Annotated in this window: 49 protein-coding genes, 1 tRNA gene and 2 pseudogenes; 32 read left to right on the forward strand and 20 right to left on the reverse strand. The window is 60.2% G+C overall.

The features are described from left to right. Positions 1-312 precede the first annotated feature (312 nt). Positions 313-1,380 (reverse strand): HD-GYP domain-containing protein, encoded by a 1,068-nt coding sequence (locus LKX83_RS27130; protein WP_227885976.1) that lies wholly within the window; start codon positions 1,378-1,380, stop codon positions 313-315. A 26-nt stretch (positions 1,381-1,406) separates the two neighbouring features. Further along, positions 1,407-3,902, reverse strand: coding sequence for a DNA gyrase subunit A (gene gyrA, locus LKX83_RS27135; protein WP_227885977.1), 2,496 nt, complete (start codon positions 3,900-3,902; stop codon positions 1,407-1,409). 133 nt (positions 3,903-4,035) lie between these two features. Between gyrA and LKX83_RS27140 the strand changes: the two genes are divergently transcribed. Further along, positions 4,036-4,851, forward strand: coding sequence for a YheC/YheD family protein (locus tag LKX83_RS27140; RefSeq protein WP_227885978.1), 816 nt, complete (start codon positions 4,036-4,038; stop codon positions 4,849-4,851). Positions 4,852-5,036: 185 nt separating this feature from the next. On the opposite strand, the gene gyrB is transcribed toward LKX83_RS27140, so the two are convergent. From gyrB to dnaA, 6 genes are all read right to left on the reverse strand, one after another. Then, on the reverse strand, positions 5,037-6,953 hold the full coding sequence (gene gyrB / locus LKX83_RS27145; protein ID WP_255654931.1) for a DNA topoisomerase (ATP-hydrolyzing) subunit B: 1,917 nt from the start codon (positions 6,951-6,953) through the stop codon (positions 5,037-5,039). Between the two features lie 37 nt (positions 6,954-6,990). Then, positions 6,991-7,239, reverse strand: coding sequence for an extracellular matrix regulator RemB (gene remB / locus LKX83_RS27150; protein ID WP_227885980.1), 249 nt, complete (start codon positions 7,237-7,239; stop codon positions 6,991-6,993). Between the two features lie 27 nt (positions 7,240-7,266). Next, a complete protein-coding gene (recF, locus tag LKX83_RS27155) occupies positions 7,267-8,385 on the reverse strand; it encodes a DNA replication/repair protein RecF (RefSeq protein WP_227885981.1) in 1,119 nt (372 codons plus the stop codon). A 22-nt stretch (positions 8,386-8,407) separates the two neighbouring features. Then, positions 8,408-8,623 (reverse strand): S4 domain-containing protein YaaA, encoded by a 216-nt coding sequence (gene yaaA / locus LKX83_RS27160; protein ID WP_227885982.1) that lies wholly within the window; start codon positions 8,621-8,623, stop codon positions 8,408-8,410. Positions 8,624-8,636: 13 nt separating this feature from the next. Continuing rightward, entirely contained in the window at positions 8,637-9,779 is a 1,143-nt protein-coding gene (gene dnaN, locus LKX83_RS27165) for a DNA polymerase III subunit beta (protein WP_227885983.1), read from the reverse strand. A 297-nt stretch (positions 9,780-10,076) separates the two neighbouring features. After that, a complete protein-coding gene (dnaA, locus tag LKX83_RS27170; protein WP_227885984.1) occupies positions 10,077-11,429 on the reverse strand; it encodes a chromosomal replication initiator protein DnaA in 1,353 nt (450 codons plus the stop codon). Between the two features lie 475 nt (positions 11,430-11,904). Here dnaA and rpmH point away from each other — a divergent pair, with 475 nt between their 5' ends. The 12 genes and pseudogenes from rpmH to LKX83_RS27230 all read left to right on the forward strand — a co-directional run bounded on the left by rpmH (position 11,905) and on the right by LKX83_RS27230 (position 23,412). Continuing rightward, positions 11,905-12,039 (forward strand): 50S ribosomal protein L34, encoded by a 135-nt coding sequence (rpmH, locus tag LKX83_RS27175; RefSeq protein ID WP_084423307.1) that lies wholly within the window; start codon positions 11,905-11,907, stop codon positions 12,037-12,039. Positions 12,040-12,143: 104 nt separating this feature from the next. After that, positions 12,144-12,485, forward strand: a pseudogene (gene rnpA, locus LKX83_RS27180) (ribonuclease P protein component); the annotation flags it as partial. Between the two features lie 479 nt (positions 12,486-12,964). Next, on the forward strand, positions 12,965-13,765 hold the full coding sequence (locus LKX83_RS27185; protein WP_227886021.1) for a YidC/Oxa1 family membrane protein insertase: 801 nt from the start codon (positions 12,965-12,967) through the stop codon (positions 13,763-13,765). Next, on the forward strand, positions 13,692-14,321 hold the full coding sequence (jag, locus tag LKX83_RS27190) for an RNA-binding cell elongation regulator Jag/EloR (RefSeq protein WP_227885985.1): 630 nt from the start codon (positions 13,692-13,694) through the stop codon (positions 14,319-14,321). The genes LKX83_RS27185 and jag overlap by 74 nt, the downstream gene beginning before the upstream one ends. A gap of 183 nt (positions 14,322-14,504) precedes the next feature. Beyond that, positions 14,505-15,881, forward strand: coding sequence for a tRNA uridine-5-carboxymethylaminomethyl(34) synthesis GTPase MnmE (mnmE, locus tag LKX83_RS27195; protein ID WP_227885986.1), 1,377 nt, complete (start codon positions 14,505-14,507; stop codon positions 15,879-15,881). 26 nt (positions 15,882-15,907) lie between these two features. Further along, a complete protein-coding gene (gene mnmG / locus LKX83_RS27200; RefSeq protein ID WP_227885987.1) occupies positions 15,908-17,809 on the forward strand; it encodes a tRNA uridine-5-carboxymethylaminomethyl(34) synthesis enzyme MnmG in 1,902 nt (633 codons plus the stop codon). After that, positions 17,809-18,540, forward strand: a complete 732-nt coding sequence (rsmG, locus tag LKX83_RS27205; RefSeq protein ID WP_227886022.1) for a 16S rRNA (guanine(527)-N(7))-methyltransferase RsmG — start codon at positions 17,809-17,811, stop codon at positions 18,538-18,540. Before mnmG ends, rsmG begins: the two co-directional genes overlap by 1 nt. 393 nt (positions 18,541-18,933) lie before the next feature. Beyond that, entirely contained in the window at positions 18,934-19,761 is an 828-nt protein-coding gene (gene noc, locus LKX83_RS27210) for a nucleoid occlusion protein (protein ID WP_227885988.1), read from the forward strand. 111 nt (positions 19,762-19,872) lie between these two features. Continuing rightward, entirely contained in the window at positions 19,873-20,646 is a 774-nt protein-coding gene (locus LKX83_RS27215; RefSeq protein ID WP_227885989.1) for a ParA family protein, read from the forward strand. Continuing rightward, a complete protein-coding gene (locus LKX83_RS27220) occupies positions 20,627-21,478 on the forward strand; it encodes a ParB/RepB/Spo0J family partition protein (RefSeq protein WP_227885990.1) in 852 nt (283 codons plus the stop codon). The genes LKX83_RS27215 and LKX83_RS27220 overlap by 20 nt, the downstream gene beginning before the upstream one ends. Positions 21,479-21,690: 212 nt before the next feature. After that, complete coding sequence (locus tag LKX83_RS27225; protein WP_227885991.1) at positions 21,691-22,857, forward strand: aminotransferase class V-fold PLP-dependent enzyme; 1,167 nt, start codon at positions 21,691-21,693, stop codon at positions 22,855-22,857. A gap of 66 nt (positions 22,858-22,923) precedes the next feature. Beyond that, on the forward strand, positions 22,924-23,412 hold the full coding sequence (locus LKX83_RS27230; protein WP_227885992.1) for a DUF4446 family protein: 489 nt from the start codon (positions 22,924-22,926) through the stop codon (positions 23,410-23,412). Here the strand turns inward: LKX83_RS27230 and yyaC are convergent. After that, positions 23,387-24,004 carry a spore protease YyaC gene (gene yyaC / locus LKX83_RS27235; protein ID WP_227885993.1) on the reverse strand — a complete coding sequence of 206 codons (618 nt, stop codon included), beginning with the start codon at positions 24,002-24,004 and terminating at the stop codon, positions 23,387-23,389. The genes LKX83_RS27230 and yyaC overlap by 26 nt on opposite strands. 169 nt (positions 24,005-24,173) lie before the next feature. Here yyaC and LKX83_RS27240 point away from each other — a divergent pair, with 169 nt between their 5' ends. From LKX83_RS27240 to LKX83_RS27255, 4 genes are all read left to right on the forward strand, one after another. Beyond that, the gene (locus LKX83_RS27240; RefSeq protein ID WP_227885994.1) at positions 24,174-24,425 is read left to right on the forward strand and encodes a putative Se/S carrier protein; all 252 of its coding nucleotides are present in this window, start codon (positions 24,174-24,176) and stop codon (positions 24,423-24,425) included. 27 nt (positions 24,426-24,452) lie between these two features. Next, on the forward strand, positions 24,453-25,361 hold the full coding sequence (locus LKX83_RS27245) for a mechanosensitive ion channel family protein (protein ID WP_227885995.1): 909 nt from the start codon (positions 24,453-24,455) through the stop codon (positions 25,359-25,361). 3 nt (positions 25,362-25,364) lie between these two features. Further along, a complete protein-coding gene (locus tag LKX83_RS27250) occupies positions 25,365-25,586 on the forward strand; it encodes a DUF951 domain-containing protein (protein WP_227885996.1) in 222 nt (73 codons plus the stop codon). Positions 25,587-25,642: 56 nt separating this feature from the next. Beyond that, a tRNA-Ser gene (locus LKX83_RS27255) sits at positions 25,643-25,733 on the forward strand. 258 nt (positions 25,734-25,991) lie between these two features. Here the strand turns inward: LKX83_RS27255 and LKX83_RS27260 are convergent. From LKX83_RS27260 to LKX83_RS27285, 6 genes and pseudogenes are all read right to left on the reverse strand, one after another. Further along, positions 25,992-26,258, reverse strand: a complete 267-nt coding sequence (locus tag LKX83_RS27260; RefSeq protein ID WP_227885997.1) for a hypothetical protein — start codon at positions 26,256-26,258, stop codon at positions 25,992-25,994. A 186-nt stretch (positions 26,259-26,444) separates the two neighbouring features. Further along, positions 26,445-27,380 (reverse strand): YitT family protein, encoded by a 936-nt coding sequence (locus LKX83_RS27265; protein WP_227885998.1) that lies wholly within the window; start codon positions 27,378-27,380, stop codon positions 26,445-26,447. 148 nt (positions 27,381-27,528) lie between these two features. Then, the gene (locus LKX83_RS27270) at positions 27,529-28,755 is read right to left on the reverse strand and encodes a cation:proton antiporter (RefSeq protein WP_227885999.1); all 1,227 of its coding nucleotides are present in this window, start codon (positions 28,753-28,755) and stop codon (positions 27,529-27,531) included. A gap of 5 nt (positions 28,756-28,760) precedes the next feature. Next, a pseudogene (locus LKX83_RS27275) lies at positions 28,761-29,254 on the reverse strand (cation:proton antiporter regulatory subunit). Between the two features lie 29 nt (positions 29,255-29,283). Further along, entirely contained in the window at positions 29,284-29,676 is a 393-nt protein-coding gene (locus LKX83_RS27280; protein WP_227886000.1) for a hypothetical protein, read from the reverse strand. Positions 29,677-30,148: 472 nt separating this feature from the next. Then, positions 30,149-30,331 carry a YjzC family protein gene (locus LKX83_RS27285; protein WP_227886001.1) on the reverse strand — a complete coding sequence of 61 codons (183 nt, stop codon included), beginning with the start codon at positions 30,329-30,331 and terminating at the stop codon, positions 30,149-30,151. 173 nt (positions 30,332-30,504) lie between these two features. Between LKX83_RS27285 and rpsF the strand changes: the two genes are divergently transcribed. The 3 genes from rpsF to rpsR all read left to right on the forward strand — a co-directional run bounded on the left by rpsF (position 30,505) and on the right by rpsR (position 31,730). Then, positions 30,505-30,789, forward strand: a complete 285-nt coding sequence (gene rpsF, locus LKX83_RS27290) for a 30S ribosomal protein S6 (protein ID WP_227886002.1) — start codon at positions 30,505-30,507, stop codon at positions 30,787-30,789. A 64-nt stretch (positions 30,790-30,853) separates the two neighbouring features. Beyond that, on the forward strand, positions 30,854-31,384 hold the full coding sequence (gene ssb / locus LKX83_RS27295; protein ID WP_227886003.1) for a single-stranded DNA-binding protein: 531 nt from the start codon (positions 30,854-30,856) through the stop codon (positions 31,382-31,384). 22 nt (positions 31,385-31,406) lie between these two features. Beyond that, positions 31,407-31,730, forward strand: coding sequence for a 30S ribosomal protein S18 (gene rpsR / locus LKX83_RS27300; protein WP_227886004.1), 324 nt, complete (start codon positions 31,407-31,409; stop codon positions 31,728-31,730). A 121-nt stretch (positions 31,731-31,851) separates the two neighbouring features. Here the strand turns inward: rpsR and LKX83_RS27305 are convergent, their stop codons facing one another. The 4 genes from LKX83_RS27305 to LKX83_RS27320 are packed head-to-tail and all read right to left on the reverse strand — an operon-like array spanning position 31,852 to position 36,483. Further along, positions 31,852-32,484: a metallophosphoesterase gene (locus tag LKX83_RS27305; RefSeq protein WP_227886005.1), complete on the reverse strand. Its 633-nt coding sequence runs from the start codon at positions 32,482-32,484 to the stop codon at positions 31,852-31,854. 13 nt (positions 32,485-32,497) lie between these two features. Then, complete coding sequence (locus LKX83_RS27310) at positions 32,498-33,673, reverse strand: ABC transporter ATP-binding protein (RefSeq protein ID WP_227886006.1); 1,176 nt, start codon at positions 33,671-33,673, stop codon at positions 32,498-32,500. Further along, the gene (locus LKX83_RS27315) at positions 33,670-35,352 is read right to left on the reverse strand and encodes an ABC transporter permease (RefSeq protein WP_227886007.1); all 1,683 of its coding nucleotides are present in this window, start codon (positions 35,350-35,352) and stop codon (positions 33,670-33,672) included. Before LKX83_RS27315 ends, LKX83_RS27310 begins: the two co-directional genes overlap by 4 nt. A 3-nt stretch (positions 35,353-35,355) precedes the next feature. Next, positions 35,356-36,483: an extracellular solute-binding protein gene (locus tag LKX83_RS27320; RefSeq protein WP_227886008.1), complete on the reverse strand. Its 1,128-nt coding sequence runs from the start codon at positions 36,481-36,483 to the stop codon at positions 35,356-35,358. 158 nt (positions 36,484-36,641) lie between these two features. On the opposite strand from LKX83_RS27320, the gene LKX83_RS27325 reads away from it, so the two are divergent. The 3 genes from LKX83_RS27325 to LKX83_RS27335 all read left to right on the forward strand — a co-directional run bounded on the left by LKX83_RS27325 (position 36,642) and on the right by LKX83_RS27335 (position 39,668). Then, positions 36,642-37,535: a LysR family transcriptional regulator gene (locus LKX83_RS27325; RefSeq protein WP_227886009.1), complete on the forward strand. Its 894-nt coding sequence runs from the start codon at positions 36,642-36,644 to the stop codon at positions 37,533-37,535. Positions 37,536-37,755: 220 nt separating this feature from the next. Continuing rightward, a complete protein-coding gene (locus LKX83_RS27330; RefSeq protein WP_227886010.1) occupies positions 37,756-38,955 on the forward strand; it encodes a ParM/StbA family protein in 1,200 nt (399 codons plus the stop codon). Positions 38,956-39,155: 200 nt separating this feature from the next. Continuing rightward, a complete protein-coding gene (locus tag LKX83_RS27335; protein WP_227886011.1) occupies positions 39,156-39,668 on the forward strand; it encodes a hypothetical protein in 513 nt (170 codons plus the stop codon). A gap of 100 nt (positions 39,669-39,768) precedes the next feature. Here the strand turns inward: LKX83_RS27335 and serS are convergent, their stop codons facing one another. After that, positions 39,769-41,073: a serine--tRNA ligase gene (gene serS / locus LKX83_RS27340; RefSeq protein ID WP_227886012.1), complete on the reverse strand. Its 1,305-nt coding sequence runs from the start codon at positions 41,071-41,073 to the stop codon at positions 39,769-39,771. Positions 41,074-41,531: 458 nt separating this feature from the next. Here serS and LKX83_RS27345 point away from each other — a divergent pair, with 458 nt between their 5' ends. From LKX83_RS27345 to LKX83_RS27385, 9 genes are all read left to right on the forward strand, one after another. Continuing rightward, positions 41,532-42,545: an LCP family protein gene (locus LKX83_RS27345; protein WP_227886013.1), complete on the forward strand. Its 1,014-nt coding sequence runs from the start codon at positions 41,532-41,534 to the stop codon at positions 42,543-42,545. A 158-nt stretch (positions 42,546-42,703) separates the two neighbouring features. Beyond that, positions 42,704-43,144, forward strand: coding sequence for a CBS domain-containing protein (locus LKX83_RS27350; RefSeq protein WP_227886014.1), 441 nt, complete (start codon positions 42,704-42,706; stop codon positions 43,142-43,144). Positions 43,145-43,328: 184 nt separating this feature from the next. Continuing rightward, on the forward strand, positions 43,329-45,317 hold the full coding sequence (locus tag LKX83_RS27355) for an amidohydrolase family protein (protein ID WP_227886015.1): 1,989 nt from the start codon (positions 43,329-43,331) through the stop codon (positions 45,315-45,317). A 211-nt stretch (positions 45,318-45,528) separates the two neighbouring features. Continuing rightward, positions 45,529-45,840, forward strand: coding sequence for a MazG-like family protein (locus LKX83_RS27360; RefSeq protein ID WP_227886016.1), 312 nt, complete (start codon positions 45,529-45,531; stop codon positions 45,838-45,840). An 11-nt stretch (positions 45,841-45,851) separates the two neighbouring features. Further along, positions 45,852-46,751, forward strand: coding sequence for a DUF2232 domain-containing protein (locus LKX83_RS27365; protein WP_227886023.1), 900 nt, complete (start codon positions 45,852-45,854; stop codon positions 46,749-46,751). An 84-nt stretch (positions 46,752-46,835) separates the two neighbouring features. After that, on the forward strand, positions 46,836-48,824 hold the full coding sequence (locus LKX83_RS27370; protein WP_227886017.1) for a DHH family phosphoesterase: 1,989 nt from the start codon (positions 46,836-46,838) through the stop codon (positions 48,822-48,824). Then, the gene (gene rplI / locus LKX83_RS27375) at positions 48,821-49,264 is read left to right on the forward strand and encodes a 50S ribosomal protein L9 (protein ID WP_227886018.1); all 444 of its coding nucleotides are present in this window, start codon (positions 48,821-48,823) and stop codon (positions 49,262-49,264) included. The genes LKX83_RS27370 and rplI overlap by 4 nt, the downstream gene beginning before the upstream one ends. A 4-nt stretch (positions 49,265-49,268) precedes the next feature. Then, positions 49,269-50,645: a replicative DNA helicase gene (dnaB, locus tag LKX83_RS27380; RefSeq protein WP_227886019.1), complete on the forward strand. Its 1,377-nt coding sequence runs from the start codon at positions 49,269-49,271 to the stop codon at positions 50,643-50,645. A gap of 356 nt (positions 50,646-51,001) precedes the next feature. After that, complete coding sequence (locus tag LKX83_RS27385) at positions 51,002-52,288, forward strand: adenylosuccinate synthase (protein WP_227886020.1); 1,287 nt, start codon at positions 51,002-51,004, stop codon at positions 52,286-52,288. The last annotated feature ends 256 nt before the right edge of the window (positions 52,289-52,544 follow it).

Consider the following 52,544-nt stretch of genomic DNA (forward strand, 5'->3'; position numbering starts at 1 on the left):
GGCGACAGGGTCCGTTGTAAGCTTACGCTCGATGTTCAGTTTTCAAGGAGCAATCTTGTCTTCGCGCTCGGCCTCGTTCTTGCTGGCCTCGCAGCGGCGACTTAAATAATATATCACGTTACACATGCCCATGCAAGTCTTTTTTTATTCTTTTTATAAATAACCCGAAATCCCTTGCCCCGCAAGGACTGCGGCTTCTCGAAGCCCTGTAAGGGAGGCGTATGGAAACGCGAAATTTGCGGCATTCTCTATAGAAAAGACCGGTATTCGGCGAACGCCGAACCCGGTCTTCATAAACGTGCGCGATGGCAATCACGGCGAGTAAATCGCGCAGATGTACAGGTCCCTCGTCTGGGCCAGATTCACGATCTCGCCGAAGATTGAAACCATCGGCCGCGTCGGATGCTGCCGATCGGTAAAGACGACTTCCCCGACACGGTTGTCGTTCAACTGAACGAGCATCCCGCTCTGGAACTGGGTCGTCTTTTCGACGAACGTCTGAACCATCAGCGGATCGAGCTTGCCGAACGCTTCGGCCTGGAGCTCCTCAAGCACGAGATAGGGCGACTGGGCTTCGCGGTGCGTCCGCGTGGACGTCATTGCATGGTACACGTCCGCCACCGCCACTACGCGGGCATAAGGATGGATCCGGTCTCCGGTCACCCGCATCGGATAGCCGCTGCCGTCGATCCGTTCATGATGCTGCAGCGCGGCGAGCGACACGCCCTGATTCAGAGATGCGACACCCTCGAGCATGCGGAAGCCGTAGACCGTGTGCTGACGCATCTCGTTCACTTCTTCGGGGGTCAAGCGTCCCGGCTTGCGGAAGATGGCCGGATCGACCCGCGTGTTCCCGATGTCGTGCAGCAGGCCGGCGAGAGCTGCCGGAACCAAGTCCTTCTCCGGCATCCTCATCCAGCGCGCCAACTGATAGGAAGTGAGCGCGGTCAGGATGCTGTTGCGGATCCAGGGCACGATCGCGACCTCCTGCGGCGGAACGAAGGTCAGCGCATGATAGTCCGCGATACGTTCCAGCAGCTCCTTCAACCCGTTGCGGATATCGAGAATGGGGAGTCTCTGACCGGGACTCATCATCTGGAACGTGACCTTCATCAGCTTCTCCATTCTGGAGAACGCTTGTTGGAGAGGCGTGAGCGGAGAGGAGGTCTCCTGCTGCTGCTCCTCCTCTTCCGCGGCCTCGACTTCACTTAGTCCTGCACGCCGGATATCGACGCTGGGGATGAGGTACGCCTGCAAGATCTCCAGGTCGCGCGGGCCCAGCACCCGTCCTTCCGGGAACAAGAGATTGCCGAAGCCCGTCTGGACTTCCCGACCCAGGCGGTCTCCCGATTGCACTTGCGCGATGGGCAGCACCGGCATGCCGCTTATCCTCCCCGTATCATCCGCTATTCAGCGGCGTCCGTGTTCTCCGAAGGAGCCGAACCTTCGGCGGCTTCGTCTTCTTGTTCATCGGTTTCTTCGTTCCGCGGAGCGCGAGCCACCGTCGCGACGAAGTCCTCGTCCTTGATGTTGATGAGCTTCACGCCTTGCGTGATCCGGCCCATCGTGTTGATGCCCGACATGCTCGTCCGGATGAGCGTCCCCGAGGACGTCATGATCATGAGATCCTCTTCGTCGGAGACGACCTTCAGCGAGACGATCGAGCCGTTTTTGTCCGTGACGTTCAACGTCTTGATCCCTTTGCCGCCGCGCGACTGCGTGCGGTACTCGGTCACCGGCGTACGCTTGCCGTAGCCCTTGGACGTGACGATAAGCACGTCGCGGGTCGGATCGGCGATATCCATGTCGATGACGCTGTCGCCTCCGTCGAGCGCGATCCCCTTGACGCCCGTCGCCGAGCGTCCCATCGAGCGAACGTCCTGCTCGGAGAAGCGGATGGACATCCCCTGTGCCGTCCCGATGACGATTTCGGCGTCGCCATCGGTCAGCTTGACGCCGATGAGGTCGTCGTCTTCGCGCAGCACGATCGCGATCAGGCCGACTTTGCGAATGTTCGCGTAATCGTCGAGCGGCGTCTTCTTGACGATGCCCGCACGGGTCGCGAAGAACAAGTACTTGTTCGGCTCGAACGACTCGACCGGAATGACGGCGTTGATCGTCTCGCCCTGCTCGATCTGGATCAGGTTGATGATCGGCGTGCCGCGGGCCGTCCGGCTGAGATCCGGGATCTCGTATGCCTTGAGCCGGAACACTCGCCCCTTGTTCGTGAAGAACAGGAGGAAGTGGTGCGTATTGGAAACGAACAGATGCTCGATAAAGTCGTCATTCTTCGTATCCATGCCGACGACGCCGCGTCCGCCCCGCTTCTGGCTGCGATAAGTGGATACCGGCAGGCGCTTGATGTAGCCGGTGTGCGTCATCGTGATGACGACGTCGTCGCGCGGGATCAGATCCTCGTCCAAAATCTCTTCGTCGCTGATCGTGATCTCGGTGCGGCGTTCGTCGCCGAAGCGCTCCTTGATCTCCTCCAGCTCGGTATCGATGATGTCCAGCACGAGCTGTTCGTCGGCGAGAATCGCCTTGTATTCCGCGATCTTGGCCAGGAGTTCCTGGTACTCGGCTTCGATCTTCTCGCGTTCGAGGCCGGTCAGGCGCTGCAGGCGCATCTCGAGGATCGCCTGCGCCTGGTCGTGGGACAGGCCAAAGCGCGACATCAAGCCTTCGCGGGCTTGATCCGTCGTCTGGGACGCGCGGATGAGCGCGATGACTTCATCCAGATGGTCGAGCGCGATGCGCAGACCTTCGAGAATGTGCGCGCGGGCTTCCGCTTTTTTCAGGTCGTACTCGGTCCGTCGGCGGATAACCTCGATCTGGTGCTGGATGTAGTGATGCAGCACGTCACGAAGGTTCAGCACCTTCGGTTCCTTGTTCACGATCGCGATCATGTTCACGCCGAAGCTCGACTGCATCGCCGTTTGCTTGTACAGGTTGTTCAGGACGACGTTCGGGTTGACGTCGCGGCGCAGCTCGATGACGATGCGCATCCCGTTGCGGTCGGACTCGTCCCGCAGGTCCGTGATGCCGTCGATTTTCTTCTCGCGGACGAGCTCGGCGATCTTCTCGACGAGGCGGGCCTTGTTAACCTGGTAGGGGATCTCGTGAACGATGATCCTCGCCTTGCCGTTATTCTCCTCGATCTCCGCGCGGGCCCGCATTGTGATAGAGCCTCGTCCGGTGTTGTAGGCCTGGCGAATGCCCTCGCGGCCCAAAATATAGCCGGCCGTAGGGAAGTCCGGGCCTTTGATGTATTCCATCAGGTCATTCGGCGTCAGTTCCGGATCCTTGATCAGCGCTTGGACGCCGTTGATGACTTCGGTCAGGTTGTGCGGAGGAATGTTCGTCGCCATGCCGACGGCGATACCGGTCGTGCCGTTGACGAGCAGATTCGGGAACCGTGCCGGCAGCACTTCCGGCTCGAGCTCCTCGCCGTCATAGTTCGGAATGAAGTTGACGGTCTCCTTGTTGATGTCCCGCAGCATCTCCATCGAGATCTTGGAAAGTCGCGACTCGGTGTACCGCATCGCCGCCGCCATGTCTCCGTCGATCGAGCCGAAGTTGCCGTGGCCTTCGACAAGCATGTAGCGCATCGAGAAGTCCTGCGCCATCCGCACCATCGCCTCGTAGATCGAGGAGTCGCCGTGCGGATGATACTTGCCCATGACGTCGCCGACGATACGGGCCGACTTCTTGAACGGCTTGTCCGGAGACATGCCGAGCTCGGACATGCCGTACAGGATGCGCCGAAGCACCGGCTTCAGGCCGTCCCGGACGTCCGGCAATGCACGGCTGACGATAATGCTCATTGCGTAACTCATAAACGATTCTCGCATCTCGACCCCGATATCGCGGTCGAAAAGTGCGGAGCGTTGCTCTTCCGCCATGCAGATCCTCCTTCAACATTGCACGCATATGGTCGCTAGCCACGGTACGCCATGGCTTGTGTCTTCATAAAGTAAAAAGGATGAATAATTCCATTATAGCATAATGTTGACGGGAAAGGTGGCGTGAACCCCTATGCCGATCCGCCGCGTCGTCAGCAAGTGGTCGAAGACCGACGCCCTTCTCGCTTCCCCCGAACTCCGTACCTACGTGCCCGATACGCGAAAATTCGGTCGCCCGGCGTTGGAAGAGATGCTCCACCGCTTCGGCATGGTCTACGTCAAACCGATCCGCGGCACGTTCGGCCTCGGCGTCATCCGCGTCGAGTACGATGCCTCCGCCGCCGAACCGTACTTCTTTCAATCCGGCGAGCGGCTGTACCGGTTCTCGTCGTTCGACGCCATGTACGCCGCGCTCCAGCGGGCCAAGCGTCCGCGGGATTATCTCGTTCAGCAGGGCATCGAGCTGCTGCGCCATAACGGACGGCGCTTCGACTTTCGGGTCATGGTCCAGCAGAGTCCAGCCGGCCGATGGGAGTCGACCGGCACGATCGGCCGGCTTGCGCACCCCCGCAAAATCGTGACCAACTACCACAGCGGGGGCACACCGATGCCGTTCGAGACGCTGATGAAGGAAGCGTGCGCCCAGCGCGGCATCTCCCTTGCCGACTACCATAAGTGGCTGCATCTCCTTGGGGTGCGTACGGTCCAGACGCTGGAGCGCCGGTTCCCGGGACTCAAGGAGGTCGGCATCGATGTCGCCGTCGACCGGGACATGAAGCCGTGGATCCTCGAAGTGAACACCAAGCCGGATCCGTATATATTTCTGCACCTGCCGGACCGAAGCGTCTATCGCCGCATTCGCGCCTACGCCGTCGCTTACGGACGCTTCCGCAAGAAGTCCAAGCGGGTCCATCGACGCCGTGGAGGCAGGCGGCGCACATCGGGGTAAACAAGTAAAAACGGCTTCGCCGTCCTCAGATGAGGGCGAGACGTTTTTATCGGAGACCATTTTGAAATGATAAAAGTGAAACTTATAAATTCTAAATGGTTAAAAAAGGAACACCCGCCGTTCGAACTCCGTTCGGCGGGCGGGTGCTGCGTAAGTTCCGGGTCGCAGGGCGGCCGAGACGCTTGCTAGATATCCAGGTCTTTCACGTGACGCGCATGCGCGTTAATGAAATCCCGGCGGGGTTCGACGTTGTCGCCCATGAGCGTATCGAACATGATGTCCGCCTGGATGGCGTCCTCGATGCGGACCTGGAGCATCGTGCGGCTCTCCGGATCCATCGTCGTCTCCCACAGCTGCTCGGCGTTCATCTCGCCGAGACCTTTGTACCGCTGGACGTTGACCTTGGCGCCTTCGCCGAACTCGGCGATGATCCGGTCGCGCTCCGCCTCCGTCTGCGAATAACGGACGACCTTGTTGCGCTCGATCTTGAACAGCGGCGGCTGCGCGATGTACACGTAGCCTTCCTCGATCAGGTTGCGCATGTACCGGTAGAAGAACGTCAGCAGCAGCGTGCGGATATGCGCGCCGTCGACGTCGGCGTCGGTCATGATGATGATCTTGTGGTAGCGTGCCTTCGAGATGTCGAAGTCTTCGCTGATCCCCGTGCCGAGCGCCGTGATGATCGCACGGATCTCGAGATTGGACAAGATGCGGTCGAGGCGGGCCTTCTCGACGTTCAGGATTTTGCCCCGCAGCGGCAGGATCGCCTGGAAGTGACGATCGCGGCCTTGCTTGGCCGAGCCGCCCGCAGAGTCGCCTTCGACGATGTACAGCTCGCTGATCGACGCGTCCTTGGACGAGCAGTCCGCGAGTTTGCCGGGAAGCGAGCTCACTTCGAGCGCGCCCTTGCGCCGTGTCAACTCGCGCGCCTTGCGCGCCGCTTCGCGGGCGCGGGAAGCCTGCAGCGACTTCTCGACGACCTTGCGCGCGACGCCCGGGTTCTCGCCCATGAATTCGAGCAGCTTATCCGCGAACAGCGATTCCACGATGCCGCGCACTTCGCTGTTGCCGAGCTTGGTCTTCGTCTGTCCTTCGAACTGCGGCTCCGGGATCTTGACGGAGATGATCGCCGTCAGCCCCTCGCGGCAGTCGTCGCCGGTCAGATTGGACTCGCTTTCCTTGATCATGCCCATCTTGCGGGCGTAGTCGTTGATGATCCGGGTGAGCGCGCTCTTGAAGCCGGATTCGTGGGTGCCGCCCTCGTGCGTGTTGATATTGTTCGCGAACGAATAGATGTTCTCGGTGTAGCTGTCGTTGTACTGCATCGCGATCTCGCACGCGATGTGGTCTCTCACGCCTTCGACGTAGATCGGCTGCTCGTGCAGCGCCTCGCGGGTCCGGTTGAGGTACTGTACGAACTCCATGATGCCGCCGTCGTATTTGAACGAATCGTGCATCCCCGTCCGCTCGTCGGTCAGCGTCAGCTGGATGCCCTTGTTCAGAAACGCCAGCTCGCGGATCCGGCCGACGAGGACGTCGTATTCGTAGACCGTCGTCTCGGTGAAGATCTCGGGGTCCGGCTTGAAGCTGACCGTCGTGCCGGTCTCCTCCGACGCACCGACGACCTTGACGTCGTATTGAGGGACGCCTCGGCGATATTCCTGCTGGTAGATCTGGCCGTGGAGCTTGACCTGTACCTTCACGTGCTCGGACAGCGCGTTCACGACCGAGACGCCGACGCCGTGGAGGCCGCCGGATACTTTGTAGCCTTCGCCGCCGAATTTGCCGCCGGCGTGAAGCACGGTCATGACGACTTCGAGCGTCGACTTTTTGAGCTTGACGTTTTCCCCGACCGGGATGCCCCGGCCGTTGTCGACGACGGTCACGCTATTATCTTCATGAACGATGACGTCCACCCGAGTGCAATATCCCGCCAGCGCTTCGTCGATACTGTTGTCGACGACTTCCCAAACGAGATGGTGAAGCCCCTTGCCGCTCGTCGAACCGATGTACATCCCGGGACGTTTGCGGACCGCTTCGAGGCCTTCGAGTACCTGAATCTGACTCTCATCGTACGAGTTGTGTTGCGAATTCACGGACAAATCCCTCCACCGCCTTCTTTACGTTGACGCGTTACCGCTACAAATCCACCAGATGATGAGCCCGCTTCTTGAGGGTAGACGACGAGATCGGCGAGTAGTACACCCTCTCTTCCGTGACGACGATCGATTTCGGCTCTTCTTCGCCGATCGTCTCGACTTCTCGGTTTTTGCGGGCTTGCGCGACGAATTGCCGGGACAGCTTGGAAGACTGCTCGATGGAAATGTCGAAGATCGCCACCAGCTGTGACGTTCGGATGATCTTTTCCCCGCCGAGATGGATATACATGTTTCGCCTCCTCTTCGCCCTCAGGTCTCAGGCCAGCACCGATCCATTGCGCACATGATAGATAGAGGCATCCTTCAGCCTGCTCATGTTCACGCTTTCGAGCCCCGTCGTCGTGATGAACGTCTGCACGCGGCTCTGGAACGTCTCGATCAGCTGGGTCTGCCGCTCTTGATCAAGCTCGGACAACACGTCGTCCAGCAATAGCAGGGGATATTCCCCGATCTCCTCGCGCATCAGCTCGAGCTCCGCGAGCTTGAGCGACAGCGCGGCCGTCCGCTGCTGGCCCTGCGATCCGAACGTTTGGACGTCTCTGCCGTTGATGGCGAACGCCAAGTCGTCCCGATGCGGGCCCACGAGCGTGGTGCCGCGCCGGAATTCCTGATCTTTGCCTTGTGTTAACTTTATCATAAATTGCTGCAATAAAGAAGATTGATCTTGGAAGGCCGCGGCGTCCCCGCCTCCGAATGAAGGCTTGTACTCCACCGTCAATTGTTCGGTTCCGCCCGTGATGCCGGCGTGAATCTTCTCCGCCCAGCGTTGGAGTTGATAGATAAAGTTTTGCCTTCTCTGCATCATTTTAACACCGCACTGCGCCAATTGTTCGTTCCACACTTCGAGCAGGTCCGCCGAAGCGCGGGACGGGTCGGTCGCCTTGAGGTAGTTGTTGCGCTGCTGCAAGATTTTCTGGTATTGGTGCGAATCGTACAAATAGCCGGGGTGCACCTGGCCGATCTCCATGTCCATGAAGCGGCGGCGCACACCCGGCGCACCCTTGACGATATCCAGATCTTCCGGCGCGAACAGCACGACGTTCAGCGTGCCGACGAAGCCGCTGAGCTTGCGCTGCTCGAGGCCGTTCACCTTCGCCTTCTTGCCCTGCGCGGACAGCTGGAGCTCGATCTCCGCGGTCCCGTGCCTGCGCTCGACTTCAGCTTTCAGCCTGGCGGACGATTCGCTCCAGCCAATCAATTCCTTGTCCTTCGAAGTGCGATGCGACTTGGTCAGCGCCAGCACGTGGATCGCCTCGAGCAGATTCGTCTTGCCCTGCGCGTTCGGTCCGATCATGATGTTGACGCCGGCGCCGGTCGCCAGCTCCAGATGGCTGAAGTTGCGGTAGCCGTGCAGTTCCAACCGATTCAGTTGCATCCGATGCTCCCTTTCCGTAGGCCTAGCGGGCGACGACCGTGAACGTGCCGCACCCTTCCACCTCGATCACATCGCCGGGCCGCAGCTTGCGGCCGCGGCGATTTTCCGGCTCTCCGTTCACCGTTACTTGGCGTTCCTGCAGGAAAAACTTCACTTCTCCCCCGGATCCGATGCAATCTCCCAGCTGCAGCAGCTGCTGCAGCTGGATGTACTCGGTCGAGATGTCGATTTCCTTCATCGTTCGCGGCTCCTTAGTTGGTCGTCCGGTACGGCAGAATGAGGTGCAGGCTGTTCTCGTGGTCCCGCGGTTTAATGATGATCGGGCTCATCGGTCCCGTGAAGCCGATGAAGAGCTGCTCGCTGTCGATAACCTTGAGCACGTCCAGCATGTACTTGGAGTTGAAGGCGATCCGCAGCTCTTCGCCGGTCAGCTCCGTGACATCAAGCTGCTCCTGTACGCGGCCGAGCTCCGAGGAGCTCGAGGAGATCTCGATGCCGCCGCTCTCGACCGTCGACAGGCGCACAATGTTGGTCTTCTCCTCGCGGGAGAGCAGATAGGCGCGGTCGATCGCGTCACTCAGCGATTTTGTGTGCAGCATCAGTTCTGTTTTGAAGTTGGTCGGAATAATCTTGGAAGTGTCGGGATAGGACCCGTCCAGCATCCGCGTGAAGAACATGACGTTGCCGAGCTTAAAGAGCACCTGGCTCTCCGCCACGACGATGTCGACAAGCATATTCTGGTCCGGAATGACCTTCGACAATTCGCCGAGCGTCTTGCCGGAAATGACGACGCCGGAGAAGCGCAGGCTCGGGTCGGTGTCGAGATTGACTCTGCAGGTGCCGAGCCGGTGACGGTCCGTCGCGACGAACTTCAATACGCCGTCCTGCAGGCTCCACAGCACCCCGGTGAGGATCGGCGTGGATTCGCTGGTGGTCACGGCGAATACGGTCTGGCGAATCATCGATTTCAGTACGTCGCCAGCAATGGAGAACACTTGATCCTCCTGCAAGGTCGGCAGGACGGGGAACTCCTCCGGATCGAGCCCGACGAGCTGGATCTCGGTTGCGCCCGAATGGATCATCGTTTGAAAACGGTCGCCGACCTCGATGTTCACTTCCTCGTTCGGAAGCTTCTTGACGATCTCGACGAAAAACTTCGCCGGCAGAACGACACTGCCCGCGCGGTGGACGGTCGCGTTCTGCTGTTCGGCGCGTTCGAGCGGAATAAAGCTCTGAATGGAAATATCGGTGTCGCTCGCCGTCAGCGTGACGCCGCGGTCGTTCGCATCGATCTTAATCCCGCTCAGGATCGGGATCGTGCTGCGGGAAGAGACGGCCTTGGATACATTCTGTACCGCTTCGTTCAATTCGTTGCGCAATATCGTCAATTTCATCGTATGCACCTCGTCGATTCGCCATATTGTAGCATGGTTAAAATAATAGTCGTAGTAGTAGGTCGCCTGAATATGTGGATAAGTCGAAAAAAGGCGAAAACGAAAGCCTATCCACATGTGCATGCTTTGTGCATAGGCGAAACGGTTATTCAGACGGTTGGCGGCGGCTTTCGATCCTCTTGGATCGGAGGTCTGTTCGGCGATCCGTCGCAAACGCGGCTCGGCGGCCGGCGCTTGGGATGGCGCGCGATCGAAAACGGGACCCCGTTGCGTACAAGGGGTCTCTGGATGTCGGCGTTACGTCAGACTTTTAATCTTTTCCGTTAAGTTGTTGAGGATCTTGTACAGCTCCTGGTCGACCTTGAGCTGCTGCGTAATCTTCTCGTGCGCGTGGATGACGGTCGTATGGTCGCGGCCGCCGAACGCGTCGCCGATCTTGGGCAGCGAGTAGTCCGTCAGCTCCCGCGACAGATACATTGCGATTTGCCGCGGATAAGCGACCGCCTTCGTTCGTTTCCGCGCTTTGAAGTCCTCCAGCTTGAGCCCGTAGAACTCCCCGACCCGCTGCTGGATATCCTGGATCGTGATGAGCCGGTTGCGCCCGGTCGGCAGGATGTCCTTCAGCGCTTCCGCGGCCAGATGGGCCGAAACGTCCTGATTCGTCAGCGACGAGTAGGCGACGATGCGGATGAGCGCGCCTTCGAGCTCGCGGATGTTCGAGTCGATCATGTTGGCGATGTAGATCATCGCTTCGTTCGGGATGTCGAGGTTCTCGGCCTTCGCCTTCTTGCGGAGAATGGCGATCCGCGTCTCCAGATCCGGCGGCTGAATATCCGTGATGAGACCCCATTCAAACCGGGAGCGAAGCCGCTCTTCGAGCGTCGGAATTTCCTTGGGCGTCCGGTCGCTCGAGATGATGATCTGCTTGTGCTCTTCGTGCAGGGCGTTGAACGTGTGGAAAAATTCTTCCTGTGTTCCGTCCTTGCCGGCGAGGAACTGGATGTCGTCGATCAGCAGGACGTCGATGTTGCGGTATTTGTTGCGGAAGCTTTCGCCCCGGTTGTCGCGGATCGCGTTGATGAATTCGTTCGTGAATTTCTCGGACGAGATGTAGACGACCTTCGAGCTCGGATTGTGCTCCAGAATGTAGTGCCCGATCGCGTGCATCAAGTGAGTCTTGCCGAGACCGACGCCTCCATAGAGGAAGAGAGGGTTGTACGCTTTGGCCGGCGCTTCGGCGACGGCCAAAGACGCGGCGTGGGCGAAGCGGTTGCCGGCCCCGATGACGAACGTATCGAACGTATATTTGGGATTGAGCATATGGGCGACGCTCTCATCGGGCGCGACGGCCTTGACGACCGGCATGGGCGAGAGCGGCATCGGCGGCTCCGAAGGGCGGATTTCTTCAATGGCAAACTTGACTTCAACGGGGCGATCCAGGTAGTCGGAAAGCGTCGAAGACACGAGTTTGGTGTAACGGGTCTCCAGCCATTCGGCGGCAAACGTCGTAGGGGCGGTCACGACGACCGTTTCCTCGTTCAGAAAGTTCGCCTTGGTCGCCTTGAACCAGGTATCGTAGCTGGGCTTGCTTAGCTTGGTTTGGATGACCGATAAGACCTGTTGCCAAATCTCGGTGTTTCGGCTGTCCACATGAAGTCACTCCTTTAACCCATCAGGCGGACGAAGGGCGGCGGTAATGTCGAAAGATGGCAACGCGATCGAGTTATCCACACAATTCCCTGAATTCTTTGCTGAGATGTCCATAAGAAGGGGGTTTTGTTCACAATGTTATACACAACCTGTTAATAAATCGCGGGGAAAAATCCGTTATCCACGTAGAATGGTCGAACTTATGATAGCAGATGAACCCGCTGAATACAATGAGTTTCACCGCGTTATCCACATTTTCAATAACTTGTGGATGAAATCTGTGCACAACACAAGATATTGTTGATAAATTGTGAGACAATTCGACAAGTTCGTGGGATAAGTCGGATTTCGTCTCTTTTTATACACATGTGAATATCTCCAACATTTGGCCGGACAGGGTTTTGATTGACTTTTGGGCGTTTGTATGGTTAAATATGAGGACATATGAGTTTCGAGAGTTAGGGGGTATCAACGAGTGGGCCCGACATTTAAACCGAATGTAAGCAAGCGGAAGAAGGTACATGGATTCCGCAGCCGCATGAGCACGAAGAACGGACGCAAAGTTCTGAAAGCTCGCCGCCAAAAAGGCCGGAAAGTGCTGTCTGCGTAAGGATAAAGACCACATCGGTGGTCTTTTTTCTTTGAATAGAGCCCATACTGATGGGAGAGAAATCTGGCAGACCGGCTCGCCGGCCGGCGATGGGGCGGTAAGAGATGCAGAGAAAGCTGCGCCTGCGCAACAGGGAAGACTTCAACCGCATATACAGGCAGGGCCGATCGTTTGCGAATTCGCAATTTGTCGTCTATTGGCGGCGCAAACCGGAACCCGGCCTTTTTCGCTTGGGCATTTCCGCCAGCAGCAAGCTGGGGGGCGCCGTCGTGCGCAATCGGATGAGGCGGATGATTAAGGAGATCGTGAGGCTGAACGCATCGCGGATCGTCGAAGACGTCGACATGATCCTGATCGTGCGGAAGCCGGCGCTTTCTCTTCCTTATATAGAGATGGAGAAGAGCGTACTTCACGTGCTGCGCAAAGCGGGATTGATCAAAGGTTCGACGCCCGCGCCGCCGCAGCAGCGAAGACCCGGTCCGCCGGGGGCGGGGGGCGGGAAGCCGCGGCCGAAAAACGTCCCGCCGCGCCCCTCGAAATGAGCGTGCGGAGCGGGTTGGGGACAGCCTGAAACGAACGGTTATCCCCAGAGGGCTCAAGCTTTTCGGGCGGCTTGCCGCGGCCTCGAAACCTTTTGTACTTGTGCATAAGGTTATGGTATAGTTAGCTTATGTTTTGCGATTTACGGCTTTTGGATTTTTTATCCTTGTTGGAATCGTTTTCGACGAGATACGGACCTGCCGCAGGCGAAGAAGGAGAAGCCGATTGACATACGATCTCCGAAGTGAACGTCTCGCCCCGAGCATGTAGGCGAAGCCGTTTTTCTTGCATGTGGACAACCGCTCCGTGTTATTGATGTAGAGGGGAGTTTTGGAGTTTGTTGCGAAACCGCAAAGGGTGGCTGATCACCGGCTCTTTGATCGCCATGATGTTGCTATTGTCCGGGTGTACGCCGAACACCCATACGACGACGACCGAGGGCCTGAAAAACGGCGGATGGTGGGATTCCAACGTCGTCTATTGGTTCTCCTTGATGCTGGACAAGTTCGCCGAGTGGTTCAACGGCGAATACGGCTTGTCCATCCTCGTGCTCGTGGTGATCGTCCGCACGATCATCCTTCCGCTCATGATCAAGCAGTACAAGAGCACGAAGGCGATGCAGAAGCTGCAGCCCGAGATGGCGAAGATCCGGGAGAAGCACAAGGACGACACCCGCAAGCAGCAGGAAGAAATGATGAAGCTTTACCAGGAACACCAGGTCAATCCGCTGGCGGGTTGCTTGCCGCTTTTAATCCAGATGCCGATCTTTATCGCGCTGTACCGCGGGATCACGGTCAACGAGCAAGTCCGCGAGCATACGTTCATGTGGCTAAAGCTGGGTTCTCCGGACCCTTACTATATCCTGCCGGTTGTCGCCGCACTGACGACGTTTATCCAGTCGAAGATGATGTCCGCGCAGCAGTCGCAGCAGATGGCCGCCATGAAGGGCCTGATGTTCATCTTCCCGGTACTGATCTTCGTCATGGCCCTCTCGTTCCCGGCCGCGCTGCCGCTGTACTGGATTTACAGCAACATCTACACCATTGTGCAGAACTATTTCATGTATGGACGCAAGCCTAAACCGGAAGGTAACGGCAAGGAGGCCATTCCTGATGAAAAAGCTCGCAGCAACGGCAACGGCAAGCGGAAAGTCAGTGGAGGAGGCAATAAGAAACGGTCTCGCTAAGCTCGGAACAAGCGAAGACCGCGTCAAGGTCACCGTGCTCGAACAGCCCAGCAAAGGGCTGTTCGGGCTAATCGGCGTCAAGGAAGCGAAGGTCGAGCTGGAGCTGTTGCCCGACGGGGTGGACGAAGCGATCCAGTTTCTCGAAGAAGTGACCGAGTCGATGAATACGAAGGTGACGATGGAACGGATTGAGACGCAGGACGAGGTCCGCATCAACTTGAACGGAACGGATCTCGGCATCCTGATCGGCCGCAGGGGGCAGACGCTCGACGCGCTCCAGTATTTGACGAACATCGTGGCCAACCGTCACTCCGATCGTCATCTGAAGATCGTGCTGGACGCCGAGCAGTTCCGCGAGCGGCGGCGGCAGACGCTCGAGTCGCTGTCGGAGCGGATGGCGTCGCGGGTCATCCGAACGAAGAAGGATATTGTGCTGGAGCCGATGAGCTCGCTCGAGCGCAAGATCATCCATGCGCGGCTGCAATCGCATCCGCAGGTAAGGACTTATAGCCAGGGCGACGAGCCGAATCGCTGCATCGTCATTGCACTCAAGTAAAACAATCTGCACTACGCAATGGATTCCGCACGCGGAGCATTGCGTTTTTTTTGAATCGTCTTAGAACCTCGCGCAAGCTTCCCGCTAAAAACGTATTCGCCCAGGCAGCGGCCGGCGAATCCGTTTTTACTTGTTTCATGGAATGGAAAGCCTAAGCGTAGATGGCCAAATGAGGGAGCACCCATGAACGAAGATACGATAGCCGCGGTGGCGACCGCGCTCGGAGAAGGCAGCATCGCGGTCGTGCGCGTCAGCGGGCCCGATGCCGTCGAGCGCGTCGCGCCGCTGTTCAAGTCGAAGACGAATTTGCGGGACGTCCAGACGCATACGGTGAATTATGGCTGGATCGCCGATCCGGGCACCGGAGAGGTGTTCGACGAAGTGTTGGTCACGGTGATGAAAGGTCCACGCTCGTTCACCGCGGAAGACGTCGTGGAGATCAGCGCGCACGGGGGCATCGTCGCCGTTCAATCCGTGCTGGAGCTGCTGCTGCGCAGCGGCGTGCGGATGGCGGAGCCGGGCGAATTTACGAAGCGCGCGTTCCTGAACGGGCGGATCGACCTCGCGCAGGCCGAGGCGGTCATCGATCTCATCCGTTCGAAGTCGAACAAGGCGTTCCAAGTCGCGCGCAAGCAGGCGGAGGGAGCGCTGTCGAAGGAGATTACGCCGCTCAAGGCGCAATTGATCGAACTGCTGGCGCATGTCGAAGTGAACATCGACTATCCCGAGCACGACGTGGCCGAAGTGACGGCCGGCGTCATCCGGGATACGTGCCGGCAGGTGCTGAATCAGGTCGAACGGCTGCTCCAGACTGCGAACGAAGGCAAAATTTTGCGCGAAGGAATCGTCACGGCGATCGTCGGACGTCCGAACGCGGGCAAGTCGTCGTTGCTGAACGCACTCGCGCGCGACAACAAAGCGATCGTAACGGATATTCCCGGGACGACGCGGGATATCGTCGAAGAGTCGGTGACGCTGTCGGGCATTCCGCTGCGGCTGCTCGACACGGCCGGTATTCGGGAGACGGAAGACGTCGTCGAACGGATCGGCGTCGAACGCTCGCGCGGCGCGCTCGGGGACGCCGATCTGATCCTTCTCGTGCTGAATCGGCACGAACCGCTGCACGAAGACGAGCTGCAGCTCCTTGAGGAGCTGCGGGACCGTTCGACGATCGTCGTGCTGAACAAGACCGACCTCGAAGCGCGTCTCGACATGGAGGAAGTTACGCGCCGCTACCCCGAAGAGCGGATCGTGTCGATCTCAGCGCGGGAGGGGACGGGAATCGACTTGCTGGAGAAGGCGGTGTCGAAGCTGTTTTTCGGCGGCGCCATCGAATCCGGCGATCTGACCTACGTGAGCAACGTTCGCCACATTTCGCTCCTTCATCGTGCCAAGCAATCGCTGGAGGATGCGATCGCATCGGCGGACGACGGCATTCCCGTCGATCTGATTCAGATCGACATCGCGTCGGCATGGGAGGTTTTGGGGGAGATCGTCGGGGATTCTGTCGGAGAATCGCTGTTGGATCAGATTTTCTCGAAATTCTGTCTGGGCAAATGAGGAAGACCAAGGAGGGTGAAAGACGAATGGGATACTTGGCGGGAGAATATGACGTTATCGTCATCGGCGCCGGGCATGCGGGCTGCGAAGCGGCGCTCGCGGCCGCGCGGATGGGGAGCGAGACGCTCCTTCTGACGATTAATCTCGATATGGTGGCGTTCATGCCCTGCAATCCGTCGGTCGGCGGTCCGGCCAAAGGACATGTCGTGCGCGAGATCGACGCGCTCGGCGGGGAGATGGGACGCAACATCGACAAGACGTTCATCCAGATGCGGATGCTGAATACGGGCAAAGGCCCGGCCGTGCATGCGCTGCGCGCGCAAGCCGACAAATTTCTGTACCAGCATACGATGAAGGAAACGATCGAAAAGCAGGACCATCTGACGATGAGGCAGGGAATGGCCGAAGAGCTGATCGTCGAAGACGGCGTATGCCGCGGCGTCGTCACGAAGACGGGGGCGGAGTACCGGGCGAAGACGGTCGTGCTGACGACCGGCACCTATCTGCGCGGCAAAGTGATCATGGGCGAGTTGATGTACGAGAGCGGTCCGAACAACCAGCAGCCGTCCGTGAAGCTGTCGGAGTCGCTGCGCCAGCAGGGGCTGCAGCTCGTTCGCTTCAAAACCGGAACGCCGCCGCGCGTGCACCAAGACACGATCGACTTCAGCAAGACGGAAATCCAGCCCGGCGACGACAAGCCGAAGTACTTTTCCTACGAGACCGAATATGCCGAGCAAGCGGGCGACCAGCTCCCGTGCTGGTTGACGTACACGTCCGAGGAAACGCATCGGATCATCAATGACAACCTGCACCGCGCGCCGATGTTTTCCGGCGCGATCGAGGGCACGGGCCCGCGGTATTGCCCGTCCATCGAAGACAAGATCGTCCGCTTCGCCGACAAACCAAAGCATCAGATCTTCCTGGAGCCGGAAGGCCGGAATACGAAGGAGTACTACGTTCAAGGGCTGTCTACGAGCATGCCCGAGGATGTGCAGCTGCAAATTCTGCGCTCGATTCCGGGGCTGGAGAAAGTCGAAATGATGCGCACCGGCTACGCCATCGAGTACGATGCGGTCGTTCCGACGCAGCTGTGGCCGTCGCTGGAAACGAAGGTCGTTTCGCACTTGTTCACGGCAGGGCAAATCAACGGCACCTCGGGTTATGAGGAGGCGGCCGGCCAAGGCATCATGGCCGGCATCAACGCGGCCCGCAAAGCCCAAGGACGCGAACCGGTTATCATCGATCGCTCGCAGGGCTATATCGGCGTCATGATCGACGATCTCGTGACCAAGGGCACGAACGAGCCGTACCGTCTCTTGACGTCTCGCGCCGAATACCGGCTGCTGCTTCGCCACGACAATGCCGATCTGCGTCTTACGCCGCTCGGCTACGAGATCGGCCTCATCTCGGAAGAGCGTCATGCGAAGTTCCTCGACAAGAAGCGCCTCGTCGACGAGGAGATCGCGCGCCTGAAGGAAACGAAATTCAAGCCGGACGAAGCGGTTCAATCGATGCTCGCCGAGAGCGGATCGGCGCCGCTGCAAAACACGGTGGACGGCGTTACGCTGCTGCGCAGACCGGAAGTGACCTACGCGTTTCTCGCGCGGCTGTCGCCTTCGCCCGTCGAACTGACGGACGACATGAAGGAACAAGTCGAGATTCAGATCAAGTACACCGGCTATATCGAGAAGCAGCTGCAGCAGGTCGAACGGTTGGGGAAAATGGAGAAAAAGAAAATCCCCGACGACATCGACTACGCCGGCATCCATGGCCTGGCGACGGAGGCCAAGCAGAAGCTCGCCCAGATCCGTCCGCTGTCGATCGGGCAGGCATCGCGAATTTCGGGCGTGACGCCGGCCGATCTGTCGATCCTCCTCGTCCATCTGGAACAATATAACCGGGTTTCGACGGCGCGGCAAAGCGGATGATGGATGAATTGCAGCAGCGGTTCCGGACGTTCGCCGCCGGGATCCGCATCGATCTGTCGGACCGTCAGTTGGAGCATTATGAGGCGTATTACCGGATGCTGGTGGAGTGGAACGAGAAAATGAACCTGACGGGCATCACGGAGCGAGAGGCGGTCTACGAGAAGCACTTCTACGACTCGCTCACCGTCTCGCTCGTCCCGGAGGCGGAGAAGGCCGCAACGCTCGCGGACATCGGCTCGGGCGCGGGTTTCCCGTCGATTCCGCTCAAAATCGCCTTCCCGTCGCTCCGCATCGCCATCGTCGATTCGCTCGCCAAGCGTATCCGTTTCCTCGAAGCGGTTGTCGCTGAGCTGGGGCTCGAAGACGTCGCGTTAATCCATGGCCGGGCGGAAGACGTCGGACGACTGCCAGCCCACCGCGACCGCTACGACATTGTGACGGCGCGGGCTGTCGCCCGGCTCGCCGGACTGAACGAGCTTTGCCTGCCTTTCGCCAAGCCGGGCGGTCTGTTCATCGCGATGAAGGGGTCGGACCCGTCGGAGGAGATCGCAGAGAGCAAGTACAGTCTCGGGCAGCTGAAAGGACGGTTTCGCGAGGCGAAGCGTCTGTCGCTGCCAATCGAGCAGTCCGAACGTCAGTTGGTCGTAATCGAAAAGACGGCGGCGACGCCCAAAGCGTATCCCCGCAAGGCGGGCATTCCGCTCAAGACGCCTCTGCTGAGCGGCAGCTAAGCCTGCCCGCCAGAAGCACGCAAAATGTCTATCCATGTTTCACGTGGAACATCTTCCTGTCGCTCGATGACGACAACCATGTTTCACGTGGAACATTTTTTGTTTACGGCTGTCGATCCGTCAGGATTTCCGTTTGATCGGCTGACGATCGAGCGCGCCGGCACGATCGAGTCGCGATTGTTTGTCGTTGGACTTGTTTCTTCTATTTAAATAGCGAAGTGCTAGATGAAAGTATTTTCAAAAGCAGGAATCGCGTCGCGCATATCGAATATATACCAATGAGCAAATCGACGTGCCGCATATGCGCCTCGGAGGCGTGAAATGGCGGCGCTTTTTCGTCGCTACGGAGCCCTATTGACCATTCTATAAGACAAACGTGGTGGGATAGAAGAGATGAGAGAACCATTGTCACCATTGTCACGTATCTTCGGATTGACCGATCGGAGCGGACAGGAAGAAGTTAGACAAATACCCGTTGCGGATATCGTGCCGAGCCCGTACCAACCGCGCTCGGTATTTGACGATGACCGGATCGACGAACTGTGCCAAACGATCAAGACGCTCGGCATCATTCAGCCGATTGTCGTACGCGTTCGCGACGGCAAGTACGAGCTGATCGCCGGCGAGCGACGTTGGCGCGCCGTCACGAAGCTCGGAATGGAACAGATCCCGGCGATCGTACGCGAGATTAACGACTCTCAAGCCGCCTCGATGGCGCTGATCGAGAACCTCCAGCGCGAAGGACTGACGGCGATCGAAGAAGCAATCGCCTATCAGAGGCTCATCGACCTGCACCAGCTGACCCAGGAGAGTCTGGCTCAGCGGCTCGGCAAGAGCCAGTCGACGATTGCCAACAAGATCCGGTTGCTGCAGCTAGGCGAAGCCGTGAAGTCCGCGCTCATGGAGCGCAAGATCACGGAACGCCATGCACGGGCGATGCTCGCGCTGCCGAACGAAGAGATGCAGGTGAAGCTCCTGCAGGAGATCATCGACAAAGAGCTGAACGTTAAGCAGACCGAGACGCGGGTCGCTTTCCTGCTGGAAGCGAGCAAGCCTGCGCGGGCCAAGCGGATCTCCTTCACCAAGGACGTGCGCCTTGCGCTGAACACGATTCGCCAGTCCGTGGACATGGTAACCGGATCGGGCATCCCGATCAAGTCCAGCGAGCGCGACTGCGACGACCACATCGAAATCATCATCCAGATCCCTAAGCGCAACTAAAGCGGAGTACAGGCATAACACAGTGCCGTCTCCCACCCGCCGGGCGGGCGCACGGATACGCGCAGCGTCGGCGGCACCGCCGGCGAGGTAGTCAACAATGAGGTGAACGGTTTGTCCAAAATAATTGCCATTGCCAATCAAAAGGGCGGTGTCGGGAAGACGACGACCGCCGTCAACCTTGGCGCTTGTCTGTCCACGCTCGGGCGCAAAGTGCTCATCGTGGACATCGACGCCCAAGGCAATACGACGAGCGGCATCGGAATCAACAAGGCCGACGTGGAATATTGCATCTATGACATACTCATCAACGATATCCATCCGAAGCAAGCCATCGTGGATACGGGGCTGCCGAATCTCAAGTTGATTCCGGCAACCATCCAGCTGGCCGGCGCGGAGATCGAGCTGGTCCCGACCATCTCCCGTGAAGTGCGCCTCAAAAAGGCATTGGCGATGGTACGCAACGAATTCGACTATATCCTGATCGATTGCCCGCCGTCGCTCGGCATCCTGACGATCAACTCGCTCACGGCGTCCGATTCGGTCATCATTCCGATCCAGTGCGAATACTACGCGCTTGAGGGACTCAGTCAGCTGCTCAATACGATCCGACTCGTCCAAAAGCATCTGAATACTTCGCTGCAGATCGAAGGCGTGCTCCTGACGATGTTCGACGCGCGCACGAATCTCGGCATCCAAGTCATCGAAGAAGTGAAAAAGTATTTCCAGCAAAAAGTGTACCAGACGGTGATTCCGCGTAATGTCCGGCTGAGCGAAGCGCCATCACACGGTCAGTCCATCATCACGTACGATCCGAAATCAAAAGGCGCCGAGGTGTATCTCGAGCTGGCGAAGGAAGTGATTACGTATGAGCAAGCGGCTAGGTAAGGGACTCGACGCGCTCATCACGTCCCTGTCGATCAAGGAAGACGACAAAATTGTAGAGATCCCATTGGCGCAACTGCGCGCCAACCCCTATCAGCCTCGCAAAACGTTCGACGACGAAGCGATCAAGGAATTGGCCGAATCGATTCGCGAGCACGGCGTCATCCAGCCGATCATCGTGCGGACGGCGCTCCGCGGCTTCGAGATCATCGCGGGCGAGCGGCGGTTCCGCGCTTCCCAGCTGCTGGGCAATCCGACGATTCCCGCCGTCGTCCGTTCCTATAGCGACCAGCAGGTCATGGAGATTGCGCTCATCGAGAACGTGCAGCGCGAAGACCTGAATGCCATTGAAGTCGCGATCGCGTATCAGGCGATTATGAACCAATTCTCCTTGACCCAGGAGGAGCTCTCGCTCAAGGTCGGCAAGTCGCGGTCGCACATCGCGAATTTCTTGCGTTTGCTGGCGCTGCCGGACGAGATCAAGGAGCATGTTTCACGTGGAACATTGTCCATGGGGCACGCGCGAGCGATCGCCGGCATCAAGGAGGACGACAAGCGCAGAGAGCTGGCCAAGCTGACCGTCCAGCAAAATTGGAGCGTCCGCGAGCTGGAGGATGCGGTTCAGCAAACGGATGCGAATGTGAAGGGGACCAAGGCGAAGCCCAAAGCCAAAAAACGAGACCCTTATCTAGAGCAAATCGAAGAGACGCTGCGGGAGAGATTCCAGACGACCGTGCGGATCAAGCCGAACAAAGAAAAAGGCCGGATCGAACTGGCCTATTACGGCAAAAACGACCTCGAACGTCTGCTAGAAATTCTCCAAGCAAACGCCTAATCTGCGACTCTCCCGATAGCATACCTGAGTTGTAATCTTCCTGGGGAAGGTTTAAACTTAGGTATGCTATCCTTGATCATACGGCATTTTATCGATTCGGGAGCCTTGCCGGCAGCCGAAGTGCAAGACGGGAAAGACCTGTGCCAATCGCCGCGAAGAAGCTTGTTTGACGATAGAAAAGATGAGCTTTGACGATAGATGGAGGGGCAGCTATGAGCAATCGACCGATCGTCTATCTGGATCATGCGGCCACCTCTTGGCCGAAGCCTCCGACCGTTCTGGAGGCGATGGAGCGCTGCATGAGGGAAGCCGCCGCGAATCCGGGGAGAGGCAGCCACGAGATGGCGGTGCGCGCCAGCCGCGTGCTATTCGAAGGGCGCAAGGCGCTCGCCCGATTGTTTCGCATCCCCAACCCGAACGATATCGCCTTTACGCTGAACACGACGCATGGCTTGAATATGGCGATCCAGGGGCTGCTGAAGCCGGGAGACCACGCGATCTCCACGTCGGTCGAGCACAACTCGGTCCGGCGTCCGTTGGAGGCGCTGAAGCGCAGACTCGGAATCGAGGTTACATACGTGTCGACCGACGAGCGCGGCGTGCTGGATCCGGCGGCGCTGCGGGAAGCCATCCGCCCGACGACGAAGCTGATCGCGGCCACGCACAGCTCTAACCTGCTGGGCACGATCCTGCCGATCGGAGACATCGGCGAGATCGCGAAGAAGGCGGGCGCACGGCTTCTGGTCGACGCGGCGCAGAGCGCGGGTGTGCTCGATATCGACGTGAACGCGATGAACGTCGACTTGCTCGCTTTCCCGGGACACAAGGGCTTGCTCGGCCCGCAGGGAACCGGCGGTCTCTATATCCATCCGGATCTCGATCTCGAGCCGCTCCTCTACGGAGGGACGGGCAGCCGATCCGAGGATCCGGATCAGCCAGCCGTGCGTCCGGACCGCTACGAGGCGGGGACGCCGAACACGGTCGGCATCGCCGGATTAACCGCAGGCGTGAAGTTCGTGTTGTCCGAAACGGTGCAGCGCATCCATGCCAAGGAACTGGCGCTCACTCGCCAACTGATGGCGGGCCTAAGCGAATTGCCGGGACTGCGCATCCTGGGGCCGGACTCGTCGGTGGAGCGCACCGCGATCGTCTCCTTCGTCATGGAGGGGATCGACCCGTCCGAGACGGCGTTTCTGCTGGACCGGCAGTTCGGCATCGCCGTCCGTTCGGGATTCCATTGCACGCCGCTCGGCCACGAGAGCGCCCGGACTTTGGAAACCGGGGCGGTACGCGCCAGCGCGGGATATTTTACGCAGGAATCGGACATCGTATCTCTGATTGCCGCCGTCAGGGAGATCGGCGAGACGCTGCGCGGTTAAACGGGCGTCAAATAGGAAACGGAACGCGGGCGCCAAACGCAAGACAGAACTTTGGGGGAGACAAGCGTGAATTGGGATGAAAATATATGGTTGGGCATCGTGGCCGGCGAAGGGCTGCTGCTGCTGATCGTGCTGATTTGGGTTATCGCTTTGACGTCGAGACTGTCGAAGCTGCGCAAATCGCACCGGAAGTTGGTAGGCGAGACCGGCGTCACGCAGCTGGAGGATGTGTTGGACGTTTTGCACCACAGACTTGGAGAAGTAGAGTCCAAGCAGAGTCATCAAGACAATCGCTTCCTGCAACAAGACAAACGCCTCACCGCGCTCAAAGGGCGGGTCGGCGTTCACCGGTTTAACGCTTTTTCGGATCAAGGCAGCGATCTGAGCTTTTCGATCGCGATCGTGAACGACGAGCAGGACGGGGTCGTCATCACCGGGATCCATAGCCGAGAGCAGGCGTTCTTGTACGCGAAACCGCTGGACAAAGGGCAATCCGCCTACATGCTGTCCCCCGAAGAGAAGACCGCCATTACTCAGGCCATGCAAAAGGAATAACGGCATCGCGCGTATTGCGGATGGCCGAGAGCAGACACTGCGCGATAACTTCGGACATCTTCATCACGAGATTAAGACGGGTATTCTGAAGAACGAAGTACTCCATAAAGCCGCCGACGTTCACGATGCCGGTCATATGGATGTCGCCGACAGGCGGCAGATCCTTGTTCACGCCGGCACCCGGCCTTACCGGACCGGAGCCGAGCTGGATGCAGCCGACGCTGGAGACTTGTCCGAGGCAAGCGTCGATCGCGATCACGAAAGGCTGACGGGACGTCCGCATGATCTTGAGCAGCGTGTCGCTCAAGTTCATAGCATGGACAGGCTCATCAAGCGTGCCGTACAGGTCGAACATCGCGTTCTGCTCGCGAGCAAGCGTGCTCCCGACCAAGGGGCCGAGCGAATCGCCGGTAGATCGGTCGGTGCCGACGCAGACGACGACGATGCGGCGCTCCGGGGACAGATGCGCGAGATGGCTCTCGAGCCGTTGCGTGATGCGCTGTGTAACGGAAGGTTCGTTATAAGGAATCTTTAAAGAGAGCGCGGCCGCTTCGTGCGCGGAGCCGGGCCGTTTCTCCCAAGCGCCATTCATTCGCCTGCTTCGCCTCCTCCCATGGAATGTTACTAGTATATGGACGGGGCGGGGCATTTATACTTCGCGAACCAGAAAGGATCCGTTTCACCCCTCCTTGGCTGGCTCGTCTAAGATCATTACGGACCTTGAGGCCAACTAGGCTATCGATTCGGGAAGGAAGAGATGGATGGCGTCGATCCTGATTGCGTTCGATTCGACCCAGCAGGCGCTGCGGGCGGAGATGCTGCTCGAATACGCGGACATCGAGATTGATATAAGGCCGACGCCCAAGGAGATCACGGCGGGCTGCGCCTTGTCGATCGAATTTCCCGCCGATGCACTGGCTGATGTCGTGCAGGTCATCGAAGAGGAGAAAGTAGAAATACGCGGCTTGTTCCGGCCCTTGGACGGGGCGGAGGGTTACGAGCAAATCCGATAAACGACGGGAATGACGGAGGGGAAACGGATGATCGGCGGGGAGCGGATGCAGGGTATGGCCTTGAGTCTGATCGAGAACAAAGCCCATCTCTGGGAACAATTTATACAAGACATCTGGGATTCGGTAAGCGATACCGATATGTGGATGAACGTGCTGAAAGTGTTTCTGCGCATCCTCCTCATTCTGATCTTCAGCCGGATCGCCCGCATCGTCATTAACCGGCTGGTCGACCATCTGATGGATGTCCGCGCCTCCAAGCGGCTGAAGCTCCGTACCCGGCGGGTGCAGACGGTCGGCAAGCTGCTGAAGAACACGGCGGCCTACGTCATTAACTTCGTCGTGGTGCTGCTCATCCTAAGCGAGTTCCATATCAATCTCGCGCCTCTCCTGGCCGGAGCCGGTGTGTTGGGCCTCGCGATCGGCTTTGGCGCACAGAGCCTGGTGAAGGACGTCATCACGGGGTTTTTCATCATCCTGGAGGATCACTTCTCCGTCGGAGACGTCATTGAGGTTAGCGGCAAGTTCAGGGGGACGGTCGAGATGATCGGCCTGCGGGCGACTCGGATCCGCAGCTGGACCGGCGAGGTGTTCATTTTGCCGAACGGCAATATCGCCGACGTCACGAACTTCTCGGTGAACAATTCGCTCGCGGTCGTGGACGTATCGGTGCCCGGGACGGAACAGCTTGACCATGTGACGGAAGTCGTTCGCGGCGTGGCCGCCAAGTTCGAAGACGCGAACGCCATCGGGCCTGCGGAGGTGCTTGGCATCCAATCGATGGGCGCCGATCTGGTGCTGCGGCTGACGGTGCTGTGCCGGCCCAACCAGCAAACGGCCGTTTCCCGACGCCTGAACGCGGAGATCAAGAAGGCGTTCGAAGCGGCGGGCAATCCGCGCTATTACTCGGCGGAAGCGCTGGAGCGAACGGGGGGATAAACGGTGGAAAAAAAGGAGTTTCAGCTCGGGGATATCGTGCAGATGAAGAAGCAGCATCCGTGCGGCGCCAACGAGATGGAAATTATCCGCATGGGGATGGACATCCGGATCAAGTGCGTGAAGTGCAAGCACAGCATTCTGCTGCCTCGGGTCAAGTTCGAGAAAAGCTTGAAGAAAGTGCTACGTTCGGCGGAAGAAGGGCAGGCTCCCGCAGAGGAAATTTAGGTTGCGGATTTCCAGTTGCAGTCTGTCCCAATGTATGATATGATACTACTTGCTGCGGAGAGGTACCCAAGTGGTCCAAGGGGGTTGACTCGAAATCATCTAGGCGTCGCAAGGCGTGCGTGGGTTCGAATCCCACCCTCTCCGCCACTACAGCGTGAAATAAGAACGCCAACTGATTTCCATACATAAGAGCGCGGATTCCTCCGCGCCCTAACCGATACCGACCTCCTGCGTTGAGATGATGCAGGAGGTTTTTCATTGCGGCAACCGTACAGATTAGGGTAATGCAAGAGAGCGCGCCCGCGGCAGGGGGATTAGAGAATCCTCTACGGCCGGCAGGCGCGCTTTTTTTCGTTTCAGGGATCCGGGGCACTTTTCCTGGTTAACTGCCTTGTAGCGGGTGCGTTAGCGATTGGATCTCATTTTCTCAAAGTCTTTCAGAAAGCTGAATAGAAATAAGATAGTCCCCGCAATCGTCAGCACCGGGACGAATCCGTTGTCCCAAAATCCCGGCAACGGGGTATCCGGTCCGCGCCCCGTCCAGTGCTGCTCGATTAATATGACGTATTCGCGACTCCGCGCGATAATCGAACTCACCCGTTCCATGGTGAAGACGACGGCGGCCGCGATAAACATCAAGACGCCCAACCTGCGCAGCTCTTTCGATTCCATTCGTTCACCCCCAAGACCATACGTTTCGGATGAATGGATCGCTAACTAAAAATCATCCAAATTATAACACGGAAAGGGGGAGACGCCCTCTAAGAATTGCGTAACCGAGTTCATGGAGGACAGAAAAAAGCTGTGCAGGAGACACGCTCTGCGCAGCTTTTTGTGCGATTCGAATATTCACTTTTCCTACCGCTCCATATCGCGGCTCATGTCTGTCACCGGTGGTTGGAACCGCCGCTGCGGCCCGATCTCGACGTCGCAGTCGGGATCGATGCCGCGGGCGATGGCGGCGAGCCGAACGGCGTCGATGCGGTAGACCGGGTAGACGGCCGCGTCGTCCGCCGTCCACAGCGGCTCCAGGCCGAGCTCGTCGGCCAGCGCCCGCCGGATCGCGCCCGTGCGGGCGCTCTTCACGCACGCGGCTCTGCCGGCGGACAGCCCGGCCGCGCCGGTCCCGATCGCGAGCGACGCGGCCACCACCGCGAGCAGCGAATAGAAGGCCGCCTCGAGGCCGAACAGCCACCAGCACACGCTTAGCAGCCCGATATTGAAGGCGATCGCGGTGCGGCTGCTCAGCAGGAAGCGCGGGACCGGGGGGACGGGCGATTCGGACGGGCGGCCAGGCATCCCTGCGACTGCACTTGGGCGGCTGCGCGGCATGCCACGGCTGCGAAGGCCGGGCAGAGCCGGAAGCAGCGAGGCGATGCCGTCCAGGATGGCGCCGCCGCGCAGGACGATCCCGACGCCGATGCCGAAGAAAATGCCGCCGAAGGCTGCGGCCAGCAGCGGATGCTCCGTCAGCGCCGGACGCGGATGCAGCACCGAGGCCGCGAGGGAGAACATGCCGAGCGCGTAGAGCGCCCAGAGGCGTTCCTTATTCGGCGAATGGCGATACATGATGAGGAACAGCGGCAGATTCAGGACGGCGAGCCAGATGCCCGGACGGATGCCTGCGACGCCTCCTAGCAGTGAGGCAAATCCGGAGGCGCCGCCCACGAAGATGCCATGGGGGAACAAGAACAACTCCAGGCCGGCCGAAGCGGTCCAGGCGCCGGATCCGAGGCGGAGCATCCGGGAGCCGAAGGTGCCGAGACCGCCGTAAGACTTCCATCGTAGATCCATGCTACCCCTCCTAGAGGAGCGACGCCCCGGCGGGCGCCGCTCGAATGTCAAGCGAGCGAGCGCGCACGGTAGCAAGAGGCAGCCTCAATTCCGCCGTCAGACGCACCGCGCACGTACTTGGCGGTCGACGCGGGATGAGGCAGGGGATTCACCCCGGCGGAGGCTGGGGCGACTTGGCGCGCTCACGCCGGTCCATCGGCATGACCTTGTTCAGCAGCTTGAAGATCATTTTGGACTCCTTGGTGAGCAGGGGGCCCAGGATCGCCAGGATTAAGACGTACAGCGCCGCAAAGGGCTGCAAGATGGCGAGCAGGCCGCCCGCTTTGCCGATGTTGGCGACGATAATGGAAAATTCCCCTCGCGAGACGATCGTAAGGCCGATGTTGGCGGACGCCTTGGGCGACAGCTTCGCGCTGCGTCCCGCGAGCATGCCGGCCGCGAAATTGCCGATCAGCGTCAGGACGACGGCGCCGAGCGACAGCCAAACCGCCCCGCCGAGCGCGAGCGGATCGATCGTGAGGCCGAAGCCGAAGAAAAACAAAGCGCCGAAAAAGTCGCGAAATGGCAGGATGAGATGCTCGACGCGCTTCATATGCTCCGTTTCCGCGATGATGAGCCCGAACAGCAGGGCGCCGATCGCTTCGGCGACGTGCACCGTCTCCGAGAGGCCGGCGATGAGGAACAAGCCTGCGAACACCACGAGCGCGAACAGCTCATTGCTGCGAATGTTAAGGGCGCGGTTCAACAAGGGGACAGCCTTGCGGCCGAGAATCAAGAGAGCGAGCATGAAGCCGAGCGCGATCCCGGCGGAGGTGAGAATGCCGACAAGGGACGTGGAGCCGCTGAGCACGAGCCCCGAGAGGATAGACAAGTACACGGCCAGGAAGACGTCCTCGAACATGATGATGCCGAGGATCATCTCGGTCTCCGGATTGGCCGTTCGCTTGAGGTCGACGAGCACTTTGGCCACGATGGCGCTTGAAGAGATCGTCGTAATGCCCGCGATCACGAGCATCTCCATGAAGGGCATGCCGACGGCCCAGCCGAACAGGATGCCGAGCGTAAAGTTGATGCCGATATAGATCGACCCGCCGACGGCGATGGAACGTCCCGACTTTACGAGCCGGCCGACCGAGAATTCCAGGCCCAGGTAGAACAGTAGGAAAAGCACGCCAATCCGGCCCATAAATTCGATGAGCGATTCGCTGTGAATGAAGCGGAAGTCCAAATGCCAGAAATGGGGGGCGTGGGGGCCTACGGCCATGCCGATCAAAATATAAAAGGGAACCACCGAAAAACGGAGCTTTGAAGAGATCAGCCCTGCCGCCGCAATCAACGCGATGGCAAGCCCGACTTCAAGTACCATATGATCCATTCCGATCAATCACCCCCGTTGGAAAGCAGGGTTTTGATCTTTTTCAAGCTGGGACGGTCTCCGGCCACGACGAAGGTGGCGTCGGCTTTGACGGTGCATTCCGGACCCGGAGCGATGCGTTTTTCCCCGCTCGCTTCGACAATGGCGATCACCGAAGCGCCGGTGCGCTGACGGATGTCGAGCTCGCCGACGGTGCGGCCGATGGCTTTGGCGCCCGGCTCGACTTTGTACCATTCGATGATCAGATCGTCCAGGGCGACCTCAATCGTCTCGAGCGCTTTGGGCTTGTAGGTCATGCCGCCCACGATCGCGGCGAGCAGACGCGCCTCGTCGTCGTCGAGCGAAACCGTGGAGATGCTGTCGCCGGGTCCTCGTGGTCGAAGTGGTAAAACTCGCGGCGTCCGTCGTCATGGATGATGACGACCAGCTTGTCGCCGGAGCGCGCTTGCAGTTGATACTTTCTGCCGATGCCCGGCAGATCGGATTCGCGGATGTTCATGATAGTCGGGATACCTCCGTGGAAATGGATTAAGAAAGACGAACGAGTTCGGCTCGAACATCCACGAAGGTTGAGGTAAATTTGAGGGGCAGCAGCAGCCGGATACGGCGGATCAGGTAATCGAACTTGGCCGTATTCGTGGTAGGGGAAGGGATAAGGACGATGAGCTTCGCGAGTGCGAAGAGCATGGCGAAGACGAGCAAGGGCAGCGTTACTCTGCGCTCCATCTTGTGGATGCCTCCGTCGGATTGGTGCGGGCCGACCTCGCGCTCCATCTCGGAAGCGTGCGCGTGATGCGGCTGGAACGCGGACATCTGATAGTTGCCCGGAACCGAAGGGTGCAGAAAGGCGTAGAGCAGCACGACTACCCAGAGCAGGCCGAGCGCAGACATCAGCTTCCGGGAATGTGCGAAGTGGTTCATCTGGCCAGCCCCTTTCTCGTGTGCGGTCTTTCTTTAAGGGTACCATATTTTGAAAGGCACCTTCAAACCGCGGTGCCGCCCAAGTCTTGGAGAAAGGACAGACGAGTGGCGGTGACGGGTACGCGCGGCAAAAGGAGCCAAGGTCCGAAAAGATGACGAAGGGCCCACATCGGGGCCCTCCGGGCGACGTTACTTGGAAGTCGAAGTCTAATCGTTACCAACGTTGCTGTTCGTGCGCAATGCTGCCGTGACGACCAGCGTCAGGCTCGCCCTTGCGCCAGCGCTTCGGTACTCGGATCGCTTACGCGATGTTGTGTGTTACAGACAGGTGTCTTTAGCACAACGCCTCGCTTCCTACTCCGTCTGGAACGCGTCTTCTTTCGGCTGTTGCCTACAATGGTTCAATGGAACCACACCTCTCTGTTCGTCGCCGATAAATAGAATGACCCGACTCGGCTCGGCTTATGCGCCCTTACTGATTGAATTTTTTCCACTTGCGCCGATGGTTCGACGTCTCGGGAAAACGGTCGCCGCGCGAGAGCGTGATGCGCTTCGGATTTTGAATACCGGTATGGAAAGAAGCCTCGCCGATCTCGATGTATTCGCCGTCGTTCGGCGCACGGTCGCCCGGTTCGAATTCGGATTGCTCGCCCATTGCTGATCACCTCCCGGGCCTTAGTGTTGCGGGAATTTCCTTGCGGTATTCCGCCCAGTGTGATAAAGTATTTAGGTATGCAATTCAATGCATACTCCTTGCTCCTCGGCCGTGGACAGGTTCCAACGGTATGCAAAGCGGGGGGCCAAAGACCAAAAGGAGGTGAACGGAAGATGCGCAACTATGAGTTGATGTACATCATCCGTCCGGACGTGGAACAAGAAACCGTTCAAGCTGTCGTGGAGAAATTCCAAGGCATCATCGCGAACGGCGGAGAGATCACGAAGCACGAGGTACAAGGCAAGAAACGCCTCGCTTACGAGATCAACAAGCACCGCGACGGGACGTATGTGCTGGTCCATTTCGCCGCTACGCCTGACGTAGTGACCGAGTTGGAGCGCGTACTGAAGATCTCGGACGAAGTCATTCGTCACATGGTCGTACGCGACGTAGCTTAAGCAGCACAGGACAGACCGGCGGACAACGCCGTTTGAGTCGTCTATGCGTGGGAGGGAACCGACAATGTTGAACCGTGTCATTCTGATCGGACGCTTAACCAAGGATCCCGAGCTTCGTTACACGCCTGCAGGCGTGGCCGTAGCCCAATTTACGCTGGCTGTCGACCGCCCCTTCTCCCGGGATTCCGGCGGAGGAGAACGCGAACGCGAGGCGGACTTCATCCCGATCGTAACTTGGCGCCAACTGGCCGAGACTTGCGCGAATTACCTTCGGAAAGGCCGCCTGGCCGCCGTAGAAGGCCGCATCCAAGTGCGCAACTACGAGAATAACGAAGGACGCCGGGTCTACGTGACCGAAGTCATCGCCGACAACGTGCGCTTCCTCGAATCCCCGAACCGCGAAAGCGGATCGGCCGGACGGGACGAGTACGGCGGAGGCAACAGCGGCGGCAACGCCGGCGGAAACGGCGGTGGCGGATATGGCGGCGGCAACACGAACCGCAATTCCGGATCTCGAAGCAGCGGGAACAACGCGGATCCATTCGCCGATGACGGCAGACCGATTGATATATCGGACGATGATTTGCCATTCTAAGGCAGGAAAGGACGGAGAATAAATGAGCGAACAACAAGCAGCACCAGCGGCTCGTGAAGAGCGTGCTCCTCGCGAGAACCGTGGGGGCGGAGAAGGCCGCGAACAACGCGAGCCCCGCAAGTTCCGCCGCGGTCGCAACAAGCGCCGCAAAGTTTGCTACTTCACGGTAAACAAGATTACTCACGTCGATTACAAGGATCTGGACTTGCTCCGCAAGTTCATCAGCGAACGCGGCAAGATCCTTCCGCGTCGCGTTACCGGTACGAAGGCCAAGTATCAGCGCATGCTGACGGTAGCGATCAAGCGCTCCCGCCAAATGGCTCTGCTGCCTTACACCACCGAGTAATCGGACTGGCATACGGAATCCCCTGCCCCTTCACTTTGCGGAGGGCGGCAGGGGATTTCTTTTTGTACAGAAAAAGGTCTCGCCTTCCTCGTTAGAAGAAAGCGGGACCTTTTTGGTTGCCTCAAGCGAACCGGTCCATGCGGAGATCGCCGTACAGATCGGAAAGGCTCGTCGTGCAGGAGTAGGCGAGACGCCCGGTCAGCTCCACCAGCGTGAGGCGCAATCCGTGCTTGGCGCCCGTATCGATCCCGAGCCGATCGAGGCCTTGCCATAGCTCGCCGGGCTTTGCTCCGATCTGTCGGGTGGGCGTATGGCCGAAGACGACGGTACAGGGGAGGCGGGCATCGCTGCCCCAGAAATCCTGGCGGATTCCCGTGAGGTCCGCGCCGGATTGCTGCTCCAGGCATACGCCCGGGCGGATGCCGGCATGAACGAACAAGTAGGGCTCCTGCTTGAAATAGAGCGGCAGCTCGGAAAGAAAGCGAAGATCCTCGGCGAACGCTGCCGACAGCGACGGATCCTTGCGGACGGATTCGAGCATATGCCGTTCCATATTGCCCGCGATCGCGATCGCGCCTTGGTCGGCTAGCGAGCGGATATAGGCCAGCGACTTCCAAGAAGCGGGATCGCGATCGATGAAGTCTCCCAGCAGGACGAGCGTGTCCGTGTCGGGCGCATAACGGGCGTACTCCAACAGGCGTCGGGCACCTTCGACATGTCCATGGATGTCGGAAATCGCGAATAGTCTTGACATGGCGACCAACCTTTCAGGATTCGGGCGGATAGAGGAACGTATCGGCGACGGGGAGGAGGAGGCTTCCCCGGCGGCCGGACTCCAGCATGGCATCGTGCAGAAAGCTCAGCTTTTGGCCGTCCTCTGCGTTCGCGAGCACGCGCCAGCGCTTCCCTTCGAACACGCTGTGAACGATGACGACCGGCAGTCGGTTCGCGGAGGGAAGCGGGGCCGCATCGAACAGCGGAGGATGGGCGTCCGCGGCGGATTCCGCTGCGGCGGCAGTCTCTAGCCGCGTTGCGGCCGCAGCGTCCCCGACGTCGGACGCGGCCTGCCAGACGGCCGCATCCGGGCGGAAGAGCAGCTCCGCCGGCGGCGCCGAATCTCCCGGCGCAGCGCCGGGAGCGATGCCCGCGAGCGTCGCGCCGCCGATCCGGATCGAGGGGCGGCTGTCCGAGCTCGCCGGCTGACCGACGAGGCGATTGCCGGCGCCCAGCAGCATGGCCGCGGAGCGGGTGGCGGGACGATGGTAGCAGGTCTGCGGCGTATCGATCTGGTCGATCGCGCCCGTGCGCATGATGACGAGCCGATCGGCCATCGCGAACGCTTCGTCCGGATCGTGCGTCACGTGGAACACCGTCGTCCCGAGCTGGCGGAACAGATAAGCCATCTCCGTCCGCATCTCGATCCGCAGCCGCATGTCGAGATTGGACAACGGCTCGTCGAGCAGGAGCAGGTCGGGCTGGGTCGCCAGCGCCCGCGCGATCGCCACGCGCTGCTGCTGGCCGCCGGACAGCTGGGGAGGCACACGCTCCTCCAGGCCTTGCAGACGCAGCAATTGGACGAGCTCGGCGATCTTGGTCCGGATCGCCGCGTTCGGCGTACGCTGTCTGCGAAGCCCGTACGCGATATTCTCGTAGACGCTCATGTGCGGCCATAGGGCGTAGTCCTGGAACACCATGTTGATCCGGCGTTTCTCCGGCGGGACCATGCGGGCGGCGGAGGCGACCGTCGTCCCGCGCAGCCGGATTTCTCCCGCATCCGGCTGCGCCAGCCCCGCGATCAGCTGGAGCAAGGTCGACTTGCCGCAGCCGGAAGGGCCGAGCACGCTGATGATTTCGCCCGGGTGAACGGCGAAGCTGATTTCCCGGAGCGCGTATTGGGCGCCATAGGACTTGCCGAGGCGTTCGATTTCTAGAATGGGAGTCATATGGAAGCTCTCCTTGATCGTTTCTTGGGCTTGAACAACAGCTCCAGCGCGACGATGATGGCGATGACGATGCCGCCGCCGGTCAGCGTCGCCGCCGCGGCATAGCTGAACTTCAGGTTTTCGAACGCTTTGTTGATGACCACGGGCAGCGTCATGAAATTCGGCGGATACAGGACCGAAGCGATGGCGAGATCGAATACGCTCGCGCCGAAGGCGGCCAGCGCGGCCGAGAGCAGAGCGCTCTTGATCAACGGCGCGAGAACGGTGGCGACCCGCTGACGGAACGTGGCGCCCTGTACCTGGGCGGCGGAGAGCAGCTGCTGCGGCACCTTAGCCATCGCGCCGACGACGACCCGCGTGATGACGGGGATCGCGCCCGCCACGCTGGCGAGGATCAGAATCCATGGCGTGCCGTACAGCAGCAGTCCGATCGACTGAAGCCACTTTTGGTTCCAGATGAAGATGTAGCCGATGCCGAGCACGATGCCGGGGACGGCGAGCGAGACCAGCGAGATGACGTCGATCGCTTTGCGCAGCTTGAACTGCGAGTAGGTGAGCACATAGGCGACCAGGAAGCCGACGACGAGGCCGATGACGGCCGCCACCGCGGCGATCTCGAGCGAATGCGCTAAACCGCTGGCCAGATTGCCGTCTCCCGCGAACAGGGCGCGATAATATTTCAACGTGATGCCGCCGCCGTTGCCGGTGACGGACATCAGCAGATTGGAGCCGAAAGGAATGCCGAGCACGACGGCCAGAAACGCCACGTTGCAGACGACCAGAATCGAGGCGCCTTTGACGGGCTTACGGGCATTGGCTCGGGTGGCGCGGCCGGACAGGAAGTCGAACCGGCTTTTGCGCATCGCGTACAGCTGGACGCTCATGGCGAGCGCGATGAGCAGAACGAGGTAAAAGGACAGCGCGCCGGCCATATCGAAGCGGATCGGCGACGTGTACAACGCGGTGTAAATGGAATAAGGCAGCGTCGGGAAACGGAATACGGTCGCGATGGAAGCGGGCAGTCCGAAGTCTCCGACGGTATCCATAAAGACGAGCATCGCGCCGGAGAAGAAGGCGGGCAGCAGCAGCGGCGCCTGGATCGTGCGCCACACGGTCCACGGCGAGCCTCCGGACAGCCGGGCCGCTTCGCTCAGGCGTTCGACCTTCCACTCGAGAGCCGTATAGACCGTCAAATAAGCAAGCGGAAATTTGCTGAGCGTCATGATGGCGATGAGCCCCGCCGGTGTAAAGACGAGCCGGTGCAGCCCCGTCCAGCCGAACCACTGCGCCGCGATGCCGTCGGCGGAGGCGAACATGACCCAGCCCTGCGCCAGGATAAAGGACGGCGTGATGATGAGCAGCCAAACGGTCATATCGAGCAAGCGCGCCGTCGGGAACGTCCAGCGGGCCCGCACCATGGCGAGCGCGATGCCCAGGGCGGTGCCGAGCAGCGTCGTGCCCAGTCCGAGCGTAACCGAATGCTGGAGCGAGACCCGCCAGAGCGGCCTGCGGAATACGTCGAGGAGCAGCGAAAGATCGCCGATGACCCATTGGCCGAAAAAGACGCCGGGCAGCAGCACCTGGATGACGACGGCGGTCAGCGGAAGCAGGATAAGCAGGAACAGGACGGCCAGCACGAGCCAGCCCATCCGGTTCCTGCCCGCAAACGAGCGTAGCATCGCTTACTTCACCGCTTGGTCGGCGAACCATTGCTTGATTTCGCCCTCATGCTCACCGGCCCAGTCGGCTTCCGCGACAACAAGCTTCGCGTCCGGAGAACGGTCCTGCTTCGCGGCGACGTCCTTGGCGGACGGCTGGAAGTAACTCTCCTCGCCGTTTTCGATCAGTGACTGCTGCGTCTTCGAATCCAGCAGGAATTCAACGAACGCCTTGGCCGCGTCGGCATGCTTCGTGTTCTTTTGAATGGCGGCTACGCGGACCGAAGCGGGCGCGCCTTCAGCCGGCCAAACGATGTCGACGGGCTCGCCCGCGTTTTTCAGGGCGTAGGCGTTGCTCTCCTGAAGCGCGGCAGCCTTGATCTCGCCGCCGGTCAGCGCTTTGGCGACGTTCGGATTTTTGGGGTAGACGCGCAGGCCGTTTTTGATCAAGCTTTCGAAGTACGCCTTGCCGCCGTCCATCCCTTGAGATTGGAAGAACCAGGCCACGAACGGATACGCGGGCGCGGCCACGGCCGGGTCGGCCATGCCGACGGTGCCCTTGAACTTGGCGTCTGCCAGATCGGCCCACGTCTTCGGCGCGGTATCCGCGTTAAAGGCCTTCGTATTGTAGACGATGACGGAAGCCGCGTGGGCGCCGGTCGGGAAGTAGGAGAGATTGGCGGGCACCAGCGACTTGGCGAAGTCGGTCAGGTTGCCGAGATCGCTCGGCGTCCAGCCTTCCAGCAGCTGGCCGGATTTGCCCATCTGGTTGATCGTGGGCATGGCGTCCATCCAGACGACGTCCCAATGCGGGTTGCCCTTCTCCGCTTCGAGGCGCGAGGAGATCTCGGCGCCGTTGCCCGTGACGAGCTCGAGCTTGTACCCGGTCGCTTCTTCGAACATGGGTTTGATGATCTCGTCGAAGTCGTTCAGATAAACGACAAGGGGCTCGTCCGATTTGGACGGCGCGGGGCTGTCGCTTGGAGAGGCCGAAGGCGCGGCGCCTTCGGACGAGGTGTCGGAGGCGGAAGAGGTGGGCGAGGCGTTGCCGTCGGCTTCGCCATTGTTGCCGCAGGCTGACGTCGCAAGCGCGGTGGCCGCGACGAGAAGCGCGGCAAGCATTCTTTTGCGGTTGAGCTGGATCTGTGACATGTTGGTTGAACCCTCCCATGGACTTCTTTTGTACTTCACCAGCATAAGAGAGGACTGTCAGGATCGGGTTAAACTTCGTGCGCCTTTGTGTTAAATAACATCTATGCCTATTGATATAATCATAGATGTTATCTATATTAGGCGTGGAGGGATGGCCGATGAACATTCAGCAGCTGCGCGTATTCGCGAACGCCGCCCGTTACGGGACTTTGACGGAAGCGGCATCGGAGATGCGGCTCAAGCAGCCGACGGTTAGCTTTCATCTCAAAAAGCTGGAGGAGACGCTCGGCGTCGAGCTGTTTCGCAAGCATACGCGGCAGATGCAGCTGACCGACGCGGGACAGACGCTGCTCCCTTATGCCAGACGGGTATGCGCCCTGCTGGACGAGGCCGATCGATTGATGACCGAGCATCGGGAGCAGGGGAGGGGACCGCTCAAGATCGGAGCGAGCTATACGCCCGCGACCTATTTCATGCCGCCTTATCTGGCGGAATTCCAGTCGAATTACCCGCAGGTTATCCCGACTCTCACGGTCAAGCAGGCCGGCGCGATCCTGGGGTTGCTGAGGGATTACGAAGTCGACGTGGCGGTCGTTTCGCTGCTGGACCCGACGGCCGAGGGGCTCCATGTCGTTCCGCTCGTACAGGACGATCTGATGCTCGTGCTGCCGATCGGCCATCCGCTGGCGCGGCTCGATCGGCTCGCGGTCGAGGACTTGCTGGATGCGCCTTTTCTCGTTCACGAGCAGGGATCGACTTCGCGGGAGCTGTCCGAGCGATGGGCGAGCGAGAACGGTTTGAAATGGCAGATCCGGATGGAGCTCGGCGCGATCGAGACGATCAAAGAGTCGGTGAAGCACGGCATCGGGATCGGCATACTGCCTTGGCGGAGCGTAGAGAAGGAAGTCGCAGAGGGAGAGCTGGCGGCCAGAGAATTGCCCGGCAAGGTGAGAAGCCGCTTCGTCTGCCTCGCTTATCGCAAGGAGGACACGCTGTCCTACCATGTGCGGACGTTCATCCAGTTCGTACGGGAGCGGTGCACGGACGGGTGATCCAAGCCGTTTTAGCGCGAAATTTGGCAGATCTTCTTTCCATTAGCTGTCGCATCCAGTCGTCAGATTAGAACTTCCTCACTTAGCGCCCGAGAGGCAGGAGAACGGCAAAGAAGCGGGAACTTTTAATAACGTATGGCTTGGTAATCGAATGTGAGGCTAGGTAGTACCAGCTGCGACCGCAACCCACCCTACCCCATACAAAAAGGAGGATAACCGGATGAAATACCACTTTTTTGTAGGCAACGACAATGGGAACAGTGAACACGATCTGATCATCGACGGCAGGCTCGTCCAGCAGCCGAACGTGAATTGCACAGTAGATACGCTCCCGTGGAGCGAAGAGCAGGCGCCGGAAAGCTTCATCAAAAATCTGCAGGAGCAGCTCGTCGTCACCGTCGACTCTCCCGCGGCGCGACCCGGGATGTACTATATCGGCAAGTTCGCGCTGGAGAGCGGCGAGATTCTGGACAACCTGCAGATCGGCATCGATCTGAAGTCCGACATGGATTTGCCGATCGTCAATACGCTGGCGCAGATCGCCGCCGTGGCGGTCCAAAAGGCGTATGAAGAGGAGAAGAAGCTCCCGGACGTCGTGGAGGTCGACGCCGACATGGCCGCCGCGCTGCCGGTGACGCAGCATACCGACGAGAACGCGGCCAAGTTCGAGAAGCGGTACATGAACGGCACCCATCACGTGACCGTCCATCTCGGCATTCACCGCGTCTCGGTCAAGATCGCCTTCGTCTATACGAAGGTCGTCCCCGAGGCGACATCGGTCATCTTCACCCTGCAGAAGGATACGGAGGGCAGCTGGCGGTCCGGCGACATCTTCAAGGATTTCGCCGAAGCGTACGAGCTAGATGCCAAAAAGTTCAACGGCAGCTACTTTAAAGACAAGCGCATCCTGCATGTCGACATTGGCGACGGCTCCACCGAGTACCCGATTACCGAGGGTAACAAGTTCCTCCGCCAGTTCGTGCACGGCAGCCATCACGGCGTCGGCTACGCGCTCGAGGAAGCCCTGCCCGACTTCAACAAGCTGATCAAGCTGCCGGATAGCCCGCGCCAGTTCTTCAGCGACGTGATCAAGAATGCGAAGCACAAATACCATGCTCGCGCCATCAAGACGCTGAAGCGCCCGCTCGAGACGCAGGGGCGGCAGATCATGCAGCACGTCCAGCGCCAGCTGACTCGCGCCCGCAATGAGATCGACGTCATCTGCGTCTACGGCGGCGGCAGCATCCTCATGCGCTCCTTCCTCTATCCGCAGCTGAAGACGATCTGCGAGGAGCGCGAGATGAAGCTGCTCTACATACCAGCGGAGTACGCCGTCCAGTTGAACGCGATGGGCCTAGACGCCTTCGCCCGCGGCAAGATCTACGAAGCGCTGAAAAGCAAAACCGTTCAGCCGGCCTGATCCGGTCCGCGCGACCGCCGATTAAAAACGCGCCGCCTTCTTCCTTTTCCGCGAAGACGGCGCCGCCGTTTTTACTTGACGGATCAGAAAGGATAAGTTCACCTATCCTTCACTGATCCGTCTCCGATAAAAACGTATTGCCGTCTGGGAAGACGTCAAAGCCGTTTTTACTTGAATGAAGCTTGGAAGGTGACCATGTCGTGAAGAAAGCCAAGCAACCGGGCGAGAATATCAGCCTGAAAACCCGCAAAACCGAGCACGCGTCCGTCATGGCGTGGATCAATGCGCAAACGAATCTGATGGACTCGCTCCGCTACCTCATCGAGAACGAGGTGCTTCAGCACGGCGTCCGCAATCTGCAGACGTGCATCCCCGCCGAGCGGGCCACGCTGGACGCCCTGGACGAATCGCCGTCTCCCGTTGGCGACGCTTCGTCCTCCGACGCCTCCACGTCGCCAGCCGCCGCTGCCTCCTCGGCATCCGATTCCTCCACCGCTTCTTCGGCGGCGGAAATCGCAGCCGGCGCTTCCGAGGCGGCTGCCGCTCAGGCGGCTCCCGCTCCATCGTCGTCTTCCGCATCGGCCTCGGAATCGGCTACCGGCCCGGCGACCGCTTCGGATTCGACAATTGCTCCCTCTTTTTCGACGCCAAACGAGCCCGATTCGCCGTCTTCCGACGACATCGACGACGACGATATCGCCTCTTGGACCTGATTTCGATCAGAAGACAATACCCGACCCTACCAAGGAGTTCTTGGCGAGGTCGGGTATTTCTTTGTGTTTCTATATACCACTTAGTAACACTACATATTACTTAGTCTTCCGAAGTGGTGCCAGGTATCGGAGGGGCAATCCGCTCCATGCCGTTCAGATAGGGTCGCAAAGCGGGCGGAATGCGGACCGATCCGTCCGCCGCCTGATGCACTTCCAGGAGCGGAATGAGGATGCGGGGCGTGGCCACCATCGTGTTGTTCAGCGTGTGGGCGTACGCCGTTTTGCCCTCCGGCGTCCGATAGCGGATGCGTGAACGACGCGCCTGAAAGTCGTGCAGATTCGATGCCGAATGGGTCTCTCCGTACGTGCCGCGGCTCGGCATCCACGTCTCGATGTCGTATTGCTTGTACGTCTTCTGCGACATATCGCCCGCGCAAACGGCGACGACCCGGTAGGGCAGCTCCAGCAGCCGGAGAAGCTCCTCCGCATGGGCGGTAATCTCGCTCAGCATCGCATCCGACACGGCCGGATCCGCTTCGCAAAGGACGACCTGCTCGACCTTGGCGAATTGATGGACGCGGTAGAGGCCGTGGACGTCCCGGCCGGCCGACCCGATTTCGCTGCGGAAGCAGCTCGAAGCAGCCGCCAGCCGGATCGGCCGCGCGAGATCCAGCACCTCGTTCGCGAAGTACGAGACGAGCGACACTTCCGACGTGCCGACGAGCCACTGGTCCTCTTCGTCCAGCCGGTACACCTGATCGCGGCCGAGCGGGAAGAAGCCGGTGCCCGTCAGCGCCTCGCCGCGTACGATAAGGGGAACGTCCATCAGGACGTAATCTTTGCGGAGCAGCAGATCGACGGCAAGCTGCTGGACGGCGCGATGGAGCAGCGCCCCCGTACCCGTCAAATAATAGTGCCGGCTGCCCGACGTCTTGACGCCCCTTGCCAGGTCGAGCATGCCGTGCAGCTCGCCCAGCGCGACATGGTCGCGATAGGGAAAATCGAACGCCGGCGGCTCGCCGACCCGCCTGAGCTCGACGTTATCGGCGTCCGACTCGCCGTCCGGCGTATCGGGCGATACCGGATTCGGCACGCGGAGGAGCAGCGCCTGCAGCTCGCCTTCCGCCTCGCGAAGGGCGACTTCGGCCTCGCCCAGCTTCGCCTTCGAGGCGGCAACCTCGGCTTGCGCCTGCTCAGCCGCCTCGCGTTCGCCGCTCCGTCTCCACGCCTCGATGCGCTTCGAAGCCTCGTTGCGCCGTCTCCGAAGCTCCTCCACCTCGGCCAGTAGATCGAGTCTCCGGTCGTCCAGCGCCAGCACCTCCTTTACCGACAGATCGATATGCTTGCGATCCGCCGCCCGCTGCACCTCCTCTACGTGCGATCTGATCCACTTCAAATCCAACATGCTGCACCGCTCCTTTTCCCGTATTCAATGGCGAAAAACACAAAGAGCGCCCTCATCCGTTTGGGACGAGGAGCGCTCTTGCTCGCGGTGCCACCCAACTTGACCGAACGCGCGAGCGTTCGATCCGCCTTGGTTCCGCAATAACGGGCGGTGCCGGTTGACTTGAGAGACCGGGAAGGTCCCTTTAACGAAAACGCCTCCGAGTTGGATGCTCTTCACAGGCCGTTTGTCGATATCATTTGCCACTCAGTATAGCCGAAATGCGGCCGATTTATCAAGCGGGCATTGGCGGAAGGGCGAAGATGGATGGAGAAGGGCGAAGGAGGGCGCAAAGGCGGCGACTGGAAACGGCGGCAACATCCGGCTGCGCTTCTGTAATCTGTTTGTAACAATTCGCGCGGCTCTATCGTAATGAATACGACGGCAAAACTACGCATAAGGAAAGAGGCCATAGCATCATGAATAAACATCGCAAACTTACTGTAACGCTGCTCAGCGTGCTCGTCCTGCTCCTGGCGGCGGCCGGGATCGGTTACGCCAACCGGGGCGCCCTGGCCGCATGGGGGTACGACGCCTTCCTGTCCAAGCAAGTGGAGGCCAAGTTGGCCGACTCTTACGCGCCGATCAACGGCGGGTCGCCGACGCCTTCGGAAACGCCGGCCGTGCAGGAGCCGTTCAGCCTTCTGCTGCTCGGCGTAGACGCCCGGTCTGCGGAGCGGGGCCGCTCGGACACGATGATCTACACGGTCGTGCGGCCGAAGGACGGCAACGTGCTCATGGTGTCGATTCCCCGAGATACGTACACCGAAATCGTGGGCAAGAACAAGCAGGACAAAATCACGCACGCCTACGCGTTCGGCGGGGCGGAGATGGCGGTCAACAGCGTGAAGGAGCTGCTGGGCGCGCCGGTCGCCCACTACGCGTCGATCAACTTTCAGGGCTTCGTGAAGGCGGTCGACACGCTCGGGGGCATCCCGCTGCCGATCGGCAAGGACATCGTGAACAAGGGCAAGGACCACGAAAAGTTCGTCGTTAAAGCCAACAAAGACAGCTATAGCGGCCAGGAAGCGCTGAACTACGTCCGTTACCGTGAAGACGCGGGCGGCGACATGGCGCGGACCGAGCGCAATCGCGTCTTTCTAGAGTCGTTGATGCACAAAGCTTCCTCGCTTCAACAATGGAACAAGATCCCGGATCTGCTGGATATCGTCGGCGAGAACTTCCGTACCGACTTGACGCCGTCCGAGCTGTCGGAACTCGCCAAGCAATTCCTGCAAACCGACCACCACATCCAGAGCTACACGCTCAAAGGAACGGGCAAGCGCATGGGCGCCCAGAACCTCTGGTACTATTTGGCGGACGAGAAAGACTTGGCGGACGTACGGGCGACCATCAGCCAATGGCTGGACGCGGATACGCCCATGTCCGAGCTGATGGTGCCGGGAGCGACGGCCACAGCTCAAGGCGCCTAAACGCGGCGTCCGTCCTCCGCGACGCGAGGCCGTGGTGTTGCCAAGGTCTCGCGTGGTATAATGGGGATCGGCCAACGGAGCGGGCGAGTCCGTCCGACTTATCCGACTTCACCGGAAGCCGAGGAGATGCTGCAATCGTGCTGGAGGAGAGGAAAAAGATGAATATCGCGTTTTTCCTTCTGCCCAAGCAGGAGGTAGTCTGCCTGCCGGAAAACGCCACGCTGCGCCAGACGCTGGAGAAGATGGAGCGCCACCGCTATACGGCCGTTCCCGTCATCAGCGAAGACGGCAAATACGTGGGTACCGTCACGGAAGGCGATTTGCTGTGGTACATGAGAAGCCATACCGAACTTTCTTTCGATCATACCCATCGGGTCGCACTGTCGGAAATCTCCCTGCGCCTGAACAATCGCGCCGTACGCATCGACGCGAACATGGAGGACCTGATTTCCCTCGCCAAGACCCAGAACTTTGTGCCGGTCGTCGACGACATGAACACGTTTATCGGCATCGTTCGCCGAAGCGACATCATCGATTACTGCGAGAGTCTCCTGCTCCCGTTCCAAACGGATGAAAAACGGGTAAAACGGGAAGCGTAAATATGGAAAAGGTTGGCGGCAGCCCCGATCCGGGGCTGCCGCCTCCGCGTTGCGGGACCGAAATGCCCGCGGGAATCCGCCATCGCGCTAGCTGCGAGTGGCGCATGTCCTCCCGCGGGCAGCGCGGTTCCGCTCCATAGAGAGACCCGTCCGAGCGCGAACGGGCACACGCTGGAGGCTCAAGATGACCGCAGACCATACGAACAAACGCAAAAAGAACCTCGCGCTGGGCGCGGGATTGGCCGCCGTTTTCCTCGCCGGGGCCGGCTGGCTTATGCTCAGCCTCTTCGGCCCGGCGGAAACGGCCGCGAGACGCCCGGAGGCCGCCGCGCGGCATGCGGGCAAACCACAGGGGGCAAGCGGGACGATCCGGGAAAACGGCGTCTCGGCAGATGGCGGAACGGCGCCGGCTGGGGCCGACGGCATCGACCGTCCGGCCGCGGCGGAGCTCGCGCGGACGTACGACCTCGTCATTCGGAACGGTCGGGTCGTCAATCCCGAGACGCAGCTCGACCGGACGGGACTGAACGTGGGGGTGGAGGGCGGTCGGATCGCCCTCGTCACGGATAAGCCCTTGAAGGGGCGCCGCGTCCTCGACGCAACCGGGCTTGTCGTTTCCCCCGGCTTTATCGACAACCTGTCCTACGATCCCAATCCGCTCGGCGTGTGGAATAAGATCGCCGACGGCGTCACCTCCAACATCGCCATGCACGGGGGCACGGACTCCCCGCGCAAATGGTACCCCTATTACGAGCGCAGCCGCCCGCCGCTCCATTACGGGGCATCCTTCTTCTACACGAAGGCCCGCAACAAGCTCGGCATCGGCCTCTATCAGCCGGCGACGCCGGAGCAGACGGCCAAGCTCGTTCGCGAAGCGGAGCAGGCACTGAACGACGGGGTGCTCGGCATCTCGTTCAGCCTGGAGTACGTGCCCGGCATCGGGGCGTCGGAGATCGTGCCGCTCATGAAGCTCGCCTACAAATACAACGTGCCGGTATACTTCCACGCGCGCTACTCCGATATGGAGGAGCCGGGAACGAATATGGACGCCATCAACGAAATCATCGGCTATGCCCGCACGACGGGCGCCTCCGTGCACGTCGACCACATCAACAGCACCGGCGGCACCTTTTCGATGAAGCAGTCGCTCGGCATGCTGGACGCGGCCAGGCAGGAGGGGCTCGACATCACCGCCTGCACCTACCCGTATGACTACTGGGGGACGTATCTGAACTCGGCGCGCTTCGACGACGGCTGGCAGCGGAGGTTCCGCATCACCTATCACGATCTGCAGATCGCCGGGACGCGGGACCGGCTGACGGCGACGACATTCGGCGAGTTCCGCAAGCAGGGCAAGCTCGCCGTCGCCTACGCGATCCCGCAGTCGGATATCGACGACTCGCTGACGGCGCCGTTCGTCATGATCGGCAGCGACGCGATCCTCGAGCCGGGCAACAACAACCATCCCCGCGCTTCGGGGACGTTCGCCCGCACGCTGGGCTTGTATGTGCGAGAGCATCAGGTGCTGACGCTGACGGACGCGATCGCCAAAATGTCGCTCATGCCCGCCCAGCGGCTGGAGCGGCAGGTGCCCGCGATGCGCAAGAAGGGGCGGATTGCTCGAGGCATGGATGCGGACCTCGTCGTCTTCGACGCCGGAAAGGTGAGCGACCGGTCGACGGTGGAGAGGCCGGAGCTGACGTCGACGGGCATCCGCTACGTGGTCGTCGGGGGGAAGGTGGTCCTGGACGAACGCGGCCTGCACAAGCAGGCGATCGCCGGACGTCCGGTGAAGAGCGAATTCGCGCGGATGCCGGACAAGCCGGCGGGCATGCTCGACCTGGACGGCCCCCGGGTGCCGCTTGTCCGCTACCGGGGCACCCTCTACTTCGACGCGGCCGCGCTGCGGACGGCCGGCTACCGGACCGAGTGGGACGACAAGACGCATACGCTGAAGCTGGCGGAGGGCGAGCCGGCGCGGCTGGCAGCCCCGGCTTCGACGCCCGCGGCCGGCGAATTGATGCTGGAGCGGGGTCATCGTCTCGCATGGGAGGGAGGGGCCGCAGAGCTGCTCTCGATCGGCAACCGGGAGTACGCGCCCCTGTCGACCTTGCGGCATTTCGGGTGGATATTGGCAAACGAGGGCGACGACTGGCAAGCCGATCGGGCATGAAGGGCTAGGCCTCGCCATCAATCGCGCGAATCCGGCGCGGGAATACGCTTCCAGACGGCCGCAGGCGCCGACGCCTGCGGTTTGTTGTCGTTCGATTGGACATAATCCTCAATTGCAGGCGGGGCGCGGATTTGTGCTATAATGAGTGGTACAGCTTTGGAGCCGAAGACAAACTTGCGTGCCGTTAGATCACCCAGTAGGGGGGAGCGCAATGTCCCAGACCGAACGCGACCTGGACGTGGCGGGCAGAGCCCGATTGATCGAGTGGTTGAAGAGCGAAGTGGTGGATCAGGTATCCCGGCTGTTCAAAGCGATGTGGGACGGCAGTGCCGTCCGCATTACCGACAGTCTGGCCGGACTGATCGCGAGCGGCTACATCCTGGGCAGGCGCCTCGGGGTATCCTATCGCGACCTGGACGGCGCGATCGCCGACAAGCTCGCCAGGCTGAAGCAAGAAGGACATCAGCTGGAGGACCACTATCGGGATCTCTCGGCCTTAGAAGAACACATACGCAAGAGGTGACCCCTTTGAACATGGGTTGGAAGTCGCTGGCTTGGAGTGCCGCGGCATTGGTATTGCTGCTTAGCATCGCTACTTCGTTAAGCGGCATTACGCTGTTTTTGCTCATGACGCCGCTGGTTGTGCTGTATACGATGCTCAAGCCGGTGTCTTTCGCGGTTCACATCGTCGCGATCGCAGCCGTCGCCTATTTGATGCTAGGAAGCGCGGGCGCCATCGCGTTGACGTTCGGATTTTTCTTTTTGGTGCCGTCCATCGTCATGGGCCACCTCTACAAGCGAAGAGCCAAAGCGAAGACGGTTGTCATGGTTGGCTTCCTCGTCCTGCTCGCCCAACTGCTGACGGAGCTTGCACTGTTCTCGGCGCAGTACAACATCGATTTCTCCGCCCAACTGGCCACCTTTATCGAAGACTGGATGAAGCAGATGCAGGCGAACGACCTCATCGCCGGCGACTGGGCCACCGCGGCCACGTCGATCGGCGACGCGATCGTGCGGATGCTGCCGACGCTGCTGCTGCTCACATCGTTCCTGATCGCGATCGTGACCCACGCTTTGTCCCGCCGGGCGCTCGCGATGTCGGGCATCGTGGCGCCGGCGCTCCCCGAGATGAAGACGTGGATGCTGCCGCGGAGCCTGGTCTTTTATTACCTCATTGCCGTGATCCTGAGCTATGCCGTCCCGGCGAGCAGCACCGGCTTCTGGAGTGCCGTCGCTTCGAATGCGATGCCGATCCTGCAATTCGCTTTTACCGTCCAGGCGATGGCGTTTTTCTTTTATCTCGCCGGCGCCAAGCAGTGGCCGAAGATCATTCCGATCGTGCTGATGATCCCGGTGCTGCTGTTCCCTCCGTTCTATCTGATCGGACTGCTCGACGTGGCGTTCCCGCTGCGCAAGTATTTCGCGAAGAAGTGAACCTCTCGGTGCGCGATGGTATTTTGGCGGATCGGTATTAACGAAGGCACGGCAGCGTGCCGGTTCTGAGGAGCGAAGCTTTACATGCCCAAGTTTCTCGTTCAGCGATGGCACGGCATGCACAACGTCTGGGCGCTCGTTCTCATCCTTCTGCTCACGGTGGCCCTCACCTGGTTCCAGTGGATACTCGGACTCGTGGCCCTCGTGCTGGGCGGAGCGGTCGCCTTTTACGCCTTGATGGCGGAGCGCGCGTTTCGCAAAGATTTGAACGATTACGTCCTGACGCTGTCTTACCGGATCAAAGGCGTCGGCAACGAAGTCATCGGCCATCTGCCGTTCGGCGTCATCCTCTACAACGAAGACAAGGAAGTCCAATGGCATAATGCCTTTATTACGACCGTGACGGGGCGCCCCTCCGTCGTCGGCGTCCCGCTCGCCGAGTTGTTTCCCGGCCTGCCTCAGGCCAAGGAAAAGGACAAAGAGAAGGACAAAGACAAGGAAGCGCCCAAATGGGAGACGACCGTCGGCGGACGGGTCTACGAGCTTCATTTCCGCGCGCAGGAGCGGATGCTCTTCGTGATCGACGTGACCGAGCGGTGGACGCTCGCCAAGCGCTACGAGGACGAGAAGCTCACGCTCGGCATCGTCATGATGGACAATCTCGAGGAAGTCGCCCAAGGCATGGACGACCAGCAGCGGGCGCTCATGCTGTCCAAGGTGACCGGCGAGATCACCGAATGGGCGCAAAAGTACGGCCTGTACCTTCGCCGGCTGTCCTCGGACCGCTACCTGGTCATCACCAACCAGCTCGCGCTGCGCCAGCTGGAGCAGTCGCGGTTCGAGCTGCTGGACGACGTGCGGGAGCAGACGATGAACCTCAAGCTGCCCATGACGCTCAGCATCGGCTTCGCCTCCGGCGCGGACAACATCTCCGAGCTCGGCCAGCTGGCGCAGGGCAGCCTCGATATCGCGCTCGGCCGGGGCGGCGACCAGGCGGTCGTCAAGTTCGGTCAGCGGCAGAGCTTTTACGGCGGCAAGAGCAACGCCATCGAGAAGCGCACGCGCGTGCGGGCCCGCGTCATCTCCCACGCGCTGCGCGACCTGATGAAGGAGAGCGACCACATCGTCATCATGGGGCACAAGATGCCCGATATGGATGCGGTCGGCGCGGCGATCGGGGTGCTCAAGGCGGCGCAGCAGTTCGGCAAGGAAGCGTTCATCGTGGTGGAGGGCGTGAATCCGGCGATCCAGCGGATGATGGACATGCTGAAGGAAGACGAGAAGCTCTACCGCCGGTTCATCACCCCTGAGCAGGGGCTGCAGCTCACCTCCAAGCGATCGCTCGCCGTCGTGGTCGACACCCACCGGGCGTCGATGGTCGCCGAGCCTAGGCTGCTGCAGCAGACGGACCGGATCGTCATCGTGGACCATCACCGGCGCAGCGAGGAATTCATCGAGGACGCGGTGCTCGTGTACATGGAGCCTTACGCCTCGTCCACCTGCGAGCTCGTCACGGAGCTGCTGCAGTACATCCACGAGCGCGTCGTGCTGGAGGTCCGCGAGGCGACCGCGCTGCTCGCGGGCATCACGGTCGACACTAAGAGCTTCGCCATGCGCACCGGTTCGCGGACGTTCGAGGCCGCTTCGTTTCTGCGCCGCAACGGCGCCGATCCGGCGCTCATTCAGCGGATGCTGAAGGAAGACCTCGAAGAGTACATCAAAAAAGCCGAAATCATCCGCAACGCGGAGACGTATCTGGATCATATCGCGATCGCGGCGGCGGATCCGGCCAAGCCGATCCCGCAGCTGCTCATCGCCCAAGCGGCGGACACGCTGCTGAACATGACGGGCATCCGCGCTTCGTTCGTCATCGGGCTCCGTCCGGACGGCACGATCGGCGTCAGCGCGCGGTCGCTCGGACAAATCAACGTGCAGGTCGTCATGGAACGGCTTGGCGGCGGCGGGCATTTGACCAATGCCGCCTGCCAGATGCAGGGGACGATCGAGGAAGCCGAAGCCAAACTGAAGCAAGTGCTTAGCGATATTCATGGGGAAGAGGGGTTGTTCGAATGAAAGTCATTTTCCTGCAAGACGTGAAGGGCCAGGGCAAGAAGGGCGAAATCAAGGACGTATCCGAAGGCTACGCGCGCAACTTCCTGCTGCCGAAGGGCGTCGTTCAGATCGCCACGGAAGGCGCAAAGAAGACGCTGGACCAGAAGGTGCTCTCCGAGCAGAAGCGCAAGGAGCGCGAGAAGGAGGAGGCCAAGGCGCTCGCCGCCAAGCTGGAGGAGATGACGATCGTCATCAAGGCGAAGGCCGGCGAGGGCGGACGGCTGTTCGGCGCGATCACGAGCAAGCAGATCGCCGAGGCGCTCGAAAAGCAGAAGATCGTCGTCGACAAGCGCAAGATCGAGCTCGCCGATCCGATCCGCACGCTGGGCGTGACCAAGGTGCCGCTCAAGCTGTATCCCGATGTGAAGGGCACGCTGAGCGTACAGGTCGTGGAGGAATGAGGCCATGACCGGCAGCGGGGAACAGCTAGGCTTTGACCGCGTCCCGCCGCAAAATCTCGAAGCCGAGCAGGCGGTGCTCGGCGCGATCCTGCTGGAGACCGAGGCGCTCATCACGGCGATGGAGCGGGTTCGGACGGAGGACTTCTACAGCGTGGCGCACCAGCGCATCTTCGAGGCGATGGTCGATCTCGGCGAGGACAATCAGCCGCTCGACCTGATCACGCTGACGGCGATGCTGCAGGACCGCGGCCAGCTCGAGGAGATCGGCGGTGTTACGTACTTGGCCAAGCTGGCCAACGCGGTGCCGACCGCGGCGAACGTGGACTACTACGCGCAGATCGTCGAGGAAAAGTCGATGCTGCGTCGCCTCATCCGCACCGCCACGCAGATCGTCAGCAGCGGCTTCGCGGCGGACGAGGACGTCAGCGCGCTGCTGAACGACGCTGAGCAGCGCATCCTGGAGCTGTCGAACCGGCGGGCGTCGTCGGGCTTCATCAGCATCCGCGACGTCCTGATGGACGTTTTTGAACGCGTCGAGTTCCTGTTCAACCACAAGGGAGGCGTTACCGGCATCCCGTCGGGCTTCCCGGATCTCGACAAGATGACGTCCGGCTTCCAGCGCAACGACTTGATCATCGTGGCGGCCCGCCCTTCGGTCGGCAAGACGGCGTTCGCGCTGAACATCGCGCAAAACGTCGCCGTGCGCGCGGGTGAGACCGTCGCCATCTTCAGCCTCGAAATGTCGGCGGCCCAACTCGTGCAGCGGATGATCTGCGCCGAGTCGAACGTGGACGCGGGCCGCATGCGGACGGGCTTTCTCGAAGGCGACGACTGGGAGAAGCTGTCGATGGCGATCGGCTCGCTCTCCGAGGCGCAGGTGTACATCGACGATACGCCAGGCATCACAGTCGCCGAGTTGCGGGCCAAGTGCCGTCGGCTCAAGAAGGAAAAGGGCCTCGGCATGATCCTCATCGACTATCTGCAGCTCATTCAGGGACGGGGCAAGCCGGGGGAGAACCGGCAGCAGGAAGTCTCGGAAATCTCCCGTACGCTGAAGCAGATCGCGCGGGAGCTCGAGGTGCCCGTCATCGCCCTGTCGCAGCTGTCGCGGGGCGTCGAGCAGCGGCAGGACAAACGTCCGATGATGTCCGACCTTCGGGAGTCGGGCTCGATCGAGCAGGACGCCGATATCGTCGCGTTCCTGTACCGGGACGACTACTACAATCACGACACCGAGAAGAAAAACATCATCGAAATCATCATCGCCAAGCAGCGGAACGGTCCGGTCGGGACGGTCGAACTGGTGTTCCTGAAAAACTTCAACAAATTCGTCAGCCTTGATCGCGCGCATGGCGAATCCGTAGTCGGGAATGCTTCCTAACAGGGGCCCCGGCGACTTCATAGGGGATGCCGGTCCGCCCTCTTTTCGCAAGAGGGCGGCTTCGTGCTGGCTCAAAAGCCAAAGTCGGCTGGGGAACGGGGCGAAAGCGCGCTCACGCGGTTTTTCTTTGAATGATTTCCGAACAATCATATGGACGCTTGTTTAATTGTTCGCCTTTTTGTTGACTTCCCGTCGGCCGCTTGCTACACTAATCATGCCGCTTCAGCGGCCATTTGCCGTCCGTCGGGACCGATCGACCGTTCCCGATGCGTTTGTCGTGCGCGCGCAGCGCCCGCGACCGACCGGTACGGCATCATCATGCCGGCGGATCGAATCGGCCGGATGGAGGGATTGCATTGTCTACAGTAGTCGTTGTAGGAACGCAGTGGGGAGACGAGGGCAAAGGGAAGATCACCGACTACCTCGCGGAGAAAGCGGACGTCGTCGCCCGTTACCAAGGGGGCAACAACGCCGGACATACGATCCTGATTCAGAACAAGAAGTATAAGCTGACGATGATTCCTTCGGGCATTTTCAATCAGAATAAGCTATGCGTTATCGGCAACGGCATGGTCATCAATCCGGCCGCGCTGGCAGAAGAGATTCAATATATTCAAGACAATGGCTTCAGCACCGAAAATCTGCGGATTAGCGACCGCGCGCACGTGATCATGCCTTACCATCTCGTGCTCGACGGCCTCGAGGAAGACCGCAAGGCGGACAACAAGATCGGTACGACGCGCAAGGGCATCGGCCCGGCGTACATGGATAAGGCCGCGCGCAACGGTATCCGCATCGCGGACCTGATGGATCCGCAGGAGTTCGCGGACAAGGCGCGCCGCCTCGTCGCGGAGAAAAACCAGATCATCACCCAAATGTACGGCGGAGAGCCGCTGGAAGCCGAGCAGATCATCGAACAGTACCTGGCGCTGGCCGAGAAGCTGCGTCCGCTCGTCACCGATACGTCCGTCGTACTGAACGACGCGATCGACGACGGCAAGAAGGTGCTCTTCGAGGGCGCCCAGGGCGTCATGCTCGACATCGACCAAGGCACGTATCCGTTCGTGACGAGCTCGAATCCGTCCGCGGGCGGCGTCTGCATCGGCTCGGGCGTCGGCCCGTCCAAGATCCGTCAGGTCATTGGCGTCGCCAAAGCCTACACGACCCGCGTCGGCGACGGTCCGTTCCCGACCGAGCTGCACGACGAGCTGGGCCAGCTGATCCGCGACAAGGGTCACGAGTACGGCACCGTCACGGGCCGCCCGCGCCGCGTCGGCTGGTTCGACACCGTCGTCGTCCGGCACGCGCGCCGCGTCAGCGGCATCACGGGCCTCTCGCTGAACTCGCTCGACGTGCTGAGCGGCCTCGAGACGGTCAAGATCTGCACGGCGTACCGCTACCGCGGCGAGCTGATCGAGCACTACCCGGCCAACCTCAAGACGCTCGCCGAGTGCGAAGCGGTATACGAGGAGCTGCCGGGCTGGAGCGAGGACATCTCGAACGCCAAGACGCTTGACGACCTGCCGGAGAACACGCGCAACTACGTGAACCGCGTCTCCGAGCTGACCGGCATCCCGATCGCCATCTTTTCCGTCGGCCGCAACCGCGAGCAGACGAACCAAGTAGCCGACATCTACGTATAAAAAGGCACAGCTGCCCGCTGATAAAAGCGCAGACTGCTGATAAAGGCGCTGCTGCCCGATGAGCGTGCAGCTTTGGCAAACCGCCCCCGGTCGGGGGCGGTTTTTTTGCGTTTGGGCTGGTGTGGGGCAGGTGTGTCGGTGTGCGGGGTAATACGCACATCCGCCGCACGAGCGCACATCCCGCCAGTGTAGGTAGTTTATATACGCACATCCGCCGCATGAGCACACCAGCCCGCCAAAGTAGGTAGTCTACATA

The organism is Cohnella baijiui (assembly GCF_020731285.1).
Classification (GTDB): domain Bacteria; phylum Bacillota; class Bacilli; order Paenibacillales; family Paenibacillaceae; genus Cohnella.

Excerpts from the sequence above, each read along its gene's own strand:
- LKX83_RS27130 (WP_227885976.1), bottom strand. The coding sequence starts at position 1,380 with ATGCCGGTGCTGCCCATCGCGCAAGTGCAATCGGGAGACCGCCTGGGT.
- gyrA (WP_227885977.1), bottom strand. The coding sequence starts at position 3,902 with ATGGCGGAAGAGCAACGCTCCGCACTTTTCGACCGCGATATCGGGGTC.
- LKX83_RS27140 (WP_227885978.1), top strand. The coding sequence starts at position 4,036 with ATGCCGATCCGCCGCGTCGTCAGCAAGTGGTCGAAGACCGACGCCCTT.
- remB (WP_227885980.1), bottom strand. The coding sequence starts at position 7,239 with ATGTATATCCATCTCGGCGGGGAAAAGATCATCCGAACGTCACAGCTG.
- recF (WP_227885981.1), bottom strand. The coding sequence starts at position 8,385 with ATGCAACTGAATCGGTTGGAACTGCACGGCTACCGCAACTTCAGCCAT.
- yaaA (WP_227885982.1), bottom strand. The coding sequence starts at position 8,623 with ATGAAGGAAATCGACATCTCGACCGAGTACATCCAGCTGCAGCAGCTG.
- dnaN (WP_227885983.1), bottom strand. The coding sequence starts at position 9,779 with ATGAAATTGACGATATTGCGCAACGAATTGAACGAAGCGGTACAGAAT.
- LKX83_RS27185 (WP_227886021.1), top strand. The coding sequence starts at position 12,965 with ATGATGTTGCTATTGTCCGGGTGTACGCCGAACACCCATACGACGACG.
- jag (WP_227885985.1), top strand. The coding sequence starts at position 13,692 with ATGAAAAAGCTCGCAGCAACGGCAACGGCAAGCGGAAAGTCAGTGGAG.
- mnmE (WP_227885986.1), top strand. The coding sequence starts at position 14,505 with ATGAACGAAGATACGATAGCCGCGGTGGCGACCGCGCTCGGAGAAGGC.
- mnmG (WP_227885987.1), top strand. The coding sequence starts at position 15,908 with ATGGGATACTTGGCGGGAGAATATGACGTTATCGTCATCGGCGCCGGG.
- rsmG (WP_227886022.1), top strand. The coding sequence starts at position 17,809 with ATGGATGAATTGCAGCAGCGGTTCCGGACGTTCGCCGCCGGGATCCGC.
- noc (WP_227885988.1), top strand. The coding sequence starts at position 18,934 with ATGAGAGAACCATTGTCACCATTGTCACGTATCTTCGGATTGACCGAT.
- LKX83_RS27220 (WP_227885990.1), top strand. The coding sequence starts at position 20,627 with ATGAGCAAGCGGCTAGGTAAGGGACTCGACGCGCTCATCACGTCCCTG.
- LKX83_RS27225 (WP_227885991.1), top strand. The coding sequence starts at position 21,691 with ATGAGCAATCGACCGATCGTCTATCTGGATCATGCGGCCACCTCTTGG.
- yyaC (WP_227885993.1), bottom strand. The coding sequence starts at position 24,004 with ATGAATGGCGCTTGGGAGAAACGGCCCGGCTCCGCGCACGAAGCGGCC.
- LKX83_RS27240 (WP_227885994.1), top strand. The coding sequence starts at position 24,174 with ATGGCGTCGATCCTGATTGCGTTCGATTCGACCCAGCAGGCGCTGCGG.
- LKX83_RS27245 (WP_227885995.1), top strand. The coding sequence starts at position 24,453 with ATGATCGGCGGGGAGCGGATGCAGGGTATGGCCTTGAGTCTGATCGAG.
- LKX83_RS27260 (WP_227885997.1), bottom strand. The coding sequence starts at position 26,258 with ATGGAATCGAAAGAGCTGCGCAGGTTGGGCGTCTTGATGTTTATCGCG.
- LKX83_RS27265 (WP_227885998.1), bottom strand. The coding sequence starts at position 27,380 with ATGGATCTACGATGGAAGTCTTACGGCGGTCTCGGCACCTTCGGCTCC.
- LKX83_RS27270 (WP_227885999.1), bottom strand. The coding sequence starts at position 28,755 with ATGGATCATATGGTACTTGAAGTCGGGCTTGCCATCGCGTTGATTGCG.
- LKX83_RS27280 (WP_227886000.1), bottom strand. The coding sequence starts at position 29,676 with ATGAACCACTTCGCACATTCCCGGAAGCTGATGTCTGCGCTCGGCCTG.
- LKX83_RS27285 (WP_227886001.1), bottom strand. The coding sequence starts at position 30,331 with ATGGGCGAGCAATCCGAATTCGAACCGGGCGACCGTGCGCCGAACGAC.
- rpsF (WP_227886002.1), top strand. The coding sequence starts at position 30,505 with ATGCGCAACTATGAGTTGATGTACATCATCCGTCCGGACGTGGAACAA.
- ssb (WP_227886003.1), top strand. The coding sequence starts at position 30,854 with ATGTTGAACCGTGTCATTCTGATCGGACGCTTAACCAAGGATCCCGAG.
- rpsR (WP_227886004.1), top strand. The coding sequence starts at position 31,407 with ATGAGCGAACAACAAGCAGCACCAGCGGCTCGTGAAGAGCGTGCTCCT.
- LKX83_RS27305 (WP_227886005.1), bottom strand. The coding sequence starts at position 32,484 with ATGTCAAGACTATTCGCGATTTCCGACATCCATGGACATGTCGAAGGT.
- LKX83_RS27310 (WP_227886006.1), bottom strand. The coding sequence starts at position 33,673 with ATGACTCCCATTCTAGAAATCGAACGCCTCGGCAAGTCCTATGGCGCC.
- LKX83_RS27315 (WP_227886007.1), bottom strand. The coding sequence starts at position 35,352 with ATGCTACGCTCGTTTGCGGGCAGGAACCGGATGGGCTGGCTCGTGCTG.
- LKX83_RS27320 (WP_227886008.1), bottom strand. The coding sequence starts at position 36,483 with ATGTCACAGATCCAGCTCAACCGCAAAAGAATGCTTGCCGCGCTTCTC.
- LKX83_RS27325 (WP_227886009.1), top strand. The coding sequence starts at position 36,642 with ATGAACATTCAGCAGCTGCGCGTATTCGCGAACGCCGCCCGTTACGGG.
- LKX83_RS27330 (WP_227886010.1), top strand. The coding sequence starts at position 37,756 with ATGAAATACCACTTTTTTGTAGGCAACGACAATGGGAACAGTGAACAC.
- serS (WP_227886012.1), bottom strand. The coding sequence starts at position 41,073 with ATGTTGGATTTGAAGTGGATCAGATCGCACGTAGAGGAGGTGCAGCGG.
- LKX83_RS27345 (WP_227886013.1), top strand. The coding sequence starts at position 41,532 with ATGAATAAACATCGCAAACTTACTGTAACGCTGCTCAGCGTGCTCGTC.
- LKX83_RS27350 (WP_227886014.1), top strand. The coding sequence starts at position 42,704 with ATGAATATCGCGTTTTTCCTTCTGCCCAAGCAGGAGGTAGTCTGCCTG.
- LKX83_RS27355 (WP_227886015.1), top strand. The coding sequence starts at position 43,329 with ATGACCGCAGACCATACGAACAAACGCAAAAAGAACCTCGCGCTGGGC.
- LKX83_RS27360 (WP_227886016.1), top strand. The coding sequence starts at position 45,529 with ATGTCCCAGACCGAACGCGACCTGGACGTGGCGGGCAGAGCCCGATTG.
- LKX83_RS27365 (WP_227886023.1), top strand. The coding sequence starts at position 45,852 with ATGGGTTGGAAGTCGCTGGCTTGGAGTGCCGCGGCATTGGTATTGCTG.
- LKX83_RS27370 (WP_227886017.1), top strand. The coding sequence starts at position 46,836 with ATGCCCAAGTTTCTCGTTCAGCGATGGCACGGCATGCACAACGTCTGG.
- rplI (WP_227886018.1), top strand. The coding sequence starts at position 48,821 with ATGAAAGTCATTTTCCTGCAAGACGTGAAGGGCCAGGGCAAGAAGGGC.
- dnaB (WP_227886019.1), top strand. The coding sequence starts at position 49,269 with ATGACCGGCAGCGGGGAACAGCTAGGCTTTGACCGCGTCCCGCCGCAA.